The 57671-nt window shown below is 62.5% G+C and carries 50 protein-coding genes (2 of these 50 cut by a window edge); 33 read left to right on the forward strand and 17 right to left on the reverse strand.

The genetic code is table 11. The features are described from left to right. Positions 1–2292, forward strand: the 3' portion of a protein-coding gene (locus ALVIN_RS13860) for a DUF5682 family protein (RefSeq protein ID WP_012971952.1). Its footprint begins 3 nt before the window's first position; only the last 2292 of its 2295 coding nucleotides appear in the window; the start codon falls outside the window, past its left edge; its stop codon occupies positions 2290–2292. Continuing rightward, complete coding sequence (locus ALVIN_RS13865) at positions 2289–3476, forward strand: VWA domain-containing protein (RefSeq protein ID WP_012971953.1); 1188 nt, start codon at positions 2289–2291, stop codon at positions 3474–3476. Before ALVIN_RS13860 ends, ALVIN_RS13865 begins: the two co-directional genes overlap by 4 nt. 34 nt (positions 3477–3510) lie before the next feature. On the opposite strand, the gene opgC is transcribed toward ALVIN_RS13865, so the two are convergent. The 3 genes from opgC to ALVIN_RS13880 form a co-directional block, all read right to left on the reverse strand. Then, positions 3511–4686 (reverse strand): OpgC domain-containing protein, encoded by a 1176-nt coding sequence (opgC, locus tag ALVIN_RS13870; RefSeq protein WP_012971954.1) that lies wholly within the window; start codon positions 4684–4686, stop codon positions 3511–3513. Between the two features lie 114 nt (positions 4687–4800). Further along, positions 4801–5715: a CHAD domain-containing protein gene (locus ALVIN_RS13875; protein ID WP_012971955.1), complete on the reverse strand. Its 915-nt coding sequence runs from the start codon at positions 5713–5715 to the stop codon at positions 4801–4803. Between the two features lie 28 nt (positions 5716–5743). Further along, on the reverse strand, positions 5744–7612 hold the full coding sequence (locus ALVIN_RS13880; RefSeq protein ID WP_012971956.1) for a methyl-accepting chemotaxis protein: 1869 nt from the start codon (positions 7610–7612) through the stop codon (positions 5744–5746). A gap of 255 nt (positions 7613–7867) precedes the next feature. Here ALVIN_RS13880 and ALVIN_RS13885 point away from each other — a divergent pair, with 255 nt between their 5' ends. From ALVIN_RS13885 to ALVIN_RS13950, 17 genes are all read left to right on the forward strand, one after another. Then, on the forward strand, positions 7868–9226 hold the full coding sequence (locus ALVIN_RS13885; protein WP_012971957.1) for an MFS transporter: 1359 nt from the start codon (positions 7868–7870) through the stop codon (positions 9224–9226). A gap of 86 nt (positions 9227–9312) precedes the next feature. Continuing rightward, on the forward strand, positions 9313–9828 hold the full coding sequence (ssb, locus tag ALVIN_RS13890; RefSeq protein ID WP_012971958.1) for a single-stranded DNA-binding protein: 516 nt from the start codon (positions 9313–9315) through the stop codon (positions 9826–9828). Between the two features lie 601 nt (positions 9829–10429). Next, positions 10430–10717 carry a helix-turn-helix domain-containing protein gene (locus tag ALVIN_RS13895; protein ID WP_012971959.1) on the forward strand — a complete coding sequence of 96 codons (288 nt, stop codon included), beginning with the start codon at positions 10430–10432 and terminating at the stop codon, positions 10715–10717. After that, positions 10704–11636: a reverse transcriptase family protein gene (locus tag ALVIN_RS17660; RefSeq protein ID WP_012971960.1), complete on the forward strand. Its 933-nt coding sequence runs from the start codon at positions 10704–10706 to the stop codon at positions 11634–11636. Before ALVIN_RS13895 ends, ALVIN_RS17660 begins: the two co-directional genes overlap by 14 nt. A 96-nt stretch (positions 11637–11732) precedes the next feature. Continuing rightward, positions 11733–12098, forward strand: a complete 366-nt coding sequence (locus ALVIN_RS18065; protein WP_223295282.1) for a transposase — start codon at positions 11733–11735, stop codon at positions 12096–12098. Beyond that, entirely contained in the window at positions 11989–12573 is a 585-nt protein-coding gene (locus ALVIN_RS17240; RefSeq protein ID WP_223295226.1) for an IS5 family transposase, read from the forward strand. The genes ALVIN_RS18065 and ALVIN_RS17240 overlap by 110 nt, the downstream gene beginning before the upstream one ends. A 208-nt stretch (positions 12574–12781) precedes the next feature. After that, positions 12782–13768: an AAA family ATPase gene (locus tag ALVIN_RS13900; protein ID WP_012971961.1), complete on the forward strand. Its 987-nt coding sequence runs from the start codon at positions 12782–12784 to the stop codon at positions 13766–13768. Between the two features lie 17 nt (positions 13769–13785). Next, positions 13786–16074, forward strand: coding sequence for a S8 family peptidase (locus ALVIN_RS13905; RefSeq protein ID WP_012971962.1), 2289 nt, complete (start codon positions 13786–13788; stop codon positions 16072–16074). 144 nt (positions 16075–16218) lie between these two features. After that, positions 16219–17463, forward strand: a complete 1245-nt coding sequence (locus tag ALVIN_RS13910) for an ATP-binding protein (RefSeq protein WP_012971963.1) — start codon at positions 16219–16221, stop codon at positions 17461–17463. Positions 17464–17744: 281 nt separating this feature from the next. Then, positions 17745–19178 (forward strand): Asp-tRNA(Asn)/Glu-tRNA(Gln) amidotransferase subunit GatB, encoded by a 1434-nt coding sequence (gatB, locus tag ALVIN_RS13915; RefSeq protein WP_012971964.1) that lies wholly within the window; start codon positions 17745–17747, stop codon positions 19176–19178. A gap of 121 nt (positions 19179–19299) precedes the next feature. Continuing rightward, positions 19300–19911, forward strand: a complete 612-nt coding sequence (gene hisB, locus ALVIN_RS13920; protein ID WP_012971965.1) for an imidazoleglycerol-phosphate dehydratase HisB — start codon at positions 19300–19302, stop codon at positions 19909–19911. Between the two features lie 60 nt (positions 19912–19971). Then, positions 19972–20712: a 1-(5-phosphoribosyl)-5-[(5-phosphoribosylamino)methylideneamino]imidazole-4-carboxamide isomerase gene (gene hisA / locus ALVIN_RS13925; protein ID WP_012971966.1), complete on the forward strand. Its 741-nt coding sequence runs from the start codon at positions 19972–19974 to the stop codon at positions 20710–20712. Beyond that, positions 20709–21113 carry a phosphoribosyl-AMP cyclohydrolase gene (gene hisI, locus ALVIN_RS13930; RefSeq protein WP_012971967.1) on the forward strand — a complete coding sequence of 135 codons (405 nt, stop codon included), beginning with the start codon at positions 20709–20711 and terminating at the stop codon, positions 21111–21113. The genes hisA and hisI overlap by 4 nt, the downstream gene beginning before the upstream one ends. Positions 21114–21130: 17 nt before the next feature. After that, entirely contained in the window at positions 21131–21448 is a 318-nt protein-coding gene (locus ALVIN_RS13935; RefSeq protein ID WP_012971968.1) for a phosphoribosyl-ATP diphosphatase, read from the forward strand. Positions 21449–21496: 48 nt separating this feature from the next. Further along, entirely contained in the window at positions 21497–22672 is a 1176-nt protein-coding gene (tatC, locus tag ALVIN_RS13940) for a twin-arginine translocase subunit TatC (protein ID WP_012971969.1), read from the forward strand. 130 nt (positions 22673–22802) lie between these two features. Next, on the forward strand, positions 22803–23771 hold the full coding sequence (locus tag ALVIN_RS13945) for a LysR family transcriptional regulator (RefSeq protein WP_012971970.1): 969 nt from the start codon (positions 22803–22805) through the stop codon (positions 23769–23771). Positions 23772–23982: 211 nt separating this feature from the next. Continuing rightward, the gene (locus ALVIN_RS13950) at positions 23983–24360 is read left to right on the forward strand and encodes a helix-turn-helix domain-containing protein (RefSeq protein WP_043796342.1); all 378 of its coding nucleotides are present in this window, start codon (positions 23983–23985) and stop codon (positions 24358–24360) included. Positions 24361–24370: 10 nt separating this feature from the next. Here ALVIN_RS13950 and hypE read toward each other — a convergent pair whose 3' ends face one another. Genes hypE through ALVIN_RS13965 form a run of 3 tightly spaced genes read right to left on the reverse strand, consistent with a single transcriptional unit; the run spans position 24371 to position 26816 of the window. Continuing rightward, positions 24371–25417 carry a hydrogenase expression/formation protein HypE gene (gene hypE / locus ALVIN_RS13955; RefSeq protein WP_012971972.1) on the reverse strand — a complete coding sequence of 349 codons (1047 nt, stop codon included), beginning with the start codon at positions 25415–25417 and terminating at the stop codon, positions 24371–24373. Then, positions 25417–26544, reverse strand: coding sequence for a hydrogenase formation protein HypD (gene hypD / locus ALVIN_RS13960; protein ID WP_012971973.1), 1128 nt, complete (start codon positions 26542–26544; stop codon positions 25417–25419). Before hypD ends, hypE begins: the two co-directional genes overlap by 1 nt. After that, positions 26541–26816 (reverse strand): HypC/HybG/HupF family hydrogenase formation chaperone, encoded by a 276-nt coding sequence (locus ALVIN_RS13965; protein ID WP_012971974.1) that lies wholly within the window; start codon positions 26814–26816, stop codon positions 26541–26543. The genes hypD and ALVIN_RS13965 overlap by 4 nt, the downstream gene beginning before the upstream one ends. 179 nt (positions 26817–26995) lie before the next feature. On the opposite strand from ALVIN_RS13965, the gene ALVIN_RS13970 reads away from it, so the two are divergent. The 5 genes from ALVIN_RS13970 (at position 26996) to ALVIN_RS13990 (ending at position 31911) form a co-directional block, all read left to right on the forward strand. After that, positions 26996–27586: a class I SAM-dependent methyltransferase gene (locus tag ALVIN_RS13970; RefSeq protein WP_012971975.1), complete on the forward strand. Its 591-nt coding sequence runs from the start codon at positions 26996–26998 to the stop codon at positions 27584–27586. Positions 27587–27826: 240 nt separating this feature from the next. Then, entirely contained in the window at positions 27827–28291 is a 465-nt protein-coding gene (locus tag ALVIN_RS13975; RefSeq protein WP_012971976.1) for a peroxiredoxin, read from the forward strand. A gap of 6 nt (positions 28292–28297) precedes the next feature. Continuing rightward, positions 28298–30718 carry a hybrid sensor histidine kinase/response regulator gene (locus tag ALVIN_RS13980; RefSeq protein ID WP_012971977.1) on the forward strand — a complete coding sequence of 807 codons (2421 nt, stop codon included), beginning with the start codon at positions 28298–28300 and terminating at the stop codon, positions 30716–30718. Next, positions 30715–31557, forward strand: coding sequence for an ATP-binding response regulator (locus ALVIN_RS13985; RefSeq protein WP_012971978.1), 843 nt, complete (start codon positions 30715–30717; stop codon positions 31555–31557). Before ALVIN_RS13980 ends, ALVIN_RS13985 begins: the two co-directional genes overlap by 4 nt. Before the next feature lie 15 nt (positions 31558–31572). Then, the gene (locus tag ALVIN_RS13990) at positions 31573–31911 is read left to right on the forward strand and encodes an ArsR/SmtB family transcription factor (protein WP_012971979.1); all 339 of its coding nucleotides are present in this window, start codon (positions 31573–31575) and stop codon (positions 31909–31911) included. 21 nt (positions 31912–31932) lie between these two features. Here the strand turns inward: ALVIN_RS13990 and ALVIN_RS13995 are convergent, their stop codons facing one another. Next, on the reverse strand, positions 31933–33381 hold the full coding sequence (locus tag ALVIN_RS13995) for a methyl-accepting chemotaxis protein (protein ID WP_012971980.1): 1449 nt from the start codon (positions 33379–33381) through the stop codon (positions 31933–31935). A 197-nt stretch (positions 33382–33578) separates the two neighbouring features. Between ALVIN_RS13995 and pabB the strand changes: the two genes are divergently transcribed. Further along, entirely contained in the window at positions 33579–34952 is a 1374-nt protein-coding gene (pabB, locus tag ALVIN_RS14000; protein ID WP_012971981.1) for an aminodeoxychorismate synthase component I, read from the forward strand. 284 nt (positions 34953–35236) lie between these two features. On the opposite strand, the gene ALVIN_RS14005 is transcribed toward pabB, so the two are convergent. The 6 genes from ALVIN_RS14005 to ALVIN_RS14020 form a co-directional block, all read right to left on the reverse strand. Continuing rightward, entirely contained in the window at positions 35237–36607 is a 1371-nt protein-coding gene (locus ALVIN_RS14005; RefSeq protein WP_012971982.1) for a hypothetical protein, read from the reverse strand. 226 nt (positions 36608–36833) lie between these two features. Continuing rightward, complete coding sequence (locus ALVIN_RS14010) at positions 36834–38165, reverse strand: IS4 family transposase (RefSeq protein ID WP_012969763.1); 1332 nt, start codon at positions 38163–38165, stop codon at positions 36834–36836. Between the two features lie 101 nt (positions 38166–38266). Beyond that, the gene (locus tag ALVIN_RS14015) at positions 38267–39202 is read right to left on the reverse strand and encodes a hypothetical protein (RefSeq protein ID WP_012971983.1); all 936 of its coding nucleotides are present in this window, start codon (positions 39200–39202) and stop codon (positions 38267–38269) included. A 45-nt stretch (positions 39203–39247) separates the two neighbouring features. Beyond that, on the reverse strand, positions 39248–39832 hold the full coding sequence (locus ALVIN_RS17245) for an IS5 family transposase (RefSeq protein WP_223295226.1): 585 nt from the start codon (positions 39830–39832) through the stop codon (positions 39248–39250). Further along, entirely contained in the window at positions 39723–40088 is a 366-nt protein-coding gene (locus ALVIN_RS18070) for a transposase (RefSeq protein ID WP_223295282.1), read from the reverse strand. The genes ALVIN_RS17245 and ALVIN_RS18070 overlap by 110 nt, the downstream gene beginning before the upstream one ends. A 190-nt stretch (positions 40089–40278) precedes the next feature. Beyond that, positions 40279–41538 (reverse strand): DUF4427 domain-containing protein, encoded by a 1260-nt coding sequence (locus ALVIN_RS14020; RefSeq protein ID WP_012971984.1) that lies wholly within the window; start codon positions 41536–41538, stop codon positions 40279–40281. 84 nt (positions 41539–41622) lie between these two features. Between ALVIN_RS14020 and ALVIN_RS17665 the strand changes: the two genes are divergently transcribed. From ALVIN_RS17665 to ALVIN_RS14045, 5 genes are all read left to right on the forward strand, one after another. Further along, a complete protein-coding gene (locus ALVIN_RS17665; RefSeq protein ID WP_148217523.1) occupies positions 41623–41859 on the forward strand; it encodes a hypothetical protein in 237 nt (78 codons plus the stop codon). A 446-nt stretch (positions 41860–42305) separates the two neighbouring features. Continuing rightward, on the forward strand, positions 42306–44669 hold the full coding sequence (locus tag ALVIN_RS14030; RefSeq protein WP_012971985.1) for a hypothetical protein: 2364 nt from the start codon (positions 42306–42308) through the stop codon (positions 44667–44669). 32 nt (positions 44670–44701) lie between these two features. Further along, complete coding sequence (locus ALVIN_RS14035; RefSeq protein ID WP_012971986.1) at positions 44702–46183, forward strand: phosphomannomutase; 1482 nt, start codon at positions 44702–44704, stop codon at positions 46181–46183. Positions 46184–46270: 87 nt separating this feature from the next. Then, positions 46271–47953, forward strand: coding sequence for a GH3 auxin-responsive promoter family protein (locus ALVIN_RS14040; RefSeq protein WP_012971987.1), 1683 nt, complete (start codon positions 46271–46273; stop codon positions 47951–47953). After that, on the forward strand, positions 47950–48819 hold the full coding sequence (locus tag ALVIN_RS14045; protein WP_012971988.1) for a patatin-like phospholipase family protein: 870 nt from the start codon (positions 47950–47952) through the stop codon (positions 48817–48819). The genes ALVIN_RS14040 and ALVIN_RS14045 overlap by 4 nt, the downstream gene beginning before the upstream one ends. 24 nt (positions 48820–48843) lie before the next feature. Here ALVIN_RS14045 and ALVIN_RS14050 read toward each other — a convergent pair whose 3' ends face one another. The 3 genes from ALVIN_RS14050 to ALVIN_RS14060 form a co-directional block, all read right to left on the reverse strand. Beyond that, on the reverse strand, positions 48844–50076 hold the full coding sequence (locus ALVIN_RS14050) for an MFS transporter (protein WP_012971989.1): 1233 nt from the start codon (positions 50074–50076) through the stop codon (positions 48844–48846). A 37-nt stretch (positions 50077–50113) separates the two neighbouring features. Next, entirely contained in the window at positions 50114–52687 is a 2574-nt protein-coding gene (locus ALVIN_RS14055) for a RimK family alpha-L-glutamate ligase (protein ID WP_148217524.1), read from the reverse strand. Positions 52688–52833: 146 nt separating this feature from the next. Beyond that, complete coding sequence (locus ALVIN_RS14060) at positions 52834–54945, reverse strand: YgiQ family radical SAM protein (RefSeq protein ID WP_012971991.1); 2112 nt, start codon at positions 54943–54945, stop codon at positions 52834–52836. Between the two features lie 160 nt (positions 54946–55105). Here ALVIN_RS14060 and pomA point away from each other — a divergent pair, with 160 nt between their 5' ends. The 3 genes from pomA to ALVIN_RS14075 are packed head-to-tail and all read left to right on the forward strand — an operon-like array spanning position 55106 to position 57417. Then, positions 55106–55864 carry a flagellar motor protein PomA gene (gene pomA, locus ALVIN_RS14065; protein WP_012971992.1) on the forward strand — a complete coding sequence of 253 codons (759 nt, stop codon included), beginning with the start codon at positions 55106–55108 and terminating at the stop codon, positions 55862–55864. Positions 55865–55898: 34 nt separating this feature from the next. Further along, a complete protein-coding gene (locus ALVIN_RS14070) occupies positions 55899–56738 on the forward strand; it encodes a flagellar motor protein MotB (RefSeq protein WP_012971993.1) in 840 nt (279 codons plus the stop codon). Positions 56739–56751: 13 nt separating this feature from the next. After that, a complete protein-coding gene (locus ALVIN_RS14075) occupies positions 56752–57417 on the forward strand; it encodes a PilZ domain-containing protein (RefSeq protein WP_012971994.1) in 666 nt (221 codons plus the stop codon). On the opposite strand, the gene ALVIN_RS14080 is transcribed toward ALVIN_RS14075, so the two are convergent. Next, positions 57414–57671, reverse strand: the final stretch of a protein-coding gene (locus tag ALVIN_RS14080) for an efflux RND transporter permease subunit (RefSeq protein WP_012971995.1). It continues 2886 nt past the right edge of the window; 258 of the gene's 3144 nt are visible here — the last part of the coding sequence; the start codon falls outside the window, past its right edge — the gene reads right to left on this strand; its stop codon occupies positions 57414–57416. The two genes, ALVIN_RS14075 and ALVIN_RS14080, sit on opposite strands and share 4 nt — an antisense overlap.

The raw sequence follows: 57671 nt of genomic DNA on the forward strand, positions 1-57671 counted from the left end.
GCCGATTCGCCCTTCCATCTCTTCGGCATCCGCCACCATGGTCCAGGCTGCGCGCGCAGTCTGCTCCAGGCGCTGGAGGCCCTGAACCCCGATTGCATCCTGGTGGAGGGTCCGCCGGAGGGACAGGCGCTGCTGGAATGGCTGCGCGATCCGGAACTGGCGCCGCCGGTCGCCCTGCTCGTCTACGATCCCAAGGACGCGCGCGAGGCCGTCTTCTATCCCTTCGCCGAGTTCTCGCCGGAATGGCAGGCGCTGCGCTTCGGACTCGAACGCGGTCTGCCGACCCGCTTCTTCGATCTGCCGGTCGCCCACCGGCTCGCGCTCGACGCGCCAGGCGAACCCCTGGCCGAAGACATCGAAGAAACCGAAACCGCTGCCGAAGATCCCGATGAAGTATCTGAGGCCGCCGCAGACCCCGACAGCGAACAGCGGCGTGAAGACCCGCTCGACTGGCTCGGCCGTGCCGCCGGCTACAGCGATGGCGAGTCCTGGTGGAATCATCTGGTCGAGGAACGCGGCGACGGTCTGCACCTGTTCGCGGCTATCCGCGAGGCCATGACCCTGGTGCGCGAGGAGTCGGGCGACGATCACTGGACGGCACACAGGCGCGAGCACGAGGCCCGACGCGAGGCGCACATGCGCAAGCTGATGCGTCAGGCGCGCAAGGAGGGTTTCGAGCGCATCGCCGTGGTCTGCGGGGCCTGGCACGTCCCGGCCCTGGCCGAACTGCCGAGCGCGACCGCCGACAACGCGCTCCTCAAGTCGCTGCCCAAGCGTGCGGTCGAGGCAACCTGGGTGCCCTGGTCCTATCCGCATCTGAGCACCGCCAGCGGCTATGGCGCCGGCATCGCCTCGCCCGGCTGGTACGAGCACCTCTGGCACAGCGCCCCGGAGCGACGGGCCATCGGCTGGGTCGCCCGGGCCGCGCAGTTGCTGCGCGCCGAGGATCTCGACTGCTCATCGGCCCATCTGATCGAGGCCGTGCGGCTGGCCGACGCGCTGGCGGCGCTGCGCGAACGCCCCCAGCCCGGTCTCGACGAACTCGACGAGGCCCTGCGCACGGTCGTCTGCCAGGGCGAGGAAGCGCCGCTGCGGCTCATCCATCGCGCGCTCGTCATCGGCGAGCGGCTGGGACGCATCCCGGAGCAGACCCCGGTCGTGCCCCTGCAACGCGACATCACCGAGCGCCAGCGCGCGGTGCGCCTGAAACCCGAGGCGAGCCGCAAGACGCTCGATCTCGACCTGCGCAAACCCACGGATCTGGCGCGCAGTCACCTGCTCCATCGTCTGTCGCTGCTCGGGATCGACTGGGGCGAAGTGCAGCGCACCGGGCGCTCGGTCAAGGGCACCTTCCACGAGGTCTGGACGCTGCAATGGGAGCCGCGGCACGCGCTCACCATCATCGAGGCCAGCCGCTGGGGCAACAGCGTCGAGGAGGCCGCCACCCGCCGCGTCATCGATGCCGCCGAACACGCCGACACACTGCCGGCCCTGTGCGAGCTGGTCGATCGCCTGCTGCTCGCCGATCTGCAAGCGGCCATCGTGCCGGTGACGCGCCGCCTGGAGGATCAGGCCGCCGTCGCCGGCGACGTGCCCCAGATGCTGGGCGCCATTCCGCCGCTGACCTCGATCCTGCGCTACGGCAACGTGCGCCAGACCGACAGCGGTCTGGTGGCTCATGTCCTCGCCGGACTGGTGCCGCGCGCCGCGCTCGCGCTGCCCGGCGCCTGCACGGCGCTCGACGACGAGGCCGCCGACGCCATGCGCACAGCCATCCAGGGCGCCGACCGCCCGCTGCGTCTGCTTCAGGACGCGGAGTTCGAGCAGGCGTGGTCGCAGGCGCTGATGAGTCTCGCCGAGAGCGCGACCTGTCATGCCCTGATCGGCGGTCTGGCCGCGCGCCTGCTGTTCGATGCCCAGCAGGCGGATCTGGAAACGACCGCGCGCCGTCTGTCGCTGGCTCTGTCGCTCGCCAATGATCCGGCGCCGGCCGCTGCCTGGCTCGAAGGTTTCCTCAACCGGAGCGCCCTGGTGCTGCTGCACGACCCGAGCCTCTGGGCCCTGGTCGACGACTGGGTCGCCGGCTTGAGCGAAGAGCATTTCGTGCGCGTGCTGCCGCTGGTGCGACGTGCCTTCTCGGCCTTCGCGCCGGCCGAGCGCCGCCAGCTCGGTGAACGCGCCCGGCGCCCGGCGAGCGTCGCGCCCCTGGCCATGACGGACACGGCCATCGATCCGGCACGCGCCGAGCGGCCCATCCCGCTGCTGCAACGTCTCCTGGGATTCGCACCATGACCGATCCGAGCCACCCGACCGACCCCGACCAGACCCGACTCCGGCGCTGGCGTCTCATCCTGGGCGAGCCGGCTGAATCCGGTTGCGGATGCGTGCTCTCCGGACTCGACGCACAGATCGACGCCGCGCTCGGTGCGCTCTACGATCCGGACGGTCCGGGCGGACTGCGCGGCGGCAGCGGCGCCTCCTCGCCGCGGGTCGCGCGCTGGCTCGGCGACATCCGCCGCTACTTCCCCGGACCGCTGGTACAGGTGATGCAGCGCGACGCCTTCGAGCGGCTGGATCTCAAGTCGATGCTGCTGCAACCCGAGCTGCTGGAAGCGGTGCAGCCGGACGTGCATCTGGTGGCCACGCTCATGGCCCTGCGCGGCATCCTCCCGGCTCAGACCCGCGACACCGCGCGCACCGTCGTCGCCCGGGTGGTCGCCGCACTCATGGCGCGGCTGGACGAACCGATGCGTGCGGCGGTCAGCGGTGCGCTCAACCGCGCCGAGCGCAACCGTCGTCCCCGACACGCCGAGATCGACTGGAACCGTACCATCCGCGCCAACCTGCGCCACTGGCAGGCCGACTATCAGACCCTGGTCCCGGAGCAGCTCATCGGCTATGGCCGTAAGGCGCGACGCACCCAGCGCGAGGTCGTGCTCTGCATCGACCAGAGCGGCTCCATGGCCAACTCGGTCGTCTATTCGAGCATCTTCGGCGCGGTCATGGCCTCGCTACCGGCCGTCAGGACGCATCTGGTGGTGTTCGACACCGCCGTGGTCGATCTCACGGCGGACCTGAGCGATCCGGTCGAGGTGCTGTTCGGCATCCAGCTCGGGGGCGGCACCGATATCAACCGTGCGGTCGGCTACTGTCAGGGACTGATCCGTGAACCGCGCAACAGTATCCTGGTGCTGATCTCGGATCTCTACGAGGGCGGCGTCGAACGCCAGTTGCTCCAGCGCGCCGCCGAACTCATCCAGTCCGGCGTACAGGTCATCGTGCTGCTGGCCCTGAGCGATGAAGGTGCGCCCTCCTATGACCACCAGCTCGCGGCCAAGCTGGCCGCGCTCGGCGCACCGGCTTTCGCCTGCACGCCCGACCAGTTCCCCGAACTCATGGCCGCTGCGATCCGGCGCGAGGACGTGGCGCTGTGGGCCGCGAAGCAGGGGCTGGTGACAGCACGGGCGGAGGGCTGAACCGGGTCCGGAACAGGAGGTGTCGCGTGACGCCTCAACGCGGCACGATCGAGAACAGAAAGCGCCGTTCGACCATCAGCCAGATCGAGCCGATCACGCCGATGTGGAGCAGCGTATTGACCCAAAACAGATCCAGGCCCGGCAACGGCGTGTTGTAGAGGATCAACAGCACATAGACATGCAGGATGAACACGTATAGCGAGTTCTGGCCCAGCGGAATGAGCAACCGGCCGATCGTGCGTTCGACAGGACGCCAGTAACGGCTCAGCAGATGATAGACGACGATGAAGGCGGCCACATCGTTCAGCAGCCGTCCCAGTCCCAGCGGGGTCTTCATGAACCAGGTTCGATACAGCTCACCGAAGATCTGCGGATCGATGACATCCATCTGACCCCAGGGCCAGAACAGCGGATGCGGGTTGTTGTTGGCGAGGAACAGAAATCCCGCCAGCAGCACGCCGCACAGATAGACCAGTCGGCGGCTTGCCGGCCCGGCGAGAAACTCCAGTGTGCGCTCGCGGTAGTACCCGACCAGCAGACCATTGAAGAACAGCAGTTGCCAGGTCAGGGTCGGAAAGGCGTGTTCGTAGCGCGCGCCGGTCGGATTGAGTTGCAGAACGTGATTCAGGGCATAGGCCCCCCAGCTCAGCAGCAGCACGACCCAGGCCAGACGTCGACTGAGCAGGTAGAGCGCAATCGGAGCAGCGGCCATCAGTACCACGTACAGGCCAATGACTTGGAACTGATGCGGGCCGATACGCAACAGCAGGATCTGCTTCAAATAGTCCCACCAGGCGGTCCAGGCGGGCGGATAGAGCGGAAACGACTCACCGGACCAGGGACTGGTCCAGTGCGTGAACTCGAACACATTGATTGCCGGGATCAGTCCGAACACGGCGATACTGGCGATCACGAACAGGTTCACCCTGTAGAGCTGCCAGGCGCGCTGCCACAGCAGGCGCGTCGCCGCCGCCAGTCCGTCGCGCTCCAGACGACGCCGATAAACCATCCCGACGACGACACCGGACAGGAAGACGAAGCCTTCAGCGCTCGAAACGAACGCGAGCCGATCCCAGGCGAACAGGCTCAAGGCCGACGCCAGTTCGAAATGCACGATGATCAGATAGACCATGATCAACCCGCGCAGCAGATCGATGCGCAGGTCGCGTCCGTTGTCGGAGGTCGGATAGGCGGCTGGTGAGTGATTCAAGCGTTGGGGTCACTTGGCATGGAGCGCGGGGAGTTCGTGCTCGATCCGCAAACACGGACGGCCCAGGTTCGGGCAATGCGTCGCGGCCATCGATAGCGCCCCGAATGTCCGCCATCACCACGGCCGTTCGAGGCGCCGAAACTCGCGCCAGCGCTCATCGAAGCCGCTCAGTAGATCATAGGCCTGATGGGTACGCCAGCCGATCAGGGCACCCGCATAGCGGATGACCTCGACATCGGACTCATCCGCGAGCAGCTCGGTGAGCAGGTCGGACATGACCGCCGCGTCGTTGAGCACGCCCAGCAGATCCTGGAGTCCTTTCAGGCGACCAATGAAGTCGTCGAGACCCGGAACGATGGGGGCGAAGAACTCGGCGGCATACCGCAGTTTCTTGCACTCGATGCGCAACAGATGCATCGACTCCGGATCGTTCCGGTCGAGTCCCAGACCCGCTTCCAGCACATGGCGCATGAGACGATCCAGCCGTTTGCGCGCATATTGCACGATCGGCCGTTCGAGCGTCCGACGCGCCTGCCGCGACAGCTCGGCCCGAGTCCAGGCGGCGTGCCCGAACCAGTCGGGAAAGTCGAGCTTGAAGGCCAGATAGCGTTCGCTGTCGAGCATCGCGCGCACCGGCTCATAGGCCGCTGCCCGCTGCCGCTCGGCGAGCGCGGCCAGCCGCTCGCCGCCGGACAGCGGCAGCCGGTCGCGAACGGCCGCCAGCCCCTCATCGATGAAGACGTCGAGATCCCGCGCCGCACCGAGCTGGTTGGCGATCCAGCGCAGTTCCTCGCTCCAGGGCCGGCTGACGGTCTTGGGCACCGCCGTGCGGAAGGCCGACAGGGCGGCGCGCATCCGCCGCGAGCTGACGCGCATCTGATGCACGCCCTCGGTGTCGTCCCAGGAGCGGGCCTGGTCCTCCCACGACAGCATGGCCTGAAAATCGTGGCACAGGATCTCGGCCAGCGCCTCGCTCACCGTCAGACCCGCATGCATGGGAACCGGTGTTTTGCTCTTCCGCTTGTTCATGGATCTCTCGCGATTCCGGAACCGGTTATCAGTTTATCCGGAAGTAGGCCACCTGCTCGTGCAACAGCTTGGAGAGGTCGTTCAACTGGGCACCCCGGCCGAATCCCGACTCGGCCGCCTCGGCATGATCCTGCGCCAGGGCCGCGATCTGATTGATGGCCACGGCGATCTCCTCGGCCATGCGGCTCTGCTCCTCGGCGGCGCCGGCGATCTGATGGGTCATGTCGGTCAGGATCGCCACGGATTCGGCGAAGGCGTCCAGATTCTGAACCGCCTGACCATAGTGATCGACGCTTTGCCGGGCGCGGTCACGATTGGCATGGATGACCTCGACGGCGGCACTGGAGCTGCTCCGTAGCGCGCCGATCAGCGTCTCGATCTCCTCGATCGAGCGCTGGGTGCGCTGCGCGAGCTGACGCACCTCGTCGGCGACCACGGCGAAGCCGCGACCATGTTCGCCGGCACGCGCCGCCTCGATCGAGGCGTTCAGCGCCAGCAGATTGGTCTGGCCGGCGATCTCGCGGATCACGCCGAGCACGTTGCCGACCGACTGGCTGCGATCGGCCAGACTCAGCACCACCTCGGCGGCCTGATCGATTTCATGCGCCAGGGCTTCGATGATTTGCGTCGTTTGATCGAGAATCTGACGGCTGTGTTCGATGCGCCGGCGGGCGTCGCTGGTGGCGTCGACGGCGCGGCTGGTGTGGTCGGCGACCTGCTGTGCCGCATTGGCCAAATGCGTGACCGCGTTATCCACATGGCCGGTCTCGGCCTTTTGGCGGTCGAATTGAATCTTGCTGTGCTCGGCCAGACGCACCATGTTGCTCGCCGAGTCATGCAGATCGCCGCTGGCCACATGCAGGTGTCCGATGATGTGGCGCAGACGCTCGGCCATGCCCTGCAGCGCGCGCATCAATGTTCCGACTTCGTCCTGGCGTCCGGTCTCGAAGGAGACATTCAGATCGCCCTCGGCCAGCGCGGATACGGTGACAACGGCCGTATGCAGGGGACGCAGAGCATGGCGCATGTAATAGAACAAGCCTAGGGACGCCAGGATCAGCAGCAGGGCGACCCCGGTATAGGCGATGAGCTCGAAGCGACGCTGTTCGAGATGAGCGGCCGTAGCGTCGGCGACACTGACCAGATGCGCCAGCGGCTGTCCGTCGACGCCGGGCAGCGGCAGGAGCGTGGCCGTGTAGGTCGCCGTATCGATGGATCGGGTCTGGCGGTCGATCCGTCCCAGCGCCGGCCAGGTCAGCCCCAACTGTTCGAAGAGATCCGGACGCGTGCCGGCGAACAGCGAGCCTTCGGCACTGACCAGATAGACCTCGGCATCCTGTATGGCCTTGAACCGCTCCAGAACCGTGCTCAGTGATCTCTGAAACACGACCGTACCAATGGGTTCATGGCGCACCAGCAGCCGAAACGCCAGCAGCGCGACGGGTTCGCCCTGCGCATTGAGCCCGAGGCCGTGCTTGGGCCGATTATCGGCAGCCGCAGCCGTGACCAGGGCTTGCACATGGCTGGAGACAGCCGACGCCTCATCGCCATACAGACGCTCGCCATCGAGCTTTAACACGATCAGCTGATCGAAATAGCCCTGCTCGCTGACCAGATTGATCAGTGACTCGACGGCCTGACGCGCGGCCTGCGCATCGCCGCTCTTGAGCGCCTGCCGCAATGCGAAGTCGCGCTCGAAGTCGACCATGCCGGTGTTCATGTGCTCGAACAGACGTTCCAGACTTTGGTTCCAGACCAGACTGCGGCCCGAGGCCGCCTCCTGGGTGAGGCGTTGTTCGAGTCGGAGGTTGCCGGCCTGGGCGACCAGGATCAGGGCGGCGGCGACCGTCAGGGTGACGAGGATCGCCGCAAGGGTGACGCTTTTTCGGATAGTCATGAGTCACTCGGCGTCTCGGTGGCCGATGGAGAGGGGTGCGCGATGGATGCAACAGCGGGGCGGCTGGAAGGGCTGCATTACAGCAGAGCCATGTGACCGGGTGATGACAACCGGGCACAGCCGGTCAAGTGTTCTTCGAAAACCCTGCCGCTCACACTGAACGCGGTTTATGATTCGACCCTTATGCTCTCGACAGACACAGGCCGGCCCGTGAATCGACCAAACCGCTCCCATCCCGAGATCCCGAACGTGCCCATGCTGGCCTTGGAACGCCGCGCCGCCGCCGGACTCGCCGCCATCTTCTCGACCCGGATGCTTGGGCTGTTCATGGTGCTGCCGGTGCTGGCGCTCTATGCTCACGACCTGCCCGGCGCCACGCCGCTGCTGGTCGGACTGGCGATCGGCGCCTATGGGCTGACCCAGGCGCTGTTCCAGATCCCGCTCGGGCTGCTGTCGGATCGAATCGGGCGCAAGCCGGTGATCTATGGCGGGCTGGTGCTGTTTCTGGTGGGCAGTCTGGTCGCGGCCCTGGCCGACAGCATCCAGTGGGTGATCATCGGGCGCGCACTCCAGGGCAGCGGCGCGATCGCAGCGGCCATCATCGCCCTGACCGCCGATCTCACCCGCGACGAGGTGCGTACCAAAGGCATGGCGGCGATCGGGATCAGTGTCGCCCTGTCTTTCGCTGCCGCGCTGGTGCTGGGACCGCCGCTCACGGGGTTGATCGGGATCTCGGGTCTGTTCTGGCTCACGGCCCTGCTCGCACTCGGCGGGATGCTGCTGCTGGCTGCTGTCGTGCCCGATCCCGAGCAGTCGAAGGTCCATCGCGACGCCCAGCCGGTGCTCGATCAGCTCGCCGGCGTGGTCCGCGATCCGACACTGATCCGGCTGGATCTGGCGATCTTCATGCTGCATCTGACCATGGTCAGTCTGTTCGTGGTGCTGCCGCTGTCGCTGCGCGAGGCCGGGCTGCCCGTGACCGAGCACTGGATGCTCTATCTGCCGGCGGTACTGGTGGCGATCCTGGCCATGGTGCCCTTCATCGTGCTCGCCGAGCGGGGCGGACGGGTACGTTCGGTCCTGATCGGCTCGGTGGCGGTGCTCGCGCTCTCGATGCTGGGCTTCTATCTGTTCAATCAAACGCTGTGGCTGGTCGGGGTGCTGCTGGCGGTAGTCTTCACCATCTTCAATCTGCTGGAGGCGGTGCTGCCCTCGCTGGTCTCCAAGGCGGCGCCGGCCGGGACCAAGGGCACGGCCATGGGCGTCTTCTCCAGCTCGCAGTTCGTCGGCGCCTTTCTCGGCGGCCTGCTCGGCGGGCTGGCGCATGAGCAATTCGGTGGCGAGGCGGTCTATCTGGTCGGGATGCTGACGGCCCTGCTCTGGCTGCGGCTGGTCTGGACGCTGCCGATCCCGGAGAACCTGAGTCGTCATGTGATCGCGCTCGGCACCTCGGGCGCCACGCTCGATGTCTCCAGCCTGGAACGGCGGCTGCTGGAGATTCCGGGCGTGAAAGAAGCCGTGATCGCCCTCGACGAGGGCGTCGCCTATCTCAAAGTGGACAGTCGTCAGACCGATTGGGCAAGATTGCAGACGTTTTCGGCGGCCAACGCCTAGCCCGACCGGCTAGTCGACTGGTCGCTTTCGGATTTATATGAGGTCGATAACCGGCGTCCGCGCGCGACCGGTGGGAGTTTAGAGACATGGCGACACGAGGTGTCAACAAGGTGATCCTGATCGGCAATCTGGGTGCCGATCCCGAGGTGCGTTACATGCCCAGCGGCGATGCCGTGGCCAATGTGCGCATCGCCACCAGCGAGAGCTGGAAGGATCGCAATACGGGCGAGTTGCAGGAGCGGACCGAGTGGCACAACGTGGTCTTCTTCGGCAAGCTCGCCGAGATCGTCAAGCAGTATCTGCACAAGGGGTCCAAGATCTACGTCGAGGGCAAGCTGCGCACCCGCAAGTGGCAGGCCCAGGATGGTCAGGATCGCTACACTACCGAGGTCGTCGTCGACATGGGCGGCACCATGCAGATGCTCGACAGTCGGCCGGGCGGTGCCTCCTCCGTGCCCTTTGACGACGCCCCGCCGTCTGCGCGCGGCGGTAGCGGTTCGGGCAGTGGCCGGCCAACCGCACCAAACGCGCCCCGGCCGAGCAATCAGGACAGCGGCGGCTTCGGCGGCGGGGCCGATTTCGACGACGACATCCCATTCTAAGTGCGCAGCTTTGCTAGTCGAATCAAGCTCTTATGGCATAAAAACCACAAGTATCTCTGAAGTTCCACCTCAAAGTCATCCGCAATCCCTTGAGGTGTACGGGGTCGCATCCTGAAAATAATTCGCTATCAGCGAATATTGACGCACTGAAGGCGAACAGGCAAAATATAAACGTTGCTTAACCAGACTAACAGCTCGCGCAACATAGACCCCGTGTCTAGGGAGGCCTTCAGGCCTCTACCTACTCTGCCGGCCACATCGGTCGACGCCCTCGCCGGGGTGCCGCGTGCCGGACGAGAAATTTGGGACGACGAGCCGCGAGACTCGTCGTCATGTTGCTAGGTAGGTAAAACCGCAGTCTAGTCCGCCTCTGTTACCCGCGAGGAGTTGGGCATTCCGTCCAACTCGTAACAAGAGGAATTAGCTATGACTGATCGAAAGAGCAACAGACTGCGGAAGCTACTCAGGAATCTTAAAAGGCTTCTCCTAAACAAGCATGTTTGGCGTCTTATCTTATGGGTGTTCAGACTGCTTGCTTGGCTAGAGGGTTGGCCAGAAGATAAATGAGTAGCAACCTACCTGAATGCAGCGTTAGATAATCATGTTGAATCAAGCTCTTAAATTGACAAGACAGTTTCACCGGATGAGCCAGGCTGCTCTTGCGGAGAAACTGAGCATTTCCAAGTCTTATTTGTCCGAGTTGGAGAGCGGCAAGAAGATTCCGACTATAGATATTTTGGAGCGATATTCCGCCACTTTCAAAGTTCCAACCTCGTCATTCTTGATTTTTTCTGAGAATATTGCAACTGGAGAAACCGCGTTTAAACCTGCAAAGAAGGCTCTTCGCATAATGGAATGGATTGCCGAGAGCGCCGATGAAGAAAATTAAATCCCCATATGCAATCAATCAATCTCCACTCTACAAGATCTACTCGCTCAAGAAGCTCTGCGAAGTATTGAAATTTGATCGCAAGGTGATAGCCAAGCTATTGAAGTCGCAAGATAATTATAAAAAGTTCCACCAGCATGACGGCGCCAAGTCTCGCCTAATAGAATATCCAAAGCCTCGTCTAGAGGCGGTGCACAAGCGAGTTTTTTCCCTTCTTTCCAGAATAACTACGCCTGAATACCTTCACTCTGGCGTTAGTGGTCGCTCCTATATAACTAATGCACAACAGCATAGCAGCGCACTTGCTGGATTCAAGCTTGATATCAAGTCATTTTTCTTGAGCACTACGACTGATCATATCTACAAGCTTTTTAGGTTTTCTTTCGGTTGTAGCTTTAAGGTATCACAAACACTAGCTTCCCTGCTTTGTGTTTCTGGACATCTACCAACCGGAAGTTGTGCTAGCCAAGTCCTGGCATTCTTTGCGCACAAAAAGATGTTCGATAAACTTGCAAAAACCGTAAATCAGTTTGGCGGCAAAATGACTCTGTACGTAGATGACCTCTACGTATCAATTCAGTACGTCAAGCGGTGGCATATTCGCCGTCTAGACCGCATAATCCGTGGTAACGGTTTGTTCGCGCACAAAGGACGCGTTTATCAGAGGGTAAAACCTAAGCTGATTACAGGTGTCATCCTTATTGATGGCAAAATGAAACTGCCCCATGCAAAACATCGCAAGATCAGAGATACTCGGAATGCAGCTCGCATATGCAGCAGCCGCAGTCAGAAGAGTCTTTTGATGAGATCGTTGGTGGGGCAGCTAACAACAGGTAGCTTACTCGACCCTAGTCTTAAATCAAGGGTAAAACCTGCTCGAAGCTACCTACAGCGTCTCGAAAAACAACACCAAGTTTAAGAGGCTGTCTAAAAACTAAGAAATTGATTTTTATGTATATTTTTTGGAAAATATGGCAAGGTTCACGAGTCAATTAACTTCACTCATGTCGTGAATATGACTTCAAAAAAAGAATCTTCGCAAAAATACCCAAGCGATATCTCCGATGAAGAATGGGAGATTGTTGAAAGCATTTTCGAAGAACTTGAGCCTTATACAACAGGCCGACCAAGATCAAGTGATCTACGTGAAATCTTGAACGCTATTTTTTATTTAAACAAAACAGGTTGTCCGTGGCGTTATTTGCCAAATGATTTTCCATCCTACAAACTGGTTAACTATTACTACAATAAGTGGACAGATAACAAATTGCTTGAAAATCTTAATACCGCTTTACGCGAGCAATTACGCGAAAAAAAAAGACCGAAAACCAGATCCAACAGGCGCGATCATCGACAGCCAAAGTGTCAAGGGAACCCCTGAGTCTAGACGGGCCTCTGGGTTCGATGGCGGTAAGTTAGTCAAAGGCCGCAAGCGGCATATCGTTGTAGATACAATGGGTTGCGTGCTTGTCGTGTGGGTGCATGCCGCCAACATGTTTGATGGCACAGCTGCACGCGAAGTGATCGCACGCTTATTTCTACTCATCCAATCCGTCAAAATTATTTGGGCGGATGGAGCCTACGCCGGGGCAGAGCTGATTGAGTGGGTATTTAAGCAGTTTGCCTGTACGCTCACTATTGTTAAGAAGCAGACCGGTCGCCAAGGTTTTCATGTCTTGCCACGTCGTTGGGTCGTTGAAAGAACATTCGCTTGGCTTGGTCGTTCGCGTCGATTGAGTAAAGATTACGAGCGTAAGCCAACCTCAAGTGAGTCTCAAGTTTACTTGGCGTCTAGTCGGTTGTTGCTTCGCCAAATTTGCAATAATCAAATTCACTATAAATTGGCTACTAGCTAGAAAAGACTGTTTTTCCAGTTTCTAGACAGCCTCTAAGTTGGGACCATCATTCCACACGGCAGAATTGGATGCCTGATTAGACCAATGACGCCTAATCGGTCATTTAATTGGGTTGATCAAAATATCGACATAAGCCGAGCAATCCTGTTAAGGCCAGCGCATCAATAGGCAGTGCCTGACACGTTCCCATAATTGAAAAAAGCGAAATATGGCCAGCGGAACATTGCTGCGACAACTCATCAAATCGGGAACGCAAGGTGATGCTGCTGGCTTCCGTGCGGCATCCGAAGCCGTTATCAAAGAGGAGCGCGAAAAGAACCATCATCTGCTCGCCAATGACTTGGAGCGTTTGCTTTATGGCGATCAGGCAACAGTCGGAAACAATGCACGCAAGTTACAAAGCCTGCCAGGCCTACCGGCCAACAAAGACAATGGTCTTGCGCTGCTTGAAGAACGAGCCGTGATTCGGGAGGAGAAGGACATCATCCTCTCGGATGCTACGCAGTCGGCACTCGATGAAATCCTCATGGAACATAACCGGGCTGACGTACTGCGATCTTATGGTATGCAACCCGCCCAAAAGCTATTGTTCTGCGGCCCTCCAGGTTGTGGCAAAACGCTAGCCGCCGAGGTTATTGCGCATGCCCTGTCTATGCCACTCATTCTCATCCGGCTGGATTCGGTTATTTCTTCTTTTTTAGGGGAAACCGCCGCCAACTTGCGCAAGGTCTTCGACTATATCGCGGCTTACCCAGTCGTTGCGCTATTCGATGAATTCGATGCGCTAACCAAGGATCGCGGCGACAGTGCTGATCACGGCGAACTCAAGCGCTCCGTCAATGCCGTCCTGCAGATGATGGATGGATATCGCGGCGAGAGCATCCTCATTGCAACCACGAACTACGAAGCCCTGCTGGACAAGGCGGTGTGGCGGCGTTTCGATGAGATTGTGCGATTCGAGACGCCCAATCTGGAGCAAATCAAGCGTCTGTTGGCACTGAAGCTCTCCGGTATCCGCCGTAATTTCGAGTCTGATGATAGCCAAGTGGCCTCCCTGTTCAAAGGCATGTCGCATGCGGACATCGAGCGGGTTCTTCGGCGCGCGGTCAAGGAGATGATCCTGTCTGGCCGGGAATTCCTGGAAAAGAGTCATATCGATACCGCGCTGGCCCGCGAGTATCGCCATAAGAACTGAGGGACGAAGGGGAAGGCATGGCCCATAAACACTTACGCCTGGAGCGAGAAGCTCCCTCAACGGAACGACATCCGAGGCGTCATCCGGGCGTCCACCCTCCTGCCGATCCGAGAGCACATGGCACCGCGTTGGCCGGACGGCTTAGCCAAGCGCGGCAACGAGCGACAGAAGAAGACGTCGGCGGATTCGACGATCGCACGCTGCTTAAGATTCGACTGCGTGCGGGCGACAAAAACGTACCTACCTTCAATGCCATTCCTGGCGTGGAGATCGTCAGTCAGGAAGACGAATCCATCGTGCTGGCCTTTGCCACCGATGAAGGCTTGAGCGAGTTCGAAAGTCGCCTGACCACCCTTGCGCGCGATGGGACCGTCACGCGCAAGGAACTGCTCTACGTCATCGAAGACTTCGACCACTGGACTCCCGATGACCGCACCGGGGCGGCGTTGCTTGAGCAAGGACTTCCGGCCACACTAACCTTCGTACTCGATGTAGAACTCTGGCCCCAGGAGCGACAAGACAAGCGCCAGGCAATGCTGGACGACGTCCGGCAACCCTCGCTCGTCATGGTCCGCGTGCGTTGTAATCGATCACAGTCCGAACAGATCCTGCGTCACCGTGATGTGCGCACGGTCGATCTCCCCCCACGCTTGGGCGTCACCGTACAGCTGCTGCATACCGACATCAATCAGTTTCCTCTGATCGATCCTCCGTCCGACGATGCTCCGGCCATTGGCGTACTGGATTCCGGCTTGACACGCGGACATCCGCTGCTTGGCGCGGCGGTCGGCGACGCACAAGGCTACCTTACGCCACATCGCCGTGCGGATGACACCACTCCTCACTGGCACGGCACCTTCGTCAGCGGGCTTGCGTTGTACGGCGACGTCCAAAGCCACATTCAGCAGGGGCAGTTCGTCCCGCAGCTTCGCCTGTTTTCCGGCAAGGTATTCGAGGACGGCGGACAAGACCAAACCGAGTTCGTCGAAAAGGCGGTCGAAGAAGCTGTTCATGATCTGCATGCACAATACGGCTGCCGCGTGTTCAATCTGAGTTACGGCGACCTGAACAAGGTCTACGATGGCCGTCATGTGCGCGGGCTGGCCTATACGCTGGATCGGCTGACACGTGAGTTGGGCATTCTGTTCGTGGTACCGACGGGCAATCTGTCACCATCCCAGTTGCCTGCTGACACACGCACGCACTACCCCGACTATATGCTGGAAGACGACGCTCGCCTACTGGATCCTGCCACATCGCTCAACGCCCTGACCGTCGGCGGCTTGAGCCAGAATGAGGCCACACGCAACGCACAGCGCTATCCCTTCACGATTGAAGACCATGTGTTGGCACGGACGGGGCAACCGTTTCCATTGACTCGCAGCGGTCCGTCCATCAATGGCGCCATCAAGCCCGACTTGGTCGCGCCTGCCGGCAACATCGCCCGGCGGCGCACGGGAGGCGGCACAGACCATACTGGGCTGGGGGTGGTGTCGCTCAATGGTGGCTTTGTCTCTGGGACCGCGTTTAAGGAAGACATCGGCACCAGTTACGCCGCACCGCAGGTCGCCCACAAAGCCGCGCGGCTACTGGCGGAAATACCCGATGCCTCGCCCAACCTGCTGCGCGCACTGATCGGCGTTCATGCCCGCTGGCCGCAACCTAGCGAGACCCTGTTGAACTCCGGCAACCGTACTGAAGCCCGAGACAAGCTCTTGCGCCTCGTCGGTTACGGATGCGTGGACGATGCGGCGCTCTACCGCTCGCTGGATCACAGTGTCACGCTGCTGGCCGAAGAACGTATCGACAACGACCGACATCACTTCTTCGAACTCCCCTTGCCCGACTGTTTCTGGGCCGGCTGTCGCCGCACTCGTGAGGTAGCCGTCGCGCTTGCCTATAGCCCTGTGGTGCGCACCACGCGGCTGGACTACCGGAGAACGAAGCTCTGGTTTCATCTGGTGACGGCAGAGAGCTTAGAGGTGGTCACTCAGGCTTACCGGCGCAATCGGGAAAAAGGTATGGGTGAGCGCAACACTAGCCGCTGGTTGTGCAACGACATCCGTAAAAACGGCACGTTGCAGGTCTCTCGTTGGAGCTTCAAACAAACCCTGAACAATAACCACAAAGTGTTTATCGTGGTGACTCGACAAGACAACTCCTGGTCCGATGGGCGCGATGAAGACGAGTCCTATGCGCTTGCCGTAGTGCTTAACGATCGAGAAGAGGGCAGTGCTCAGCTTTACGTCCAAGTGCGTGCAGCGCTGCAAGCTCGTGTCCAGTTGCGTGCGCGTGCTCGTGTTTGATGCCCTGTCAAGCCAAGCTCTTGCTACTTTGAAAACAACATTCATGAACAAGCAAAAACTCGAACTCACCTGGACCGGCAAGGAAAGACGCCCCCGGCTGGAGCTATCTATATCGCCGGATGATCCGGAGCTGGCCGAAGACTGATGAACGCCGAACAGCTCCAGCAGCGCATCCGCTTGGGCGAGGACTCGACCCTGGAACTCAAGCGGTTGGCGATCAAGGACAGCGGCAAGGTGTTCGAGCCGCATCCCGATGGCCTGTCCGACGAACTGGCGGCGATGGCCAACGCCAGCGGCGGCCTGCTGGTGCTGGGCGTGGACGACCGGACGCGCGAAATCATCGGCTTGCCGCTGGAACATCTGGACCGCGCAGAGACCTGGCTGACGGCGATCTGCACCGACCGTATCCAGCCGCCGCTGGACATCGTCACCCGTCACCTGACCCTGCCCGATGCGACCGGAACCCCGGTGCCGGTCATCACCGTGGAGGTGCCGCGCAGCCTGTGGGTACACAAGAGCGCCAACGGCTATTTCCGTCGCGTCGGGCACGCCAAGCGCGAGCTGACGCCCGATGCGCTGGCCCGACTGTTTCAACAACGCAGTCAGGCCCGGCTGATCCGGTTCGAGGAGCAGACGGTGCCTGGCTGTACCCCCGACGATATCGATGCGCTACTGGTGCGCCGCTTCCTGCACCCGGACGAAGGTGAGATACCCGAGCAACTCGAACGCCTGCACCTGCTGGCCCGGCACGACGAGCAATGGGCGCCAACGGTGGCCGGCGTGCTGCTGTGCACGCTCGACCCGACGCGCTGGCTGCGCAACGCCGAGATCCTGGCCGTCGCCCATCACGGCGTGCGCAACGACCCCAATGAACAGATCGACGCCCTGGAGATCCGGGGACCGCTGGATCGGCAGATCTTCGACGCCTTGCACTTCGTGCGCCGCAACATGGTGACGGTAGCGCGCAAACGTCTGGGACGCATCGATTACCCGCAATACGCCCTGGACGCGGTCTTCGAGGCCATCGTCAACGCGGTCGCGCATCGCGACTATTCGCTTCACGGCCAGCGCATCCGTCTGTTCATGTTCAGCGACCGGCTGGAGATCCACTCGCCCGGCGCCCTGCCCAATACCCTGTCGCTGGAGTCCATGACCCGCCTGTCGGTGCCACGCAACGAAATCCTCGCCAGCCTGTTCGCGCGCTACTACCCGGTGGACGATCCGACGCTGGGCCGACGTCTGCTGATGGATCGTCGCGGTTTCGGGGTCGAGATGATCCTGCGCGAAAGCGAACGCCTCTCGGGCCGACGACCGCTGTATGAAGCCATCGGCGACCTGGAACTGTGTTTGACCATCTACGCCCAAGACTTGCCGGTGGGAGCCAGATGAAAGCGCGTCTGTTGCATGCGGTGAAGAGCCGGCTTTGATGACTCCTTCGGCTGAAGCCAGAGCCTCCCGCTCGCTTTCAAACAGACCGAGCTGGTGGCTAGTGTCGACAGCGCGTATTTGCCGGTACACTCGCTGCATTACCCTATACGCGGATGTTCTTTGCCATACAACTCACAGTGTACACCGATTGGATGCCCTTTTGCGACACCCTCTGAAAGGCGGGGCTTGGTAATTTTGGTAACATCGCGGATCGAATCGACATCCATCGAACAGGACCGACCATGCAGTGGGAAACCGTCATCGGTCTCGAGATCCACACCCAGCTCGCGACCCAGTCCAAGATCTTCTCCGGCGCGCCGACCGCCTTCGGCGCCGAACCCAACACCCAGGCCTGCGCCATCGACCTGGGGCTGCCGGGCGTGCTGCCGGTGCTCAATGTCGAGGCGGTGCGCCTCGCGGTGCGCTTCGGTAAGGCCATCGACGCCGAGATCGCGCCGCGCTCGGTGTTCGCGCGCAAGAATTACTTCTATCCCGACCTGCCCAAGGGCTATCAGATCAGTCAGTACGAGCTGCCGGTGGTCGGCAAGGGCCGGGTCGAGATCGTCCTCGACGACGGCACGGTCAAGACCATCGGCGTCACCCGCGCCCACCTGGAAGAAGACGCCGGCAAGTCGCTGCACGAGGACTTCCACGGCTTCACCGGCATCGATCTCAACCGCGCCGGTACGCCGCTGCTGGAGATCGTCTCCGAGCCGGATCTGCGCTCGCCGGCCGAGGCCGTGGCCTATGCCAAGAAGATCCACCAGATCGTGCGCTACATCGGCATCAGCGACGGCAACATGCAGGAAGGCTCCTTCCGCATGGACGCCAACGTCTCGGTGCGTCCGGTCGGGCAGAAAGAATTCGGCACCCGCGCCGAGATCAAGAACGTCAATTCCTTCCGTTTTCTGGAGAAGGCCATCGCCTTCGAGGTCGAGCGCCAGATCGATCTGATCGAGGGCGGCGGCACCGTGGTCCAGGAAACGCGGCTGTACGATGCCGTCAAGGACGAGACGCGCTCGATGCGCACCAAGGAGGAAGCCAACGACTATCGCTACTTCCCCGATCCGGATCTGCTGCCGCTGGAGATCGACGACGCCTTTCTGACCGAGGCGACCGCCGATCTGCCGGAGTTGCCGGATGCCAAGCGCGCGCGCTTCCAGTCCGAGTACGGGCTGTCGGAGTACGACGCCAATCTGCTGACCGCCAGCCGTGAGCTGGCCGATTACTACGAGACCGTGGCCCGCGCCTGCGGCGAGCCGAAGCTGGCGGCCAACTGGGTGAGCGGCGAGCTGATGGCGGCGCTCAACAAGAGCGAGTGCGAGATCGGCGCCAGTCCGGTGTCGGCGAGTGCCCTGGCCGGTCTGATCGCGCGCATCCAGGACGGCACGGTCTCGGGCAAGCTGGCCAAGCAGGTGTTCGAAGGCATGTGGAACGGCGGCGGCGAGGCCGATGCCGTGATCGAAGCCCAGGGTCTCAAGCAGATCACCGACACCGGCGCCATCGAGTCCATGATCGAGGCCATCGTCGCCGCCAACCCGGAGCAGGTCGAGCAGTACCGCGCCGGCAAGGACAAGGTGTTCGGCTTCTTCGTCGGCCAGGTGATGAAGCAGAGCGGCGGCAAGGCCAATCCGGCCCAGGTCAACGAGATCCTCAAGCGCAAGCTGGCGCCCTGAGAGCGCGGGTCGTGCGGGGCGCGATACGCGCCCCGATTTATGCTTTAGCGTATGGCTGTGGTTTAATGCCGCTTTCGACGCGCGCCGTCCTGGTGCGTCGCCTACGACCACAGTCCCGATCATGTCACAGGCTATATCCGCTCAATCCCGTTGCGCCCAGGTCGAACGTCACACGCTCGAAACCCAGATCCGCGTCAGTCTCGACCTGGACGGTCAGGGTCGAGCGTCCTTCAAGACCGGCGTGCCCTTCCTGGAGCACATGCTCGATCAGGTGGCGCGTCACGGTCTGATCGACCTCGACATCGAGGCGGTCGGCGACCGACATATCGACGATCATCACACGGTCGAGGACCTGGGCATCACGCTCGGTCAGGCGCTCGCGCGTGCGCTCGGCGACAAGCAGGGCATCCGCCGCTATGGTCATGCCTATGTGCCGCTGGACGAGGCACTCTCGCGCGTGGTGATCGATCTGTCGGGGCGACCGGGACTGGTCTATGGCGTCACCTTCACCCGCGCTCAGATCGGGGCCTTCGATGTCGATCTGTTCCAGGAGTTCTTCCAGGGACTGGTCAACCATGCCGGGATGACGCTGCACATCGACAACCTGCGCGGCGTCAACTCCCATCACCAGGCCGAGACCATCTTCAAGGCGTTCGGGCGTGCGTTGCGCATGGCCATCGAACCGGACCCGCGCATGGCCGGCATCACGCCCTCGACCAAGGGGACGCTGTAAGGCGTCACCTCTGAAGCGTTCATTCGACATCCCACAGCCATACAGCGAGAGAGCAATCCGGTGCTGCTGATTCCCGCGATCGATTTGAAGGATGGCCGCTGCGTGCGGCTGCGTCAGGGCCGCATGGACGATGAAACCATCTTCTCCGACGACCCGGTCGAGATGGCCGGACGCTGGGTCGACGCCGGCGCCCGACGGCTGCATCTGGTCGACCTCAACGGCGCCTTCGCCGGCGAGCCGGTCAATGGCGCGGCCATCCGCGGCATCGCGGCGGCCTATCCCGAGCTGCCGATCCAGGTCGGCGGCGGCATCCGCGATGAGGCGACCATCGACGCCTATCTCAAGGCCGGCGTGCGCTACTGCATCATCGGCACCCAGGCCGTGCGTGAGCCTGAGTTCGTCGCCCGCGCCTGCCGCGCCTTCCCAGGGCACATCATGGTCGGGCTCGACGCCAAGGATGGACAGGTCGCCATCAACGGCTGGGCCGAGATCACCGAACATCGGGTCGAGGATCTGGCGCGGCGCTTCGAGAACGACGGCGTGACGGCCATCGTCTATACCGACATCGGGCGCGACGGCATGTTGTCCGGCCCCAATATCGAGGCCACGCGCGCCCTGGCCGAGGCGGTGCGGATTCCGATCGTCGCCTCCGGCGGCATCACCGACATCGACGACATCCGCGCCCTGTGCGAGGCGGGCGGCATCGAGGCCGCCATCACCGGACGCGCCATCTACGAAGGGACGCTCGACTTTGCCGAAGGCCAGCGGTTGGCCGACATCCTGAGCGGTACCGAGCAATGAGCGCGAACGATGTCTGGCTCGACGCCATCGCCTGGGGACCGGACGGTCTGGTCCCGGCCATCGCTCAGGAGCGCGGGACCGGCAGCGTGCTGATGCTGGCCTGGATGAATCGCGAGGCACTGCGTCTGACGCGCGAGACAGGACACGCCGTCTACTGGTCGCGCTCGCGCGCGCGGCTGTGGCACAAGGGCGAGGAATCCGGCCACCAGCAGGTGGTCCATTCGATCCGCCTCGACTGCGATGCCGACGTGATCTTGCTTGAAGTCGAGCAGAAGGGCGGCATCGCCTGTCATACCGGGCGCCATGACTGTTTCTACCGCGAGCTGGATGCGGCCGGCGACTGGGTCGAGATCGCACCCGTGCTCAAGGATCCAAACGCCATCTATAGCGGCTCGAAGTAACCAGGTAGCCTAGTGCCATGAACGACGTACTCGACCGACTCGCCGAGGTGCTGGAGTCGCGCAAAGGCGCCGACCCGGACTCGTCCTATGTCGCCAAGCTCTACGCCAAGGGACTCGACGCCATCCTCAAGAAGGTCGGCGAAGAGGCCACCGAGACCGTGATGGCCGCCAAGGATGGCGTGCCCGACAAGCTCGTCTACGAAGTCGCCGATCTGTGGTTCCATACGCTGGTGCTGCTCGCGCAGCAGGGTCTGGGGCCGCGTCAGGTGCTCGACGAGCTGGACCGGCGCTTCGGTCTCTCGGGGCTGACGGAGAAAGCCGGCCGCCAGGGCTGAACATAGATCACCAACCATCGAGCGTCCGCTCACTCTGGGGTTCGAACCATGTCTCTCGCGATGCAGCCCGATGATCCGGGCGCCGAACAGCCGTTCATCTCGCATCTGGTCGAGTTGCGCGATCGTCTGATCCGCATGCTGATCGCCATCGGCGTGATGGTGCTGGTGCTGCTGCCCTTCGCGAACGGTCTCTATGCTTATGTGGCCGCGCCGCTCCTGGCGCAGTTGCCCGACGGCAACACCATGATCGCCACCCAGGTCGCCTCGCCCTTTCTGACGCCCTTCAAGCTGGCGCTGATCGCGGCGGTGTTCCTGTCGATGCCCTATCTGCTCTATCAGCTCTGGGCCTTCGTCGCGCCCGGTCTCTATCAGCACGAGAAGCGCCTGGCCGTCCCGCTGCTGGTCTCCAGCATCTTCCTGTTCTATCTCGGGATGCTGTTTGCCTACTACGTCGTCTTCCCGCTGGTGTTCGCCTTCATGGTCGGCACCACGCCCGATGGCGTGGCCATGATGACCGACATCTCGGCCTATCTGGACTTCGTGCTGACGCTGTTCTTCGCTTTCGGCGTCGCCTTCGAGATCCCGATCGCGACCATCCTGCTGGTGGCCATCGGCGCGGTGACGCCCGAGGGACTGGCACACAAGCGGCCCTATGTGATCGTCGGCGCCTTTGTGGTCGGCATGTTCCTGACCCCGCCGGACGTGATCTCGCAGACGCTGCTGGCGGTGCCGATGTGGCTGCTGTTCGAACTGGGAATCCTGCTGTCGCGAGTGCTGCTCAAGGGTCGGCTCGCCGAGGATTCCGACTCCGGCGAGCCGCCACCGGCCGGTTCGGCGCCGAAGCCGCTGCCCGTCACACCGAGCGCCGGCGGCGGGGCTGTCGGTCGCGAGCTGTCACCCGGCCTCGATGACCCGGATCGCTGGCGCCCCATGACCGACGCCGAGATGGAGACCGAGCTGGATCTGATCGATGCCGAGGACGCACGTCTGGCCCAAGCCGCCAAGACGAACGCGCCCCCGGTCACGCCGGCCGGGTCATCCGCCGCCGAGACGCCGGCGATGCCCGTCGATCCGGTCGAAGACAAGATCGTCCGCGCCAACCAATTGCGCGATCTCGGCAACGACTTCGCGGCGCGTCAGATGCTCTATCAGGTGCTGGAAGAGGGCGATGCGACCCAGCGTCAGGTCGCGCGCAACATCCTGAATCAGCTCGACGAACACTGACTGTGAGGTCCATCACGAAACGCGATCGAACGATTGGATTTTTTGCTTAGAAGATGGTGATATTGCTTTTGTCAATGAATCTTGTGGTATACCATCAATGGTCATCCGTAGGCCAAGAGTGAGTGTGACCGTGGGTTCAGGCTCCCAGATTCATTACAAACAGAACCGACTCAAGCAGTTGCGCGCTTTCTGCCATGCCGCGCGCACCGGCAGCGTCAGTGCTGCCGCCGAGAAGATCTTTCTCAGTCAGCCAACCGTATCGCTCCAGATCCAGGCGCTCGAACGCGAGTTCGGGACCGTGCTCTTCGAGCGCCGCAGACCCAAGATCAAGCTCACGCCCGAGGGAGATCTGCTGTTCCAGATGGCCGAGCCACTGGTCGAGGGCATGGACAAGCTCCACGAGGCCTTCGCCACCCAGGCCGGGCGCGTGGATCAGGGGGTGTTGAACATCGCCGCCGGCGAGTCGACCATCCTCTACATCCTGCCCGAGCCGATCCAGGCCTTCGTCGAGCAGTATCCGGGCATCGAACTGAAGATGCACAACGTCACCGGGCGCGATGGTCTGGCGATGCTGCGCGCCGACGAAGTGGATCTGGCGGTGGGATCGATGATGGAGATCCCGGACGACATCACGTATCGCCCCTTCGTGACCTATCAGCCGACCCTGATCACGCCGCTCGATCACCCGCTCGCCGGCAAGGAGCGGGTGACGCTGGAGGAGATCGCGCCCCATGGCCTGATCCTGCCGCCACGGCATCTGAGCACCTGGCGCATGGTTGATCTGGTGTTCAAGCAGCACAACCTGAGCTATCGCGTGACCATGGAGGCCGGCGGCTGGGAGGTGATCAAGAAATATGTCGAACTGGGTCTCGGCATCTCGATCGTCACCGACGTCTGCCTCACGGGCGAGGAAAAGCTGAGCCGCATCCCGATCGGTCAGTATTTTCCGCGACGCAGTTACGGTATCGTGCAGCGTCGTGGTAAATTCCTCTCCCCACAGACGAAGTGTTTCATCAAGACGCTCGATCGCGCCTTTGCCGATCGTCTCGTCGAACCGCCGCCGCCACCGCAGCCGCAGACCGCCGGCGACACCGAATAGGAAGACGCCCTCTTGGGCTGACGCGCCCCGGAAGGCCGCTCTGAGCCAGAACGCGCCGGTGAACACCACCCGCGCCGGATGGCTGTCCGATGTATCCGCCCCCGCATCAAGGATGTGTGTCCCGCCTGCTCTCATGGCGGGGCGGGCATCATTCGCATCTATCAACTAGCTTTATCACAACGAGACAGTCTTGCATAACATCAAGATCACCATGGACCTGACGAAACGTATCGGCCAGCGCCTGCGCTCGGCCCGGCATGAGCAGAAGCTCAGTCTCGCCGATCTGTCAGCCCGCACCAACTCATTGTCCAAGTCGCGCATCAGCAACTATGAGCAGGGCATCCGCCGCATGGGGCTGGAGGAGGCTCATGAGCTGTCCGTGGCCCTGGGCACGGTCACGCCGACCTATCTGCTGTGTCTCGACGATCGGGGACCGCTCTCGGATCGCGAGCTGGAGCTGATCGATCACTTCCGCCGCACCGACGAACGCGGACGCGAGACGCTGCTGAGTCTCGCACGATCCCAGCCGGATCACGACCCGGCCGAGGACGCGGCGCCCGAGACCCTGGACGAATCCGGGGACGCTTGAGCGGCCGAGGTCAGCAGATGCGCGGCAGTTGCTCGCCCGCGAGCCAGTCGAGCAGACGCTCCCCGCCGAAACGGGTCTGCATCTGCACGAAGCCGAGCGGATCTTCGACGACCTCACCGATGATGGCGGCTTGCGCACCCAGCGGATGGGCGCGCATGGTCGCCAGCAGGGTTTCAGCCCGATCGGCCGGACAGATCGCCACCAGCTTGCCCTCGTTGGCGACATAGGCGGGATCGAGTCCGAGCAGTTCGCAGGCGGCCGAGACCGCCTCGCGGACCGGGATGTCGGTTTCGCGGATGCGCATCCCGACCCCGGATTGCTGGGCCAGCTCGTTGAGCGTGGTCGCCAGACCGCCACGGGTCGGGTCACGCAGACAGTGGATGTCGGGCACGGCGGCGATCATGTCGGCGATCAGGCCATGCAGGGCGGCTGAGTCGGACTGGATCACCGTCTCGAAGCCGAGGTTCTCGCGCTGGGACAGGATGGCGATCCCGTGGTCGCCGATGTGGCCGTTGATCAGGATGACATCGCCCGGCCGCGCCCGGTCGCCCGAGATCGCGATACCCTCAGGTACCACGCCGATTCCGGTGGTGGTGATGAAGACCCCGTCGCCCTTGCCGCGTTCGACGACCTTGGTGTCGCCCGTCACGATGGCGACGCCTGCCTCACGCGCGGCCTGCGCCAGACTCGCGACGATGCGCGCCAGATCGGCCAGCGGGAAACCTTCCTCCAGAACGAAGCTTGCGGCCAGATGCAGCGGTCGCGCCCCGGACATCGCCACATCGTTGATGGTGCCATGCACCGCCAGTGAGCCGATGTCCCCGCCCGGAAAGAACAGCGGCGAGACCACATGGGCATCCGTGCTCATCACCAGCCGGCCGGGCGGGACGCTGAACAGCGCCTGATCGTTGCCCTGGGACAGCCATTCGTTGTCGAGCGCCTGTTTGAACAGTTCGTCGATGAGCTGAGCCATGGCGCGTCCGCCGGCGCCATGGCTCATGTCGACCCGGCCGTTTTCGAGATCCAGTCGGGCGGAAAAGCGTGATCTGGTGGTCATCAGTTTCGTCCTGAAGATGGCATGTGTGTTCGATGGCTCCAGTAGGCCGCGCACGCGCCCTCGGACGAGACCATACAGGCGCCCATCGGATTGTCCGGGGTGCAGACGGTGCCGAACAGCTTGCACTCGGTCGGCTCCTTGAGTCCGCGCAGGATGGCCGGGCACTCGCAACCCTTGATCTCGTGGCTCGTCTCGACCCTGACCGGAAAGCGGCGCTCGGCGTCCAGGTCGGCGTAGTCATCGGCGAGTGCCAGCGCACTCTCGGGCAGGAAGCCGAGTCCGCGCCACTCGAAGCTCGGGCGGGTGACGAAGACGCGGGCCATGAGTTCGAGCGCTCGGGTGTTCCCGACCTCGCCGACGGCGCGGCTGTACTGGTTCTCGACCTCACGACGACCGTCGTTGATCTGGCGCACCAGCATCAACGCCGACTGCATGACGTCGAGCGGCTCGAAACCGGCGATCACGACCGGAATGCCGAACTGGTTCGGTACGAACTCATAGGGTCGCGTACCGATCACCGTACTCACATGCGATGGCCCCAGGATGCCGTCGAGCCGCACGCCATCGGGTCCGGCCAGCGACAGGATGGCGCGCAGCGCGGGCGGCGTGAGGACGTGGTTGCACAGGAAGGACAGGTTCTTCAGCCCTTCGGCGCGTGCCTGGAGGATGGCGACCGCCGTGGGCGGGGTCGTGGTCTCGAAGCCGATGGCCATGAAGACCACCTGACGCTCGGGTTCATCGCGTGCGATCCGCAGCACGTCCTGGGTCGAATAGATCATGCGCACGTCGGCGCCGGCCGCCTTGGCCTTGAGCAGCGTCTGACGACCGCTCGCCGGCACCCGCATCAGATCGCCATAGGTGCAGAGCGTCACGCCATGCTCGCGCGTCATGGCCATGGCCTGATCGAGCCGTGCCATCGGCAGCACGCACACCGGACAGCCCGGACCATGGACGAAGCGCAGATTGGGCGGCATCAACTGCTGGACGCCATAGCGGAAGATGGCGTGCGTGTGTCCGCCGCAGAACTCCATCAAGCGGTATTGGCGCGCCGGATCGACCTCGGCGGCGATGGCGGCAGCCAGTTGGCGTGCCAGCCGTTGGTCGCGGAATTCGTCGATGTATTTCATGCCGGCTTGGCGACCGCGTCAGCGTTACCCATCTCTTCGTCGAGCAGTCGCGTCATCTCGGCCATGAGCTTCAGCGTCTCCTGGGCCTCCTCCTCGCTGATCCGGTTGAGCGCATAGCCGACGTGCACCAGCACATAGTCGCCGACCTCCACCTCCGGAACCAGCGCGATCGAGACCTCGCGCGACACTCCGCCCAGATCGACCACAGCCGTGTCGATGGCCGGATCGATGCGAGTGACATGGGTGACGCGAGCCGGAATGGCGAGACACATGATGGACTCCTGGAACACTGTGGGCCTTGGGTCTGGCATTGGACTACGATCCAGACGCCGACTCAAGCCAAGACATGGCACCGGCCAGGCTGTATTCGCGCACAGTCAGGCGGGTTTTCCTTGGCGTCCCGGCCGTCTTTGCGGTTCAATCCACGCTTTTCGCCCGGAACGACACTAGCATGCTCACTCCCGAACAACTCGCCGGTCTGCGCCGCGACATCCAGTTCTCGGCCCAACTCGGCGGCCGTACCCTCGAATTCCGCAGTACCTGGGGCCTGTTCTCGCCGCGCGAGATCGACGAGGGCACGCGCCTGCTCCTCGACCATCTGCACATCGAGCCGGGCGACGACTGTCTGGATCTCGGCTGCGGCTATGGCCCGATCGGTCTGACCCTGGCGGCGCTGGCACCCCTGGGCCGAACGCTCCTGGTCGACAAGGATTTCGTCGCCGTCGACTATGCCAACCGCAACGCCCGGCTCAACCGCCTCGACAATGCCGAGGCGCGTCTGAGCAACGGCTTCGACCAGATCGAGCCGGAACGTCGCTTCGACCTGATCGCCAGCAATGTCCCGGCCAAGGTCGGCAAGGAACTGCTGGCACTCCTGCTGCACGACGCCCACGCCCGCCTGCGCCCCGGCGGTCGGCTCTATCTGGTCACGATCAACGGACTGCGCCAGTACATGAAGCGCAATCTCAACGAGGTCTTCGGCAACTACGACAAGCTCAAGCAGGGCGCGCACTACACCGTGGCCCTGGCACGGCGCAGCTAAAAAAAGGCCGCGACGGCCGGGTGTGCGGCGGTCGCGGCCCAAGGGCTTGCTGCTCGGTGCGCCCCCGATCCCTGGAGCGTTCATTGGAGTTTTTTTCAGTAAATCATAATACACTAAATTACTGAATATTCGGCGCGCGATTCCGACCGTCCGCCGCGCGGCGGGCGCGAGAGTTGACGACCTGAGTCGTCATGCCTACATTCGGGACATCGTTCAACCCTGTCGATGGAGCACTCACCCATGCTGCAACCCGGCGATCGCGCCCCGGATTTCGCCCTGCCCAACGCCGATATGGAGCCGGTGAGTCTCGCCTCGCTCAAGGGGCGGCGTCATGGCGTGATCTATTTCTATCCCAAGGACGACACGCCCGGTTGCACCATGGAAGCGCTCGAATTCACCGACCTGCAAGCTGAGTTCGAGGCCGCCGGCACCGAGATCCTCGGCATCAGCCGCGACACCTGCGCCAGTCACGGCGCCTTCCGCGACAAGTACGGACTCTCGATCCATCTGCTCTCCGACAGCGATGGCGAGGTGTGCGAAGCCTATGGCGTCTGGCGCGAGAAGGAGGCGCACGGCGAGAAGCGCCTCGGCATCCTGCGCTCGACCTTCGTCGTCGACAAATCGGGCGTCATCCGGCACGCGCTCTATGAAGTCAAGCCCAAGGGCCACGCCGCCCAGGTGCTCGACCTGGTGCGCGCGCTCTGACCCCGGATGTCCCCGGCCCGCGCGCCCGGCGTCAAGCTGCGCGCCTATATCCTGCTGTTCCTGCTGATCTTCGGCCTGATGCCGCTGATCCTGGCCGCGCTCATCAATCTGCCGCTGGTGCTCGATCGCACCGCGCTCTTCTATCAGCGCGCCTACCTGCAGAATCTGCGCGCGGACTTCCGCGATCTCGACCAGCATCTGGCCAGCCGTCACGAGATGATCCGCTTCCTGGCCAAGCTGCCCGATCCGGGACTGATCCTGGGCGCGCGCGGCGAGTCGGATCAGATCGATCTGGCGCGCGCGCGCTATACCACCTGGATCAACCAGATCCTGGCCGATCAGCACGACGTCATCCAGATCCTGTTCGTCGACGCCGAGGGGCAGGAACGCTTCTGGCTGGTGCGTGATGCACACACCCAGGAGTGGCGCCCGACCGCCCAGCCCCCTCAGATCCCGAATCGCCAATTCCTCGATGCCGGATTGCAGAGTCAGCCCGGCGCGGTCATGGTCAGCCGTATCCGCGTCGACGCCCGCACCGGAGTCGATGATCCGCGCCAGCTCATGACGCTCAACCTGGTCAGTCCGATCGGCAGCGAGCAGGGCGACCCCAAGCCGGGCGTGGTGGTGCTGACCATCGATGTCGGTGGGTTGGCGCAGTTCTACCGCAATACGCTCTGGGTCAATCACGACGGCAGCTATCTGCGTCCGGGGCAGCCGGCCAGCGGCCAGCCCGAGGCGTTCGAGACCTTTCCGGGACTGGCGGCGATCTTCGCCGAGGGCAAGCTGGCGTTGTGGAAGGGCGGTCAGGGCCGGCAGATGCTGTGGGTGCCCATGTTCCTGACCGAGGACGGCTTTCCGCTCTGGGTCGGGCGCGTGGTCGATCCCTCGCCGCTGGATGCCTTCCGCAACGAGCTGATCGTGCGGGTGCTGACCATCATCGCCGTGCTGGTACTGGCGGTGATGGGGCTGGCGCGCTGGATCGCGGCGCGCGTCGAGCACTTCGGGCACGAGCTGCTCGGCGGCATCCAGCGCATTCTGCGCGACGGTCAGCCGCTGCGTTTCAGCTGGACCGGGCCGCGCGAACTGCGCGAACTCGGCGAGCGACTCACTGAGCTGGCTGCGACCCATGCCGAGCATCTGTATGCGGCGCGCGCCCATACCCGTGAACTGGAACGATCCAACCGCTACAAGTCGCAGTTCCTGGCCAATGTCAGTCATGAGCTGCGCACGCCGCTCAATTCCATCCTGCTGCTGTCGAAGATGCTCGGCGCCGAAGGCAATGGTCTGAGTCCGACCCAGCGCCGTCAGGCCCAGGTCATCCACGAGGCCGGACGCGATCTGCGCGCCCTGATCGACAACATCCTCGACATCTCACGCATCGAATCCGGGCGACTCGGCCTGAATCCGGAGCCGGTGGATCTGCGACCCATGCTGGAAGATCTGATCGAACTCTTCAGCCCGCAGCTCGCCGACAAGCCGGTCGAGCTGAGTCTGCGGCTGGAGCCGGACGCACCCGAGCACATCCGGACCGATCGTGACAAGCTGCGCCAGATCCTCAAGAATTTTCTCGCCAATGCCATCAAGTTCACCGAGTGCGGCGAGGTGCGCATCGAGGTCGGCGGATGCGCGGAATCCGAACGGCCGCTGATCCTGAGCGTGATCGACACCGGCATCGGCATCCCGCCCGACAAACAGGAGATCATCTTCGAAGCCTTCCAGCAGGCCGACGGCTCGACACGGCGCCGGTATGGCGGCACCGGGCTTGGGCTGGCGATCAGCCGCGAGCTGGCGACATTGCTCGGCGGCCGCATCGAGGTCGAGAGCACGCCGGGCATCGGGTCGCGCTTCTCGCTGCTGTTGCCGCTGTCGCCGGAGGGCGTGGCGCCGGAGACGCGGCCCGAGTCGGCGCCGGTGATCGCCGCATCCGCGTCGCTCGACGCAGCCGATGAAGACACCGCGAGCCTGGAGGTGGCCTCCGAGTCCGCCTCCGAGCCGGGCGCCCCCTGGGTGCTCATCATCGAGCGTGATGTCAGGACGCTGATCCGGCTCACTTCCGAGCTGTCGCGGCGCGCTCTGCGCGTCCAGACCGCTGCTGATCTCGACGAGGCGCTGGAGACGCTGCGCGAGGAGGGCGAAGGCTGTGCGCTGGTGCTGCTGGCCGCCCAGCTGTCGACCGAGACGACCTGTGATACGATCCAGGCCCTTCTGGCCGAGACCCTGGGACCGCCTCCGGCGGTGGCGGTCATGGGGGCGTCGGATTCCGGCCCGCGACTCACGGACTGTCTTGACGGGGAGACGGTCGCGCGGCTGCCCAAGCCGATCGAGTCCGAAGCGCTCACGGCGCTCCTGGCCCGGGTCATGGGACCGTCGGCAGGGGAGGCGCCTGGGCGGACTTCAGCCAGTCGTCAGGTAACGGAGGGGACATGACGCGCTACGCCGACTTCAAACTTCTGATCGTCGACGATCACGCCCACAACCTCTTCACCCTGCGCACGCTCATCGAGAGCCATCTCGACGTCACGGTGCTGGAGGCCAGTTCGGGCCAGGAAGCGATCGATCTGACCCATGCGCACCCGGACATCGATCTGATCATCCTCGACGTGCAGATGCCGGAGATGGATGGTTTCCAGACCGCCTCGCTCCTGAAGCTGCGCAAGCGCACCCGCGACATCCCGATCATCTTCCTGACGGCGGCGTTCAAGTCCGAGGAGTTCCAGCGCCGGGGCTTTGCGGTCGGGGCGGCGGACTATCTGCTCAAGCCGATCGAGGACGCCCAGCTCATCAACAAGATCAGCACCTATTTCCGGCTGATCGAGAAGGAGCGCGAACTCAACCGCACCCTGGAGCTCAAGGTCGCCGAGCGCACGCGCGAGCTGGCCGAGGCGCGGCAGTATCTGGAGAACATCCTCAGCCACATGGGCGAGGCGCTGCTGGTGCTGGAGCCGGACGGACGCATCAAGCTGACCAATCCGGCCGCGCGGCGTCTGCTGGGTTACAGTGAGGCGGAACTGCTCGGTCTGGCCATCGGCGACGTGTTCGAGGAAGAGGGCGACGAACAGGCCGGCGCCTTCATGGGCACCTGGCTGGAGGCGCTGATCCGCACCGGGGCGCTGAGCAAGATCGAAGCACGCTTCATCGCCCGCGACGGGCGGCGGGTGCCGATCCTGTTCTCGCGCACGGCGGTGAAGGATACCGAGGGCCGGATCAGCGATATCATCTGTATCGCCAAGGACATGACGGGCTACACCCGCATCGAGACCGATTGAAGTGAGGAGTGAAGGATGAACGAGTCGAGCACACCCGAAGTTCCCGAAGAGGACGAAGACACCACCCTGACCGCCAACGCCCTCAAGGCGATGGCTCATCCGCTGCGCTGGAAGATTCTCTGCTCGCTCGGCAAGAGCGAACTGTCGGTCGGCGAGATCGTCGAGCGCACCGGCACCTCGCAGAGCAACATCTCACAGCATCTCGAACAGCTCAGGAACAAGAACATCGTGGTCGCGCGCAAGGAGGCCAATCGGATCTATTACCGCATCCGCAATGCGCAGCTGCTCGAACTCATCGGCATCATGCGCGAGGTGCTCTGTCCGGCCAATCTCGACGATCGCGTGCCGCACTGAAGCGCCTGAGGCTTCAGCGCTTCAGGCGCCGTATTTCTCGACCAGCATCCGGTCGACCTCGCGCATGACCTGGAGGCTCGCTTCCTCGGCGGCGCGCATGGCCTGGAGGATGGTCTCCTGGAGTTCGGGACGCTCCTCCCAACCGCTACCCAGCCATGACAGGATCTGGTGCACGTTCTCGTGCACGCGCGCGTGCGGTTTGTCCAGGCCGGCGTAGGCGTGCGTCTCGCCGAAGTGCTCGTGTCCGCTCGTCGCGTACCAGCGGCCCAGGCGGCAGTTCTGATGATCGACGCGGATCGCCTCGACATGCTCGCTCTCGCGGCCGTCGGTCGCGATGGCCATGTAGGCGCGCTGCTTGTAGATCATGTGATCGACCTTGACCAGGGTACCGAACCCCATGTCGCGGGCATGGCGCGCGTGCGCCTGGGTCTCGCGCGCCGAGCCGGCGAATTGGGCGAAACGCTCTTCCATCTCGCCGATGACCGCGCTCGACTGACCGGCCATCTCGCGCATGGCGTCGGAGTTCTCGAGCATCCGTTCGCTTTCACCGCGCAGCTCGCCCATCACCTGACCGATGGACTCTGAGGCGCGCCGACTGCTCTCGGCGAGCTTGCGCACCTCGTCGGCCACGACGGCGAAGCCGCGTCCGGCCTCGCCGGCGCGCGCGGCCTCGATGGCGGCGTTGAGCGCGAGCAGGTTGGTCTGGTTGGCGATCGTCGTGATGAGCTGCACGGCGGCCGTGACCTCCTGGCTGCGCGCGTTGAGTCGCGCCACGGCATCGGCGACGTGATTGATGCGCTCGGCGATGGCGTGCAGATAGGTCACGACCTGACCGACGGTGGCTTGGCCATCCTCGGCCTCGCTCGCCGTGGTCGTGGCCAGATCGAGCACCGACTGCATCTCCCGGTTGACGCTCGCCAGATCCTGCTGACTGGAGGCCAGATTGGACAGCAGGTTGGTGCTGTTGAGTGCCTGAGTGCGTTCGAGCAGCCGGTAGCGTCCATGGGTGCGTTCGCGTTCAGCGCATTCGGCACGCAATCGTTCGCACTGCTTCAGTGCCTGCTCGAAGTCGCCCGACCAGTCGCGGTCGAGCTGTTGTCTGAGGGTTTCGAGTCCCGTGGCGCTCCCGCCGGTCGGGGTCTGAAAATAGACCTCCAGACGGTCCAGAAGGTCGTTCATTCCCCAGCAGAGACGGGCGATCTCGTCCTCGCACTGAAGGTGGGTGATGCGCTGCACGAACCGGCCGCGACCGGCCTGTTCGATCACCTGGGTCAGACGCGACAGGGGCGCGAAACCGCGTTGCAAGGAACGCTGCCCCCAGCCCGCGAGTCCGATGGCCGGAATCAGGATCAAGACCGTCCAGGGGACGAGCGCGGGAGCGAGCCAGGCGAGCACCGGAGCGACCAAGGTCAGCCCCGCGAGCGACCAGAGTAGCCATGAGATCCTCGATTGCAGGGGCGAGTGCGTCATGGAGACGAGTCCTGTGCGATAAGGGGGCTGGAAGGGAATCGAGGCGCCTGATCGTTGATCGTCAGCGATCGGGCCATCCGGCAGGCCGAGACCGATGGGCGATCATGCTACGATGGACCGCCCGGACCGACAAGCCTTGGCGGACGCGAGGCGCGCACAGTCGGCGACATTCCGTTCATACGATCGTTTCCCGCCCGATGACCCCTTTGATTCGCGATTTCGAGTATCGACCCGATGCCGGCTCCTGCATGGAGCGACTGCTCGACCATCCCTGGCCGGTGTGGCTCGACAGCGGGCGTCCGTTCAGCGATCAGGGTCGCTTCGACATCCTGACGGCCGATCCGGTCGCGACACTGGTCACGCGCGGCGCTGAAAGTACGTGGTGTGCCCATGGCTCGACGGGGCGCTCGCACGCCGACCCGCTCGATCTGTTGGGCGAGCTCCTGGGGCCGAAGCGTGAGACCGTCCCCGGATTGCCCTTCGTCGGCGGGGCGATCGGCTATTTCGGCTATGACCTGGCGCGCCGCTTCGTGCCGCTGCCGAGTCTGGCACACGATGCCGAGCGCCTGCCTGAGCTGGCTGTGGGGGTCTATGACTGGGCCTTGATCCTGGATCACGTCGCGCGGCGTGCCTGTCTGGTCGGCTGGGATGCGCGTCGGCTCGACACCTGGGCGGCGCGGTTGTCGGCGCCGGTCGCGCGCCGGGTTCGCGAGCCGTTCCGGACGCTCGGCCCGGTGGAGTCCAATCTGACGCACGCGGGCTATCTTCAGGCGCTGGCAAGGATTCGGGACTATCTGATCGCGGGCGACTGTTATCAGGTCAATTTTGCCCAGCGCTTCGCCGCTCCGGTCACGGGTGATCCCTGGACGGCCTATCAGCGACTGCGGGCGCTCAACGCCGCGCCCTTCAGTGCCTATCTGAGCACGCCTGATGCGCAGATTCTGTGTTCCTCGCCTGAGCGCTTTCTCCAGGTCCGGGACGGCTGGGTCGAGACCCGCCCGATCAAGGGCACGCGCCCGCGCTCGACCGATCCGGTTGAGGATGCGCGTCTGGCCGAGTCGCTGCGTCTGAGTGCCAAGGATCGGGCTGAGAATGTGATGATCGTCGATCTGCTGAGGAATGATCTGGGGCGGGTGTGTGCGACCGGGAGCGTTCGGGTGCCGGCGCTGTTCGAGATCGAGCGTTTCGCCCGCGTCCATCATCTGGTCAGCACCGTTGCTGGGCGCCTGGATGCCGGACGCACGGCGCTCGATCTACTGCGCGCGGCCTTCCCCGGCGGTTCGATCACGGGCGCGCCCAAACGCCGCGCCATGGAGATCATCGAGGAACTGGAACCCAACCGGCGCGGTGTCTATTGCGGGGCTATCGGTTATCTGGGCTTCGATGGGGCGATGGATACCAACATCGTCATTCGTACCCTGGTCCACGCCGACAGCGTCGCCCGCTTCTGGGCCGGCGGCGGCATCGTCATCGATTCCGACCCCGAGTCCGAGTATCGCGAGACCTATCACAAGGCGGCACCCTTGCTCGATTTACTCCAATCGGCCGTTCAACATAACGCCTCGACTTAGCGGCATTCCCGTACAACCGAGGATGGGTATTATGGATGCCGTTAGCGTTAGTCAGTTTGGAGACAATCTAAAAAGTCTCGTAGAGCAGGCAATTAGCGGGCATGAACCGCTTAGGGGTCATTCGCCGTTCCGGCGAGGACTTTTTCGTGGCCAATGCGGAAGACTGGGAGCGCGAGCAGTAAACTCTTTACATTCTGAGGTTCCCTCGGTTTTTCGGGTTCAACCACTTGTTAGGAAATCGATACCGACACCGACTCGAGCGACCCAAAAACCAAAAACGGTGGTTAAATAGTCCGGAATGCTTTGGCCTCGTCAAGACCGTTAAAGCTTTGCAGCCGTAGTGCAATCTCGATTAACACGATCCGAGCGAGGTAGGCAGCATGCTGCCGCTCAACCGCGAATGATTCCAGCCTGTCGTAGTGCGTTCCATGAAGTATCTGCGACCGGCCATGATCATAGATATCCTTGATTAATTGCTCTAGGGTGCGAGGGCGGACACCCTGTACCACCTGCGTATTTCTATCTGTGCCGGTAAGATGGACTACCATATCTCGAATGCCAACGTTCTTGCCTCCGCAGCACAACACATCAAGACAGGTACCAAGCTTAGCCAACGCTATCGCATCACTTGACTCACGGCATCCCTCACCGTACCAATCCAGTGCTGTCGCCCATCGATTAGCAAGTTTTGGATGTGGGTGATTAGCCGGATCTACCAATCCATCTAGAATTGCTGCAAATGCCGGAATGATTTCCTTCATGTCAGCCACTGCTTGGCTCACCCGTTGAGGGGGCTGTATGGGAATCCGCTTCCCGAGTGAGCCGCCCGGTAACCAGAGAAACCCTTGGGTTTCGACCAGACTATTGCTTCCGACAGGGGGCAAGCGCTCGTCTTGAAGCGCCTGCTGCAGAAAACACTCGGGAGCTCCAAACCCTAAAGAAATTGCGTCAAGCGCTGCCTTGGCGACCAGTCTCGCAAGTTTTTGTGAAAAATTAAGTTCGTAGCCCCGAACAGCTACCTTGACCAAAGCTGGACACTCAGCGACCGCACCATAGACCAAATTTGCAATCCCCTCAATGGGTGTGCGATCTCTGGGCTTCTGCAGCGCGTCCTTAAGAAGATCCTTCCAGCGATGGTTTGCATCTGGCCGGTCTAGGTAGTGGTCCTTCCCGCGTTGGGGGAAATCGACTGCATCTATCCAATCACCTCTATTCAGAAATATAACGGGGCCGAGGTGAAACGGACCCGATCTCTCCATTCCCAAAGTCCATGCGGGAAAATAGTGCGTATATTCGTTGGACATACTTGCAAGTCGCTCTTCTATGATCGACTTTAACTTTGTCAGAGCATTACCCTCGTCAGACTCATCTAATCTGGAAAAATGCCCAGCAGCATGCATGTCAGCAACAGCTTGGCGGACAAAATTTTTATAGCTTTCAAGTTCGACCCTCACCAAGTTATTGGCTCGATTTCGGTGGAGGATAGCAGAGACCCGCCAAAGACCTTCTCTTGCCTTCCGCGTAAAATATCGCTGCATACCGTTCTCTGCCGTCACGAAATCGGGAATTCCAATCTCTTCGGACCAAGGGGCTGCCCCCTGATGCAAATGGTCTAGCTCACCTACTAACGCAGCTAGTTCAGTCTTTAACCCCATATTTCCCACTTCCGTTATACATTTTAAACACTATTTATGCATGCACCACGATATGCCGCCCATATGCTAATTTTAAGCGCGCCGATCTGCCAAGCACTGGTAAGCCAGTGTATATCTGGCTCCCGCTCCTAACGACTGGCTAGCCGACCCAATACCGCGCTGGCACAGCATTGAATCATTTCGATAAACTCGGCGCGCGGTATTGGGCATCTCATTACACACATCTTCATAAGTCATGAGATTCCCTGGCGAATTTGATTCCGGCGGCCACGTCTCTGATGCGCTGCAAACCGAGCCAAATGGTTTTTACACCGGGTTCGCCGTCGCCCTTGCGTCCGAGAAAACCGCCCTGGCGGGCGATCAAGCGCAGCACGTCGTTGAGTCGCGGGGGCTGCTTGGGTACGGGCTTCTTGGCCAGGATGTAGGCCGCTTGCCACTCCTCGGGTTCGAGCAGCAGCGAGGCCTCCAGGTCAGGCACCGTGCGTCCCAGGCGCATCAATCGTGCGATGCGCCATCCCACCACCAGAAACAGCGCGAAAGCGCGTTCCAAGCGCTCGACAGTGCCCAGTTGCAGGGCCTCGACCCGACAGCCTTCCTTGAGCACCAAGAACAGCAACTCGATTTCCCAGCGCGCCCGGTACCATTCGATCAGTTCGACGACGGCCTCGAGCGTGTCGGCTCGACGGTTGGTCAGCAGACGCCATTCGATCGGTTTGACGCCCTTGGGGGCCTCAATTTCACGCGCGATCACGCCGGTGACCTCAAGGTGACCTTGGCGCCGGTCCGAGAGGCTCACCCGCTGCGCATAGAGTTCCTGGCGCACCGTTCGGGCGGTGCGCCCGCGTCCAGGCGGCACGGTGAAGCGCACCTCCCCGAGCGGTTCAGTGTCCAGCACACGTCCCCACAGCTTCTGGCCCTCGCCACCGGGCAACGCGCGGTTATGCTTGGCGCGCAACAGCCAATCGGCGGGGGTTGCCAAATCCCGAGCGCGCACCATCAGGTCCAGTATGTCGGCCTCACGATCGGCCACATAGACCAGGCGGGTGTCGGGCAACTCCCTGGCCAGGTCCGCCACCCGTTCATAGCCTTCTTTCCAGCGCACACTCTCGGGGCCTCCCGGACGCTGGCCGTCGGCGTCTTTTGGCTCGCGGGCCCACATCCAGGCATCCAGGACACCCAACGGTTCGCGCTCGGGCGTCACCGCGTAGGTCGGATGCAGGTACATCCCGCGCTGGGCCTCGTAGCTCAAGGGACCAAGTCCTTTGATCGTCTGGCCGTTGAAGTCCAGCTCCGTGGTGTCCTGCAGACACAGCACCACCGGATAGGCCGCCATGCGCCTCTGCGTGCACTGACGATGCGGCTCAAGAATGTCGAGCCAGTCGTAGCGTTCACTGCCGAGAAACCGATAGGCCGCCTGCGTCTCCGCCCAGCCGTTGCAGGCCCCAGGAATACTCGCCGTCGGATGCTCGGCCAGGCGCTCGATCAAGTGGATCGCACGCCGGTCGCGGCGCGTGTCGCCCAGATCAATCGAGGCCAATTCTTCCGACGCCCAGCCCATCGTGTGCTCCAACATGTCTCAGAAAAAACAGTTCGCTATCGTACACTTAAAGTTCTGTGTAATGGGATGGGTATTGGGCCGGAGCTGAGCCAATTGTTATGCTAACCGTTTCTATTCCTCATGCTTTGTAGAATCACGCGAAGTGCCTCTCCGTCCGACTCGTAAGCGCGCTCGATATCATCAGAAACGGCGGCACAGAGGATGTCGTCAATATCGGTGTGCTCAAAAATTAATCGAGGGGAGATGTGGAAAGAGAATTTCTGTCCGGGCATGAGTTCTCTACGCTTCTGAAACTCCTTGGTTACCGCATCTGCAGTAGGGAAGAGCACGTTTCCACCTCTAAGACGCAGGACGACGTTTCCGAGAAACACTGTCATTGGCGAGTGGTTTTGCACCTCAACACTTACGACGTCCTGAACCCCTTCATAACCGGTGACGAATGCGCCGTTGACCTTCACTCGCACATCTGGTTTTGGCAGTGTTGTCGGCTGAAGATTCTGAAACTGTGAAATTTCCGCCTTGTCTTTCCCTAATAGCTCCGCAATAACCTTAGTTAAATGAAGCTGAAACTGTTGCTGGAGATTACTCGCATCACTATACGTTCCGAGCAACCCTTTCTGTTGAAGATCTTTCTTTGTTTCTTGGAGTCTTTGATACTGATCTGTCGTTAAGGCATCTTGGGGTATAGCGCGCGAACAAAAATATATAAGAACGCGCTTCCCGCTTTCCCCCATTCGGTTGATTTCTTCGATAGAGCCGGATGCGTGCTCGTTCGTTGGCGTCCCAAGCCGATACCAGAAAACCGCAACACCAAAATCACAATGATCAACGATCTGTTTGTTTAATACGGACTGGGGTTCACCGGACATGTCAGGAGCGGAGTGTGTTTCCCATTTGACCAATTCAACTTTAGCTCCAAGCGCATTGCCAATTTGAGCGTTCCACTGGTTAACGGTATCGGTAAGCGCGACCCGTTCACTTTTAACATCGCTTGGAGAAATAAGCAAACATTTATACTCAATAACGGTTCTTGGCATAGTATTCCCTTAGAGGCTGTCTAGAAACTGGAAAAACAGTCTTTTCTAGCTAGTAGCCAATTTATAGTGAATTTGATTATTGCAAATTTGGCGAAGCAACAACCGACTAGACGCCAAGTAAACTTGAGACTCACTTGAGGTTGGCTTACGCTCGTAATCTTTACTCAATCGACGCGAACGACCAAGCCAAGCGAATGTTCTTTCAACGACCCAACGACGTGGCAAGACATGAAAACCTTGGCGACCGGTCTGCTTCTTAACAATAGTGAGCGTACAGGCAAACTGCTTAAATACCCACTCAATCAGCTCTGCCCCGGCGTAGGCTCCATCCGCCCAAATAATTTTGACGGATTGGATGAGTAGAAATAAGCGTGCGATCACTTCGCGTGCAGCTGTGCCATCAAACATGTTGGCGGCATGCACCCACACGACAAGCACGCAACCCATTGTATCTACAACGATATGCCGCTTGCGACCTTTGACTAACTTACCGCCATCGAACCCAGAGGCCCGTCTAGACTCAGGGGTTCCCTTGACACTTTGGCTGTCGATGATCGCGCCTGTTGGATCTGGTTTTCGGTCTTTTTTTTTCGCGTAATTGCTCGCGTAAAGCGGTATTAAGATTTTCAAGCAATTTGTTATCTGTCCACTTATTGTAGTAATAGTTAACCAGTTTGTAGGATGGAAAATCATTTGGCAAATAACGCCACGGACAACCTGTTTTGTTTAAATAAAAAATAGCGTTCAAGATTTCACGTAGATCACTTGATCTTGGTCGGCCTGTTGTATAAGGCTCAAGTTCTTCGAAAATGCTTTCAACAATCTCCCATTCTTCATCGGAGATATCGCTTGGGTATTTTTGCGAAGATTCTTTTTTTGAAGTCATATTCACGACATGAGTGAAGTTAATTGACTCGTGAACCTTGCCATATTTTCCAAAAAATATACATAAAAATCAATTTCTTAGTTTTTAGACAGCCTCTTAAATGCATAACGTTAAGCTTCAGCCGCCGGTAGCGAGCGCAGCGAGTGACCGGTCGTCTGCAAGCGCTGTTTGGGCACTTGCGTACCGGAGCCTACTTCCAAGATACATTGTAGAACATTCGATTCTCTAGATGATTCCCGTTGTAGAACGGGACATCATCGTAGTCCTCCGAACCGAGGAGCGAAAAATACCCGCACTCGAGTCCGAATTCCTGTGTGACTAAGCGTGCAAGCTCTTTCGCCATAGTTTCTCTTTGGCGCAAATCCCGCCTGCTGCCAAACTCCGGCAACTTGGCAAGATAGCGACCATCTCTAGATACCGAAACGCGCCTCCGTGCCAGCAGACTCCTCGTTAAATCATGAGTGTTATCTAGTATCCACAGCCACACTCCTCCTCGCTCCAAAATGGGTGCGTTTGATTTCGCGGATTCCACCTGCAAAATCATTTCTGTGAAACGCGAATCGATTTTGACTATCGCACCTTCAGATAGCGCATAGAATGGCTCTAAATCTATCATTGCATCATTAATTACCTTGGAAATAGCGTCTGGACTTCGAATGGATTCCAGGCTCGGCAGCGAATCTGCACTCATTATGAAGCGGTAATGATGTTGTTTCAGCACACCCCGGTCCACCAAGGTGAGTATGTCGCTTGCTATCCATCTAGCCTCCTCCGTTGTTTTAACCACAACACCCATTCCGCTACAGTTGCTAGATGAGATATCCAATCCTGGTATGTCAACCGGAACATCAACAACGCCAAACTCTTCGAGTTTCTTCTCAAACTTAACCATTGAACCGCGATACGGCAACCGCCATTCCCGCTCATGACTCCAATCAAGGGTCCCGTTCATGCTTGGATTGAACGCTACATAGCGATACTGCTCTCTCAGCGGCAATAATTTTTCTTCAATTATTCTTGCCTCCCCGTCTGCACCATTCGACAAGCGGGTTGACTTGTCGTCAAGGCCATAGATCACTGGATTTGCTCCCAGTTCAAATAGGCCGGCTTTGGGGAAGATAAGCGCGTAAGTGCTCATGGCTTCACCGCGTTTTTCCCGTGCGTTCCCAGCCTCGAGAAATGCTGCAAGCGGCATTTCTGTAAAACATACTGCTGGGGAAGCACCATAGATCGTTCTTCGACCGTTTCGGTATGACCATGTTGCCCAGAGATGGCAATGCCGGATTGCACTGCGAAGCATGAAAATTGCAGACCAATTCACATCTTCGCGAATGTTTGCGAATCCCATGCATTCAGGGACGATAGGGGCGGACGGCCCATCGATCGCGACGTTTCGAAAGAAATGAATCAGGTAATCCGAAAGGTCGAACCTGGTGGTGTTATTCTTCATTCAGTTGCCCAACAGTGTATTTAGACAGCAGTCTGGCAACCAAGTGATACACTGACTGCAACCCAGCCCAAGAGTATCCCGTCCGTGACCGCTGTCAAGCCACATCGCGCACATCATGCGGACGGCTCTCCATCAAACTGGCAACGCTATCTCGACCTGCTCCAGCAACGCGGCGTTCCTGAGACCGCGCAACGCTGGTACATGCGCCGTGTCGAAGAATTTCTGGACACCCTGAAACCCAAGGCGCTGTCGACGCTGAGCGCCGATCAAGTAACGAACTATATACGCCGACTCTCTCAACGCCCTGATCTCGCCGACTGACAACGACGCCAGACCGTCGAGACTCTGCGACGCCTGCTGGTCGATCTGGCCCAGACCCAAGCCGGAAACGGAGTCGAAAGGGATCTATGGCGGGAGACCTCCTCCACCGCTCAAAACACGGAAAACCCTCCAGAAATCGGACCTCGCTTCGCACGCCCCACCCAGCGCTTCGCCATTCTCAAGGATCTATCACGCACGATCCGTGCGATGCAGTACTCGATCCGTACCGAACAGTCCTGCCTCGACTGGCGTCATCGCTTTCTACATCTTCTGCGCCGACAACTGAATCGCCCCAGCACTGGCCCCTGCCCTTGCTCGCCCCACTCCAATGGACCGACAATCCGATCCGAGCCTCGACCCTGCGGATCACGGCCATCCCAGGACGCAGAAGAAAACCCGGCTGAAATGCCGACCGAGGCCGCCATCCATCAAGGGGACACACGATCATGTCTGCGGATACGCAACGGCCGGCGCATCGCTGGCGCTTCAATCGACTCGGCGGTTTCGATCAGGTCATGATCGACTCGGGCGAGGACATCCGTCATCTGCCCGAACTCGACCCCAAACTCTGGGCCGCCCTGAGCTGCCCGACCTCGGGGCTGGAGTTCGACGCCCATACCCTGGCTCTGCTCGATACCGACGGCGACGGACGCATCCGCATCGACGAGATCAAGGAAGCGGTGCGCTGGACCTGCCTCAGGCTCAAGGAGCCGGGTGATCTGTTCAAGCACGAAGCCGGTCTGCCGCTGGATGCCATCGACGACAGCACCGAGGAAGGACGCCTGATCATGGCCTCGGCCTGGCGCATCCTCGACAACCTGGAACGCACCGAGTCGACCGTCATCACAGCGGCGGAGACGGCCAATACGGCTCAGATCTTCGCCGGATCACGCTTCAACGGCGATGGCGTGGTGCAGCCGAGCGCGGCCCGCGACGAGTCGGTCGCCCAGGCGATCAGCGACATCATGCGCTGTGTCGGCTCGCGGCCCGATCGCAGCGGCGAGGAAGGGATCGATCAGGCGCTCTGCGACCGCTTCTTCGCCGAGGCGGCCGAGTATCTGGAATGGTGGGCGCAGGCCGAGGCCGACGCGGCCAACATCCTGCCGCTTGGCGAGGACACCGAATCGGCCGCCGAACTCTTCGAGTCGGTCAAGACCAAGATCGACGACTATTTCACCCGCGCCCGACTGGCCGACTACGACCAGCGCGCCGCCGAGCTGCTCAATCCGGCCGAGAGTGACTATGCCGCCCTGGCCAACCGCACCCTGTCGCTGGAGACCGAGGATCTGGCCGGCTTTCCGCTGGCGCGCGTCGAGCCGGGACGTCCGCTGCCGTTGCGTCAGATGCTCAATCCGCGCTGGGCACGGGAGCTGGACGCCTTTCGCGCCCGCGTGGTGGCGCCGTTGCTCGGCGAGCTCGACAGTCTGAGCGAAGCCCAGTGGCTGGATCTGAGCACGCGCTTCGAGGCCCATTCGGTCTGGCGTGCGCGTCGACGCGGCGCGCTGGTCGCTCCGCTGGGCGCGACCCGGCTGCGGGCGCTGGTCGAGGGACCGTACCAGCAGGCCATCGCCGACCTGATCGAGCAGGATCTGGAGCTGGCCGGGGTGTCGGACGCCATCGAGTCGGTCGACCGGCTGGTGCACTACTACCAGCACCTGGAGCCGCTGCTCCAGAACTTCGTCTCACTGCGCGACTTCTACACGCCGGGCCGCAAGGCGGTCTTCCAGGCCGGTACCCTCTATCTGGACGGGCGCGCGTGCGAACTCTGCGTGCGTGTCGACGACCCGAGCAAACATGCCGCGCTAGCCAATCTCAGCCAGATCTATCTGGCCTACTGCGACTGCCGACGGCGCGGCGGCACCGAGACCCTGACCATCGCCGCCGCCTTCACGGCCGGTGACGGCGACAATCTCATGGTCGGACGCAACGGCGTCTTCTACGACCGCAACGGCGACGACTGGGATGCGACCATCGTCAAGCTCGTCGAGCATCCGATCAGCGCCGGGCAGGCGTTCTGGTCGCCCTACAAGCGGCTGGGGCGGATGATCTCGCAGCAGATCGAGAAATTTGCCGGCGCGCGCGACAAGGCCGTCGATGCCGGTGCCGAGCAGGGCCTGACGACACTGGCGACCAAGGCCCAGGAGCGTTCAGCCGGCGCCGCCGCGCCGGCGGCGACCCCCTTCGATATCGCCAAGTTCGCGGGTGTCTTCGCCGCCATCGGTCTGGCGGTCGGCGCCATCGGCACGGCCGTGGCCTCGGTCCTGACGGGTCTGCTGTCGTTGAGCTGGTGGCAGATCCCGCTGGCGCTGCTCGGACTGATGCTGGCGATCTCGGGACCATCGGTGCTGCTGGCACAGCTCAAGCTGCGTCAGCGCAATCTGGCTCCGCTGCTGGATGCCAACGGCTGGGCGGTCAACGCCCAGGCCCGGATCAGTCTCCCGTTCGGCGCCACGCTCACCAGTACGGCGCAGTTGCCCAAGGGAGCGATGCGTTCGCTGCGCGATCCCTTCGCCGACAAGAAGCGCCCCTGGAAGACCACGCTGGTGCTCATTGCCCTGATGGCGGGCGCGGTTCTGGCCTGGCGCGCGGGGTATCTGGACACCTGGATCGAACGCTGGATGCCGCAACAGACCGAGGAGACGCCGACGGTCGAACCGGCTAAGGTCGTACCGGAGCCGGGCGAACCCGCGACTGACGCACCGGCGGAAACGCCTGAGTCTGCCGCACCCGGCAAAGACGACGCGGCACCCGACGAGGCGGCCGAGTCAACGCCGGCAACGGACGAACCGGCGACCGACACAGCGGACTGATCGCACATACCTGAAAAACAGAGGAGTTCAGAATGCACATTGGCGACTTGATGGCCGAGAGCGGTGTCGGTTTCGGCACCAGCGGCGCGCGTGGTCTGGCCGACCGGATGACCGACTGGGTCTGCTATGCCTATACGCTCGGCTTCCTGAGCTATCTGGAGCAGATCGAGGTCTGGTCGCCCGGCTCGGATGTCGGCCTCGGCGGTGATCTGCGCCCCAGCACGCCGCGCATCATGACGGCCTGCGCGCGCGCGGTGCGTGACAAGGGCGGCCGGCCAATCGATCTGGGATTCATCCCCAGCCCGGCGGTGGCCGCCTATGGCTTCGAACGATCGATCCCGACCCTCATGGTCACAGGCAGCCACATCCCGGACGATCGCAACGGCATCAAGTTCAATTTGCCCACGGGGGAGATCCTCAAGCCCGATGAAGCGGGCATCCGTGCTCAATCGATCGTGCGGCCCGAGGGACTCTTCGACGCCGGCGGCGCCTTCATCCAGGATCAGTCGGAAGTGCGGCCGGCATCCGACGACTCGGCGCTCGACGCCTATGTCGAGCGCTATCTGGACTTCTTCCCGCGCGATTGCCTCAAGGGTCTGCGGATCGGCGTCTACGAGCACTCCAGCGTCGCGCGCGAACCCTATGTCGCCGTGCTCTCGGGACTCGGCGCCGAGGTCACGCGGCTCGGTCGCTCCGAGGTCTTCGTCCCGGTCGACACCGAGGCGGTACGCCCCGAGGATCAGGCGCTCGCGCGCGAGTGGGCGGCGAGCGGCCGCTTCGACGCGCTGGTCTCGGCCGATGGCGACGGCGACCGTCCGCTGATCGCCGACGAACGGGGGCAGTGGCTGCGCGGCGACGTGGCCGGTGTACTGTGCGCGCGCCGGCTCGGGATCCAGGCGCTGGCCACGCCGGTCAGCAGCAACACGGTCGTCGAGCGCTGCAACGCCTTCCAGGCCGTCCGGCGCACCCGTATCGGTTCACCCTTCGTCATCGAAGGAATGCAGCATCTGATCGACGAGGGATTTGAGTCGGTCGCCGGCTACGAGGCCAATGGCGGTTTCCTGCTCGCCAGTGCGCTGAGGAACGCCGATGGCGGCGTATTGCGGGCGCTGCCGACCCGCGATGCGGTGCTGGTCGCCGTGGCCATCCTGCTCGATGCCGTTGAACGTGACCGGCCCGTTTCGGCTCTGGCGGCCGACCTGCCGCCACGCTTCACGCACAGCGACCGACTCAAGAATGTTCCGACCGAGATCAGTCGGGCACGACTCGCCGCGCTGCGCACGGGGCGACTGCAACACGACAAGGCGGCCATCGAGGCCGAGTTCGGTGCAGCATTCGGCCCGGTCGCCACACTCGACGATACCGACGGACTGCGCATCACCTTCGATAGCGGCGAGATCCTGCATCTGCGCCCGTCCGGCAATGCCCCGGAACTGCGTGCCTATGCCGAAGCCGACAGCGCCGAGCGTGCCGAGGCCATGACGCGGATCGCCTTGGACACACTCGCGGTTTGAAGTGGATCCTTTTGCGATCCAGTGCACGAAATACAGACACAGATTTGCGTTACATTGACGCTCCGTCGACCGATCGAGTGAGGAACCATGTCCGCCATTCTCAATGCTCTGATCCATACCGTCACACGCACGCGCTGGTACAACTTCATGGGGCGCTGCCGCAACCTGGAGCAGACCCAGCGTCGCCTGCTGGAAGAGCGCCTGGAGCGCAACGCCGACACGGTCTTCGGACGCGAACATGGCTTCGCGCGTCTGAAGTCACCCGCCGACTATGCACGCGCCCTGCCCGTCTCCAGTTGGGAGACGGTCGACCCCTATGTCGACCGTATCATCGCCGGCGAGTCCCATGTCCTGACCGCCGGTCCCCTGCCCTCCATGTTCAACAAGACCAGCGGCACCACCGGCAAGCCCAAGCTGATCCCGGTGACACCCGAGAGCAAGCAGGGCAACGCGCTCAACCAGAAGGTCTGGGCCTTCGCCGCCGTCGGCACCCATCCGCGCTTTCTGATCGGCAAGGTGTTTCCGATCGTCAACAAGGCGGTCGAGGGCTACACGCCGCACACCAACATCCCCTATGGCGCGGTCTCCGGGCTGATGGTGCGCGATGCCCATCCGCTGGCGCGCGCCAAGTACGCCTATCCCTATGACGCCATCGAGATCGAGGACTTCAACGCGCGCCGCTATGCGATGATGCGCTGTGCCGTCCCCGAGTCGGTCAGCTTCATCCCGGCCTCCAATCCCAATGCCCTGCTCAAGCTGTTCGAGAGCGCCGATGAGCACAAGGCCGACCTCTTGCGCGACATCCACGACGGCACGCTCTCGGCAAACCACGACATCCCGGGACCGATCCGCGAGGCGCTGAGCCGCCGCTTCAAGCCCAATCCGGGCCGGGCGCGCGAGCTGGAGCGGCTGGCCGAGCGCGCCGGACGCCTCCAGCCGCGCGACTACTGGCCGGATCTCAAGCTCATCGGCTGCTGGAAGGGCGGCACCGTGGGCCAGTTCGCCCAGCATCTGCACGACTGGTGCTCACCGCAACTCAAACTGCGCGACACCGGCTACATGGCCAGCGAGGCCCACATCACCATCCCGATCAGCGACGAGGGCAACAGCGGTCTGCTGACCATCCACACCAACTATTTCGAGTTCATCCCGGAGGAGGAATTCGGACGCCCGGACGCGCGCGTGCTCATGGCCCACGAGCTGGAGATCGGCGTGCCCTATCAGATCCTGCTGACCACGGCCGGCGGGCTCTATCGTTACTCCATCAACGACGTCATCGAGGTGACGGGGTTCTATCAGGGCGCGCCGCTGGTGAGCTTCCTGCGCAAGGGGCGCGACGTGATGAACCTGCAGGGCGAGAAGGTCAGCGCCAATCAGATCCTGATCGCCGTCCAGGGCGCCTGTGCCGAGACCGGCGTGACGCCCATGCATTTCATGGTCGTGGGCGAGTCGGCGACCTCGCGCTATCACCTGCACATCGAACCGGCCGGCGAGACGCCTGAGCAGAGCGTGATGCACCGTCTGCTCGCGAGCTTCGACGCCCGTCTGTGCGAGATCAACCATGTCTTCAAGCGCTATCAGGAGCTCGATATGCTCAAACCCACGGCCCTGTCGCTGATGGAGCGCGGCTGGCTCGGCGCCATCGTCGACCACCAGGTCGCCTCCGGGATGCGCGACATCCAGTTCAAGCCCACGGTCCTGGGTTCGGAACTCCCGCCCGGCGGTCGCCTCCTCTATACCCTCGACATCCGGGAGGGCGCGCCCGCATGACGGTCGAACACGCCCGACGTCCCAAGGTCGCCGTGGTGCTCTCCAGCGGCGGCATCAAGCCGCTGGCGGCGATCCCGCTGTTCGAGTTCCTCGACGAGGCACAGATTCCGGTCGACCTGCTGGTCGGCTGTAGCGGCGGCAGCATCATGAGCGCCATGCGCGGCTGCGGCTATGACTCCGATCACATCCGTGAACTCATCGGTCGTGTGGCCCAGCGCGGCCTGTTCTCCTCGATCAACCTGCGCGCGGTGCTCGGCATGGGGCGTCTGCCCTTCGGGCGCTTCGACACGCGCACCGGACTGGTGCGACCGGCCAAGCTCAAGCGGGCGCTCTACGAAATGTTCGGCGACCGGCGGGTCGAGGACCTCAACCCCAAGACCGTGATCCAGACCACGGACATCCAGACCGGAGAGGGCGTGGTCATCGAAGAGGGACGGCTGACCGACGCGGTCTATGCCTCCAGCGCGGTGTTTCCGATGCTGCCGCCGCTGGAGATGAACGGACGTCTGCTCGCCGACGGCTACTACACCTCGTCGCTGCCGGTGATGGAGGCCGTCAAGCGCGGCATGGACGTCATCATCGCCGTGATCTTCCATGATCCGCTCGATCATCGGGCCAACGACTACATCGCCTGCCTGTCCAATTACTACACCATCCAGGGTGACGCCATCACCCGCTTCCAGCTGGCGCTCTCGATCAATCTGCACCACCACGAGATCATCATCATCAAGGTGCCCTTCAACCGTCCCATCAACATGTGGGACGTGCATCACATCCCCTACATCATCGAGACCGGTCAGGCCGTGGTCGAGCAGCGCCGGGCGGAGATCCTGGAAGCGATCTCCGCCTTCTCCGGCGGCGCCTGAGACCGGAGCGCGGACCGGCGCGGTTCAGACCACCGCGCCGGCCGGTTCGGCCTCGCGTTCCAATGAGGCGATGACCCGGTTGCTGGTGGGCCAGAACAGCGCTGTGATCCCCAGCACGGCCACGCCACTGACCAGAGCGGCCTGATGCAGCCCCAGCCACTGCGCCAGCCAGCCGCCGAGCAGATTGCCGATCGGGATGGAGCCGAAGGCCGCCAGCAGATAGAAAGCCATCACGCCCGCGCGATGCTCGTCGTCGATGCCGAGTTGCAGAAGCGTATTGGCCGCCACGCCCTGGGCGATGTAGGCCATACCCAGCATCAGGGTCACGCCGCCGACGACCCAGGCATGAGCACTCAGACTCAGCAGGATGAGCGAGAGTCCCAGCAGGACGGCCGCCTGCCGGAACAGCGGCCACAGGCGCTCCGGCCGACGCTGGAGTCCGACCACCAGCGCGCCGACCAGCGCACCGGCGCCGATACCGCCCATCAGCCAGCCGAGTCCCTGAGCGCCCGCCCCCATCACCTCGTGCGCCCAGACCGGCAGCAGCACATAGACCGACATGGTCGCGACCGCCACCGACAGATAGGAGAAGATCGGATAGCGCAGGGTCGGCGTGGCGAGGATGAAGCCCAGATTGCGCAGTGCGCCCCGGCTGGGGCGCGGCCCCATGCTCGATACCGGCTCACTCAGACGGATCAGCACCAGCGCGGCCAGCATGAACAGATAGCTCAGCGCATTGAGCAGGAAGCAGGGTGCCGGGCCGAGCTGAGCCATCAACCAGCCGGCGATCGGCGGACCGATGGCACGCGCGCTGTTGAAGAGCATCGAGTTGACCGAGATCGCCGCCGGCAAGGTCGCCTTGTCGTGGACCAGACGCGGCACGATCGCCTGCCGCGCCGGTCCGTCGAAGGCGGTCAGCAGGCTCTGGATGCAGCCCATGACCACGACGAGCGGCAGGGTCAATAACTCGAAGTGGGTGATCACGCCCAGGATCAGCGCCTGCACCATGAACAGCGATTGCAGGACCAGCAGTAGCCGGCGCCGGTCGAAGCGATCGACCAGCGAACCGGCCAGCGGCAGCAACAGCAGCGCCGGCAGGTTCATCAGGGCCGTCAGATAGCCCAGTTGCAGAGCCGAGTCGGTCAACTGATACAGCAGCCAGTTGAAGGTCGTGCTCTGGATCCAGGAACCGATCAGGGACAACCCCTGCCCGGTGAAGAACAGGCTGTAGTTGCGTTCGCGAAAGACACTCAACACGACGGTCGGCCTCCCGGCTGGACGTGATCCGCCCGGCTCATGACAGTTCCAGGACGCGCTCGATCATGTCCGGACAGGGCACCGACTCGCAGATCATGGGCAGCTTGATCTGAGCCGTGGTGACGCCGGGGCGCAGACGTTCCTCATAGAGCCGATCCAGCCAGCCCGTTTTCATGAGCACCAGATGCGGTGGTTGCAGCAGCTCCTGGCCGCGCAGCAGCCGATAGGGTTCGGCCTGGGCGACCAGCGCCTGTTCCATGTCCGCCAGCCAGCGCGCCTCGGGCGGCGTGCCCTCAGACTCGATGCAGAAGGCATAGCGATGCTGGTCGGCGTCGGCGACCAGACAGAAATGGCGCCAGCGCACCTGATGCTCGGCCAGCGTCTGACGCAGGATCTCGGCGAGGAAGGCGCCGCTGAGCTTCTCGCCGGCCAGATTGGCCACGTCGCGGGTCTTGCTGACGAAGGCGATGTTGGGATTCTGATCGGTGAAGCCGGAGACACGCACGATGTCGTGCAGGTTGTAGCGATAGAGTCCCGAATAGCTGGTGACGATCAGACCGTATTCCTGGCCGTCCTCGAGTTCGTGCGCCAGGAGCGGCTCACCGCCGTCGAGCGGCTGGAATTCGAGGAAATAGCCGAGGATGGCCAGTGGACCGGCGCTGACACCCGGCTTCATGGGGACGTTGAACTTGCCCTCGCTGGCGCCATAGCCGCAATCGACCAGCAGCACGTTCTCGGGCAGCAGCGGGCGCAGACCCTCCAGATAGCGGCCGATGGTGCCGCCCAGCCAGCAGGAGATCACGCGCAGGTTCGGCCAGTAATCGCGCGGTTCGAGCCGGCCGCGTCGTGCGGCCATGTCGCGCAGCGCGCGTGCGCGTTCAGGATCAGGACTCAGGTCGCGTTCGAGTGTGGCGCGCAGGTCCGACGCCAGCGGCAGCGCCGCAGAGAGCGTGCCGTGCGCGATGTCGTCGATGAGCCGGTCGCGGTGCTGGTCGGCCGTCTCCAGCAGCGCGGTCATGCGGCCGGGATTGTTGCCGACCAGCAGACGCACCTCGGGCTTGGCCAGGGCGAAGCGCAGGATCAGATAGTCGAGCGTCTCGCGATCCGGTGCCTGGAGCACGGCGGGCGGGAAGGCCAGTCGGCGCTGGATCTCGGGCGAGGTGCCGGCGAGGGTCAGGCCGGAGGCGAAACCGACCGGGATACCGCAGGCCGTCTGGCCGAGCACCGCCGGATTGGACAGCGGGATGAAGAAGCCGTCCAGGAGTTTGGGGGCCAGCTTGATGAGCAGCGCGGTGCGGATACGGCTGACCAGCGACTTGGCGAACTCGCCTTCGGCGCTCTCGGGGATGTTCTTGAACGCGCCTGTGGTGCCTGTGGTGCTGATGAAGTGCGTCGGCTGACCGGCGAACAGCAGATCCTTCGCCCCCTGCTCCAGACGCAGGGCATCGGGCGCGACATCCGGCCACTCGCGGACCGGCACCCGGCGCCGGAACTCCGCGACCGAACGGATGGCCTCGAACCCGTGCGTCTGGCCGAATTCGGTGTGCGCGTTACGCTGAAGGATGTCCAGCAGCACCTGCTGCTGGATGCGCTCGACCGAGCCGCAGGCCCCCATGAACAGTTGCACCAGTTCCGGCTCCGACTTGCCGCGCAGTTCGTCGAGCGAACGCAGCGCCTCGGCCTGACGCCGGAACCGCGCCTTGGCGCGTGCCTGGAGCTGGCGGCCGATGCTCTTGAGTATCTCGGCCGGGACATTGAGGGCGTTGCAGGACTCGATGCCCTGGAAGCCGGGCATTGAGTTGGCCTCGCCGACGACGAAGCCATCGCCCTTGAACAGCAGATCGATGCCGCCGATGTTCAGACCGATGATGTCGATCACCTGCTGGGACAGCTCGCGAATCGCCTCGCTCATCGGATAGTCGTTCGCGCTGCCGCCGGCCGAGACGTTGGACTTGAAGCCCTCGGACGAACGGTTCTGGCGCAGCATGCAGACCTGCGGCCGGCCATCGATCACCAGCACGCGCAGATCGCGCCCCCGGCTGTCGGCGATGAACTCCTGCGCCAGCAGGGCCGATTGACAGCGGGCGGCGTCGAGCATTTCGAGCAGGGTCTCGAGTTCCTTCTCGGAATGGATCAGGGACACGCCATGCCCCTTGGAGCCGTCGAGCACCTTGATGACGACCGGCAGGCCCAGGGTCTCGCGGATGAAGGCGGGCGAGGTCTCGGGGCGCACCAGGATGGTCCTGGGCACCGGCAGACCGGCGGCGGCCAGCAGTTGCAGCGTCAGCAGCTTGTCGCCGGTGCGCTTCAGGGTCTCGGCCCGGTTCACGCACAGCACGCCCTGGGTCTCGAGCTGTTGCAGCAGGGCCAGGTTGTAGGCATCGGCCTCCTCGACGAAGGCGGCGACGGCGAACATGGGCGCGGCGACCTCGATGCCCTTGTGCAGGAGACGGGTCGGCGCCTCGGGATCGAGGACCAGCTCGACATCCTTGGGGTCGACGACTTCAAGCCGTACACCGGCTGCCCCGGCCTCCTGGCAGGCGCGCGTGAGCTCCGGGATCTCCTGGCCTGTATAGAGCATCCAGCCATGCATCATCTGTGTCTGACTCATTCGAGACCGCCTCTCGTCAAGATTGCTCGGAATCGGAAAAGAGCCGCCAGTGATCGGCGACCAGCCTCGTGTGGCCTGCGGAGGCTGGATACGGGCGGCTCCGTGGCGCAGAGGATCGCACAACTGATGTCATCAGGGCGAGAACTCTAGACGGGCCGGCGACGCGTCGGTTTGGAGCGTCCGGGTCGTGCCGGGGTCGTCTGGCGGGTCTTCACGGGCGCGCGCCGGCCTTCGGGCACCCCGCCCGTCCCCGGCGGCTGGAAGCTCGGCACCAGATGACGCTTGCCGTTGCCGATGAGATCGGAGCGGCCCATGTCTTTCAGCGCCTGACGCAGCAGCGGCCAGTTCTCGGGATCGTGATAGCGTAGAAAGGCTTTCTGCAAGCGGCGCTGACGCATCCCGCGCACCACAGGGACCGACTCGGAGTTCGGCGAGACCCGTTTCAGCGGATTGCGCCCGGTGTGATACATGGCGGTGGCGATCGCCAGCGGCGTGGGCAGGAAGGACTGGACCTGATCGAGCCGCAGCTTGTGGCGCTTGAGCCAGACGGCGAGATTGAGCATGTCGACATCGGTCGTCCCCGGATGCCCGGCGATGAAATAGGGGATCAGATACTGCTCTTTTCCGGCTTCGCGTGAATAGCGGTCGAAGAGTTCCTTGAAACGGTCGAAGATGCCGATGCCGGGCTTCATCATCTTGCTGAGCGGCCCGGATTCGGTGTGCTCGGGCGCGATCTTGAGATAGCCGCCGACATGGTGCGTCACCAGCTCGCGGATGTAGGCCGGCGAGCGCATGGCCAGGTCGTAGCGCAGACCCGAGGCGATGAGCACGCGCTTGATGCCGGGCACGGCGCGCGCCTTGCGGTAGAGCTGGATCAATGGGCCGTGATCGGTGTTGAGATTGCGGCAGATGTCGGGATAGACGCAGGAGAGCTTGCGACAGGCCGCCTCGATGCGCGGATCACGGCAGCCGAGACGCCACATGTTGGCGGAAGGCCCCCCGAGATCCGAGATGGTGCCGGTGAAACCGGGCGCCCGGTCGCGCACCTCGCCGATCTCGCGCAGGATCGAGTCCTCGGAGCGGTTCTGGATGATGCGTCCCTCGTGCTCGGTGATCGAGCAGAAGGTGCAGCCGCCGAAACAGCCGCGCAGGATGATGACCGAGTGGCGGATCATCTCCCAGGCCGGCAGCCGCGCCTCGCCATAGCTCGAATGCGGACGGCGGGTGAAGGGCAGTTCGTGCAGCCGGTCGAGTTCGGAACTGGTGAGCGGAATCGGCGGCGGATTGAGCCAGACTTCACGCTCGCCGTGGGCCTGGACCAGGGCGCGCGCGTTGCCCGGATTGGTCTCCAGATGGAACACGCGCGAGGCATGGGCATAGAGCACCGGATCGTCGCGCACCTGCTCGAAGGACGGCAGCCGGATCACAGTCCGGTCACGCTCGGCGCGCGGCGTCGGAACGACGACCGGCACGCCCTCGGCCCGCTGCTCGCAGCGCGGGTCGTCCTCATAGGGATCATTGTGGAGCTTGAGCGGTCCGGGCGTGTCGAGCTGGGTCGAGTCCAGCTCCGTCCAGTCCTCGGGCGCCCCGCCACGGTGCATGAAGGCGGTGCCGCGCAGGTCGCGGATGGTCTCGATCGGCTCGCCGCGCGCCAGACGGTGCGACAGCTCCACGATGGCGCGTTCGGCATTGCCGTAGAGGAGCAGATCGGCCTTGGAGTCGACCAGCACCGAACGGCGCACCGTCTCCGACCAGTAGTCGAAATGCGCGATCCGGCGCAGACTGGCCTCGATGCCGCCGATGACGATGGGAACGCCCTTGTAGGCTTCGCGCGCGCGCTGGGCGTACACCGTCACCGAGCGATCGGGTCGGCGTCCGGGTTCAGCGTTCGGCGTATAGGCGTCGTCGGAGCGCGCGCGGCGGTCGGCCGTGTAGCGGTTGACCATGGAGTCCATGTTGCCCGCCGTGATGCCGAAGAACAGATTCGGCCGGCCGAGACGCCGGAAATCGTCCGCCGAGGTCCAGTCCGGCTGCACCAGGAGTCCCACCCGAAAGCCCTGCGCCTCCAGCAAGCGGCCGATGATCGCCATGCCGAACGAGGGATGATCGACATAGGCATCCCCGGTGACGATGACGATGTCGCAACTGTCCCAGCCGAGCAGATCCATCTCGGCGCGCGAGATCGGCAACTCGGGCGCGGTGCCGAATTTATGGGCCCAGTGTTTGCGGTAGGAGAAGAGATCGGGGGCGGAGTGCATCGTTGTCTGGAGCGTCGAACGGAGATCGGAACCACATTGTAGCGCCAAGACGGCGGCTGGACCCGTTGGGCGCAATCATCGAAAATGCCCGCTCGAATCGACTGGCTTTTTCATCCGCGCGTCGGCTGCCGTTGCCGTCGTTGCAATCGAGGGTAATGACGTGGATTTGGCAACCCTGTTGGGATTGGTTGGCGCCATGGGCGTCATGATCGGCGCGATCGTGTTGGGCGGCGATGTCATGGTCTTCGTCGATATCCCTTCGATCGTCATCGTGTTCGTCGGAACCGCCTTCGTGGTGCTGTTCCGAACCACATTCGGTCAGTTTCTGGGCAGCTTCAAGGTGGCGCTCGGGGCCTTCCTGAACAAATCGACCGCGCCCACGGCACTGATCGAGGAGGCCGTGGCACTGGCCAACATCGCCCGCCGGGAGGGCTTACTCGCTCTGGAAGGCAAGCAGATTTCGCATCCCTTCCTCCAAACCGGCATCAGTCTGTGCATCGACGGCCATCCGCCCGAGGTGGTGCAGAAAGTGCTGAGCAAGGACATCAATCTGGCCATCCAGCGCCAGGAGGCCGGTTACAGCGTCTTCAAGGCCACGGCCGAGGTCGCACCCGCCATGGGTATGATCGGCACACTCATCGGTCTGGTACAGATGCTGGCCAATATGTCCGACCCCAAGGCCATCGGCCCAGCCATGGCTGTGGCGCTCCTGACCACCCTCTATGGGGCGGTGCTTGCCAATGCGGTCGCCACTCCGATCGCTGAGAAGCTCAAACTGCGCAGTGGCGAGGAAAAGCTCGCCAAGACACTGATTCTCGAATCTATTTCAGGAATTCAGGAAGGCTTGAACCCGCGCGTTTTGGAACAATTGCTCATGACCTATCTGCCGGAGCACCAGCGCCAGAGCAGTAAGGATTAGTCACACTCAGCTTTGCTCCCATGAGGTCGATGCCATGACCGAAGAATGCGAATGTCCCGACCCGCCAGCCGGCGCCCCCGAATGGATGGCCACCTTCGCCGACCTCATGTCGCTGATGATGTGCTTCTTCGTGCTGCTGCTGTCGTTCTCCGAGATGGACGTCATCAAGTACAAACAGGTCGCCGGCTCGCTCAAAGCCGCCTTCGGCGTCCAGCGCGACATCCCGGCCCAGGAGGATCCGCTGGGCACCAGCATCATCATGCAGGAGTTCTCACCGGCTCAGCCGCAGCCGACCGTGATCAACGAAGTCAGGCAGCAGACCACGGACGAGTCCAAGCGTTTTCTCGAGATCCTCGACCCGGCGGTCGAGGATGCCCAGGACAAGGCCGAAGACCTCAAACAGGAACTCAAGAAGGAGATCGCCGAGGGTCTGATCGAGATCAATACCATCGACGATCAGGTCGTCATCCGCATCCGCGAAAAGGGTTCCTTCCCTTCGGCTTCAGCGCGAATCGATACGCCCTTCAAAGCGGCACTGATGAAGATCGCCGAGGCGCTCAACCAGGTCGAGGGCCGTATCCTGATCGCCGGACATACTGACGATGTCCCCATCGAAACGCTCGAATTCCCATCGAACTGGGTGCTCTCGGCCGCGCGCGCGGCGGCCGTGGCCCACACCATGACCCAGGTGGGCGGTATCGCGCCCGAGCGTGTCGAGATCCGTGCCCATGGCGACAACCGCCCGGTGGATACCAATGAGACCACGGATGGTCGGGCCAACAATCGGCGGGTGGAGATCATCGTGCTCGGCGAGCGCAGTGAGCAGACTCTGCTCGAAAATAACGCCGACACCCGCGATGGCGGCAGTCCCTAGGTGGAGAGAGCGAATGACTAACGACGAACCAGTCCAGCCGGATGCGCTGGAAGAAGAGCATGATCGCGATCGGCGGCGCTATTTTCGCATCGAGGATCGGGTAGGCCTGCTGCTCGTCCCGGTCGATGCGGCACAAGAGGCCCAGCTGATCGAGAGTCTGGAGGCACCCAGTTCGCGTGCTGGTCTGTTGAACGATCTGCAGGCCATCCGCGACCGCCATCTGCCCGAGCGCCGCACACTGGAATACAAGTTCCCGACCGTGGCGGCTTATGTCAAGGTGATCGAGAGCCAGATCGAGGCTCTGGCCCAGGCGATCGGCGATGGCGAGGGATTTCCGAATTCAGCCGACACCGAGGTCTGCCTCAGTGCTCAGGGGCTGGGGTTGCATTGGCCCGAGACCATCGACATCGACGGTCGGGTCGAACTGCGCCTGACACTCTTCCCCGATCGTGTTCATATCCACACCCTCGCACGGGTGGTGCGCTGTGATGACGAGGGCGATCGCGGATATCGCCTCGCGCTCGACTTCACGCATCTGCGCGAGGCCGATCGCGAGGCCATCATCCGGCATGTCTACCGCTTGCAGCGTCTCCAGCTCCAGGCACATGCCGAGGAAGCCTTCGAGGCACGCTACCAGCAGTACTCGCTAAAGCTCAAGGACAAGCCCAAGCCCAACTAGGTCGCCGCGCGATCATCCTTTTCGGTGGTGACGCCACCAGAGGTGGTCGCCGCCGGGCGCATCCGCCCACGGATCAGCACGAAGAACAGCGGGACGAAGAGCACGCCGAGCATCGTGGCCGCGACCACACCGCCGAGCACACCTGTGCCGATGGCGTTCTGCCCACCGGAACCGGCGCCCGTACCGAGCGCCAGCGGCAGTACGCCGAAACCGAACGCCAGCGAGGTCATGACGATCGGCCGGATACGCATCCG

The sequence above is a fragment of the Allochromatium vinosum DSM 180 genome (assembly GCF_000025485.1).
Classification (GTDB): domain Bacteria; phylum Pseudomonadota; class Gammaproteobacteria; order Chromatiales; family Chromatiaceae; genus Thermochromatium; species Thermochromatium vinosum.

What these genes read in the sequence shown, in the direction of transcription:
- pabB (WP_012971981.1), top strand. Translation starts at nt 33,579, where the DNA reads ATGACCCCTTTGATTCGCGATTTCGAGTATCGACCCGATGCCGGCTCC.
- ALVIN_RS14020 (WP_012971984.1), bottom strand. Translation starts at nt 41,538, where the DNA reads ATGAAGAATAACACCACCAGGTTCGACCTTTCGGATTACCTGATTCAT.
- ALVIN_RS13885 (WP_012971957.1), top strand. Translation starts at nt 7,868, where the DNA reads ATGCTGGCCTTGGAACGCCGCGCCGCCGCCGGACTCGCCGCCATCTTC.
- ALVIN_RS14055 (WP_148217524.1), bottom strand. Translation starts at nt 52,687, where the DNA reads ATGAGTCAGACACAGATGATGCATGGCTGGATGCTCTATACAGGCCAG.
- ALVIN_RS14045 (WP_012971988.1), top strand. Translation starts at nt 47,950, where the DNA reads ATGACGGTCGAACACGCCCGACGTCCCAAGGTCGCCGTGGTGCTCTCC.
- ALVIN_RS14035 (WP_012971986.1), top strand. Translation starts at nt 44,702, where the DNA reads ATGCACATTGGCGACTTGATGGCCGAGAGCGGTGTCGGTTTCGGCACC.
- ALVIN_RS13875 (WP_012971955.1), bottom strand. Translation starts at nt 5,715, where the DNA reads ATGAACAAGCGGAAGAGCAAAACACCGGTTCCCATGCATGCGGGTCTG.
- hisI (WP_012971967.1), top strand. Translation starts at nt 20,709, where the DNA reads ATGAGCGCGAACGATGTCTGGCTCGACGCCATCGCCTGGGGACCGGAC.
- ssb (WP_012971958.1), top strand. Translation starts at nt 9,313, where the DNA reads ATGGCGACACGAGGTGTCAACAAGGTGATCCTGATCGGCAATCTGGGT.
- tatC (WP_012971969.1), top strand. Translation starts at nt 21,497, where the DNA reads ATGTCTCTCGCGATGCAGCCCGATGATCCGGGCGCCGAACAGCCGTTC.
- ALVIN_RS13985 (WP_012971978.1), top strand. Translation starts at nt 30,715, where the DNA reads ATGACGCGCTACGCCGACTTCAAACTTCTGATCGTCGACGATCACGCC.
- ALVIN_RS13865 (WP_012971953.1), top strand. Translation starts at nt 2,289, where the DNA reads ATGACCGATCCGAGCCACCCGACCGACCCCGACCAGACCCGACTCCGG.
- ALVIN_RS13895 (WP_012971959.1), top strand. Translation starts at nt 10,430, where the DNA reads ATGTTGAATCAAGCTCTTAAATTGACAAGACAGTTTCACCGGATGAGC.
- hypE (WP_012971972.1), bottom strand. Translation starts at nt 25,417, where the DNA reads ATGACCACCAGATCACGCTTTTCCGCCCGACTGGATCTCGAAAACGGC.
- hypD (WP_012971973.1), bottom strand. Translation starts at nt 26,544, where the DNA reads ATGAAATACATCGACGAATTCCGCGACCAACGGCTGGCACGCCAACTG.
- ALVIN_RS14075 (WP_012971994.1), top strand. Translation starts at nt 56,752, where the DNA reads ATGACTAACGACGAACCAGTCCAGCCGGATGCGCTGGAAGAAGAGCAT.
- ALVIN_RS14040 (WP_012971987.1), top strand. Translation starts at nt 46,271, where the DNA reads ATGTCCGCCATTCTCAATGCTCTGATCCATACCGTCACACGCACGCGC.
- ALVIN_RS13935 (WP_012971968.1), top strand. Translation starts at nt 21,131, where the DNA reads ATGAACGACGTACTCGACCGACTCGCCGAGGTGCTGGAGTCGCGCAAA.
- ALVIN_RS14010 (WP_012969763.1), bottom strand. Translation starts at nt 38,165, where the DNA reads ATGGGCTGGGCGTCGGAAGAATTGGCCTCGATTGATCTGGGCGACACG.
- ALVIN_RS18065 (WP_223295282.1), top strand. Translation starts at nt 11,733, where the DNA reads ATGACTTCAAAAAAAGAATCTTCGCAAAAATACCCAAGCGATATCTCC.
- ALVIN_RS13995 (WP_012971980.1), bottom strand. Translation starts at nt 33,381, where the DNA reads ATGACGCACTCGCCCCTGCAATCGAGGATCTCATGGCTACTCTGGTCG.
- ALVIN_RS13910 (WP_012971963.1), top strand. Translation starts at nt 16,219, where the DNA reads ATGAACGCCGAACAGCTCCAGCAGCGCATCCGCTTGGGCGAGGACTCG.
- ALVIN_RS13900 (WP_012971961.1), top strand. Translation starts at nt 12,782, where the DNA reads ATGGCCAGCGGAACATTGCTGCGACAACTCATCAAATCGGGAACGCAA.
- ALVIN_RS13965 (WP_012971974.1), bottom strand. Translation starts at nt 26,816, where the DNA reads ATGTGTCTCGCCATTCCGGCTCGCGTCACCCATGTCACTCGCATCGAT.
- ALVIN_RS13905 (WP_012971962.1), top strand. Translation starts at nt 13,786, where the DNA reads ATGGCCCATAAACACTTACGCCTGGAGCGAGAAGCTCCCTCAACGGAA.
- ALVIN_RS14015 (WP_012971983.1), bottom strand. Translation starts at nt 39,202, where the DNA reads ATGCCAAGAACCGTTATTGAGTATAAATGTTTGCTTATTTCTCCAAGC.
- ALVIN_RS14005 (WP_012971982.1), bottom strand. Translation starts at nt 36,607, where the DNA reads ATGGGGTTAAAGACTGAACTAGCTGCGTTAGTAGGTGAGCTAGACCAT.
- ALVIN_RS14030 (WP_012971985.1), top strand. Translation starts at nt 42,306, where the DNA reads ATGTCTGCGGATACGCAACGGCCGGCGCATCGCTGGCGCTTCAATCGA.
- ALVIN_RS14070 (WP_012971993.1), top strand. Translation starts at nt 55,899, where the DNA reads ATGACCGAAGAATGCGAATGTCCCGACCCGCCAGCCGGCGCCCCCGAA.
- ALVIN_RS13970 (WP_012971975.1), top strand. Translation starts at nt 26,996, where the DNA reads ATGCTCACTCCCGAACAACTCGCCGGTCTGCGCCGCGACATCCAGTTC.
- ALVIN_RS17660 (WP_012971960.1), top strand. Translation starts at nt 10,704, where the DNA reads ATGAAGAAAATTAAATCCCCATATGCAATCAATCAATCTCCACTCTAC.
- ALVIN_RS13975 (WP_012971976.1), top strand. Translation starts at nt 27,827, where the DNA reads ATGCTGCAACCCGGCGATCGCGCCCCGGATTTCGCCCTGCCCAACGCC.
- ALVIN_RS13880 (WP_012971956.1), bottom strand. Translation starts at nt 7,612, where the DNA reads ATGACTATCCGAAAAAGCGTCACCCTTGCGGCGATCCTCGTCACCCTG.
- ALVIN_RS18070 (WP_223295282.1), bottom strand. Translation starts at nt 40,088, where the DNA reads ATGACTTCAAAAAAAGAATCTTCGCAAAAATACCCAAGCGATATCTCC.
- gatB (WP_012971964.1), top strand. Translation starts at nt 17,745, where the DNA reads ATGCAGTGGGAAACCGTCATCGGTCTCGAGATCCACACCCAGCTCGCG.
- ALVIN_RS14060 (WP_012971991.1), bottom strand. Translation starts at nt 54,945, where the DNA reads ATGCACTCCGCCCCCGATCTCTTCTCCTACCGCAAACACTGGGCCCAT.
- hisB (WP_012971965.1), top strand. Translation starts at nt 19,300, where the DNA reads ATGTCACAGGCTATATCCGCTCAATCCCGTTGCGCCCAGGTCGAACGT.
- ALVIN_RS13980 (WP_012971977.1), top strand. Translation starts at nt 28,298, where the DNA reads ATGTCCCCGGCCCGCGCGCCCGGCGTCAAGCTGCGCGCCTATATCCTG.
- ALVIN_RS13990 (WP_012971979.1), top strand. Translation starts at nt 31,573, where the DNA reads ATGAACGAGTCGAGCACACCCGAAGTTCCCGAAGAGGACGAAGACACC.
- ALVIN_RS13950 (WP_043796342.1), top strand. Translation starts at nt 23,983, where the DNA reads ATGGACCTGACGAAACGTATCGGCCAGCGCCTGCGCTCGGCCCGGCAT.